The 57,671-nt window shown below is 42.3% G+C and carries 54 protein-coding genes (2 of these 54 running past the window's edge); 35 read left to right on the plus strand and 19 right to left on the minus strand.

Annotated elements, in window-relative coordinates:
* Positions 1 to 132: the 5' portion of a hypothetical protein gene (locus ACNO7B_RS03510; RefSeq protein WP_052320981.1), read on the minus strand. 348 nt of this gene lie to the left of the window's left edge; only the first 132 of its 480 coding nucleotides appear in the window; the start codon lies at positions 130 to 132; its stop codon lies off the left edge, out of view.
* A gap of 272 nt (positions 133 to 404) precedes the next feature.
* On the opposite strand from ACNO7B_RS03510, the gene rfbF reads away from it, so the two are divergent.
* The 5 genes from rfbF to ACNO7B_RS03535 are packed head-to-tail and all read left to right on the plus strand — an operon-like array spanning position 405 to position 5,186.
* Positions 405 to 1,169 carry a glucose-1-phosphate cytidylyltransferase gene (gene rfbF / locus ACNO7B_RS03515; RefSeq protein ID WP_019743935.1) on the plus strand — a complete coding sequence of 255 codons (765 nt, stop codon included), beginning with the start codon at positions 405 to 407 and terminating at the stop codon, positions 1,167 to 1,169.
* A 4-nt stretch (positions 1,170 to 1,173) separates the two neighbouring features.
* The gene (locus ACNO7B_RS03520) at positions 1,174 to 2,145 is read left to right on the plus strand and encodes a GDP-mannose 4,6-dehydratase (protein WP_417901187.1); all 972 of its coding nucleotides are present in this window, start codon (positions 1,174 to 1,176) and stop codon (positions 2,143 to 2,145) included.
* 12 nt (positions 2,146 to 2,157) lie between these two features.
* Positions 2,158 to 3,069: a hypothetical protein gene (locus ACNO7B_RS03525; RefSeq protein ID WP_417901188.1), complete on the plus strand. Its 912-nt coding sequence runs from the start codon at positions 2,158 to 2,160 to the stop codon at positions 3,067 to 3,069.
* Entirely contained in the window at positions 3,066 to 4,256 is a 1,191-nt protein-coding gene (locus tag ACNO7B_RS03530) for a glycosyltransferase family 2 protein (protein WP_417901189.1), read from the plus strand. Before ACNO7B_RS03525 ends, ACNO7B_RS03530 begins: the two co-directional genes overlap by 4 nt.
* Positions 4,257 to 5,186: a putative nucleotide-diphospho-sugar transferase gene (locus ACNO7B_RS03535; protein WP_417901190.1), complete on the plus strand. Its 930-nt coding sequence runs from the start codon at positions 4,257 to 4,259 to the stop codon at positions 5,184 to 5,186.
* A gap of 34 nt (positions 5,187 to 5,220) precedes the next feature.
* On the opposite strand, the gene ACNO7B_RS03540 is transcribed toward ACNO7B_RS03535, so the two are convergent.
* Together ACNO7B_RS03540 and ACNO7B_RS03545 are read right to left on the minus strand one after the other, a co-directional pair.
* The gene (locus ACNO7B_RS03540; RefSeq protein WP_099496376.1) at positions 5,221 to 6,459 is read right to left on the minus strand and encodes an MFS transporter; all 1,239 of its coding nucleotides are present in this window, start codon (positions 6,457 to 6,459) and stop codon (positions 5,221 to 5,223) included.
* Positions 6,460 to 6,604: 145 nt separating this feature from the next.
* A complete protein-coding gene (locus ACNO7B_RS03545; RefSeq protein ID WP_417901191.1) occupies positions 6,605 to 8,644 on the minus strand; it encodes a penicillin-binding transpeptidase domain-containing protein in 2,040 nt (679 codons plus the stop codon).
* Between the two features lie 232 nt (positions 8,645 to 8,876).
* Here ACNO7B_RS03545 and ACNO7B_RS03550 point away from each other — a divergent pair, with 232 nt between their 5' ends.
* Entirely contained in the window at positions 8,877 to 10,307 is a 1,431-nt protein-coding gene (locus ACNO7B_RS03550) for an SLC13 family permease (protein ID WP_417901192.1), read from the plus strand.
* Here ACNO7B_RS03550 and ACNO7B_RS03555 read toward each other — a convergent pair.
* A complete protein-coding gene (locus ACNO7B_RS03555; protein ID WP_057078346.1) occupies positions 10,239 to 10,643 on the minus strand; it encodes a hypothetical protein in 405 nt (134 codons plus the stop codon). The two genes, ACNO7B_RS03550 and ACNO7B_RS03555, sit on opposite strands and share 69 nt — an antisense overlap.
* A gap of 91 nt (positions 10,644 to 10,734) precedes the next feature.
* On the opposite strand from ACNO7B_RS03555, the gene ACNO7B_RS03560 reads away from it, so the two are divergent.
* Complete coding sequence (locus tag ACNO7B_RS03560) at positions 10,735 to 10,962, plus strand: hypothetical protein (RefSeq protein ID WP_017360415.1); 228 nt, start codon at positions 10,735 to 10,737, stop codon at positions 10,960 to 10,962.
* Here the strand turns inward: ACNO7B_RS03560 and ACNO7B_RS03565 are convergent.
* On the minus strand, positions 10,943 to 11,422 hold the full coding sequence (locus ACNO7B_RS03565) for an Hsp20/alpha crystallin family protein (RefSeq protein ID WP_074041649.1): 480 nt from the start codon (positions 11,420 to 11,422) through the stop codon (positions 10,943 to 10,945). The two genes, ACNO7B_RS03560 and ACNO7B_RS03565, sit on opposite strands and share 20 nt — an antisense overlap.
* A gap of 65 nt (positions 11,423 to 11,487) precedes the next feature.
* Here ACNO7B_RS03565 and ACNO7B_RS03570 point away from each other — a divergent pair, with 65 nt between their 5' ends.
* Entirely contained in the window at positions 11,488 to 11,745 is a 258-nt protein-coding gene (locus ACNO7B_RS03570; RefSeq protein WP_008344180.1) for a hypothetical protein, read from the plus strand.
* Between the two features lie 6 nt (positions 11,746 to 11,751).
* Entirely contained in the window at positions 11,752 to 11,985 is a 234-nt protein-coding gene (locus tag ACNO7B_RS03575) for a hypothetical protein (RefSeq protein WP_008344178.1), read from the plus strand.
* Positions 11,986 to 12,020: 35 nt separating this feature from the next.
* Here the strand turns inward: ACNO7B_RS03575 and ACNO7B_RS03580 are convergent, their stop codons facing one another.
* Both ACNO7B_RS03580 and ACNO7B_RS03585 read right to left on the minus strand, forming a co-directional pair.
* On the minus strand, positions 12,021 to 13,412 hold the full coding sequence (locus ACNO7B_RS03580) for an amino acid permease (RefSeq protein WP_008344176.1): 1,392 nt from the start codon (positions 13,410 to 13,412) through the stop codon (positions 12,021 to 12,023).
* A gap of 178 nt (positions 13,413 to 13,590) precedes the next feature.
* Complete coding sequence (locus tag ACNO7B_RS03585; protein ID WP_417901193.1) at positions 13,591 to 14,664, minus strand: glycosyltransferase; 1,074 nt, start codon at positions 14,662 to 14,664, stop codon at positions 13,591 to 13,593.
* 133 nt (positions 14,665 to 14,797) lie between these two features.
* Here ACNO7B_RS03585 and ACNO7B_RS03590 point away from each other — a divergent pair, with 133 nt between their 5' ends.
* On the plus strand, positions 14,798 to 16,690 hold the full coding sequence (locus tag ACNO7B_RS03590; protein ID WP_417901194.1) for an ABC-F family ATP-binding cassette domain-containing protein: 1,893 nt from the start codon (positions 14,798 to 14,800) through the stop codon (positions 16,688 to 16,690).
* 28 nt (positions 16,691 to 16,718) lie between these two features.
* On the opposite strand, the gene folE2 is transcribed toward ACNO7B_RS03590, so the two are convergent.
* Positions 16,719 to 17,615, minus strand: coding sequence for a GTP cyclohydrolase FolE2 (gene folE2 / locus ACNO7B_RS03595; protein ID WP_224559725.1), 897 nt, complete (start codon positions 17,613 to 17,615; stop codon positions 16,719 to 16,721).
* 143 nt (positions 17,616 to 17,758) lie between these two features.
* Here folE2 and ACNO7B_RS03600 point away from each other — a divergent pair, with 143 nt between their 5' ends.
* Both ACNO7B_RS03600 and ACNO7B_RS03605 read left to right on the plus strand, forming a co-directional pair.
* Positions 17,759 to 18,184: a MerR family transcriptional regulator gene (locus ACNO7B_RS03600; RefSeq protein ID WP_341041521.1), complete on the plus strand. Its 426-nt coding sequence runs from the start codon at positions 17,759 to 17,761 to the stop codon at positions 18,182 to 18,184.
* A gap of 259 nt (positions 18,185 to 18,443) precedes the next feature.
* Positions 18,444 to 19,634, plus strand: coding sequence for an MFS transporter (locus ACNO7B_RS03605; protein WP_417901195.1), 1,191 nt, complete (start codon positions 18,444 to 18,446; stop codon positions 19,632 to 19,634).
* A gap of 46 nt (positions 19,635 to 19,680) precedes the next feature.
* Here ACNO7B_RS03605 and ACNO7B_RS03610 read toward each other — a convergent pair whose 3' ends face one another.
* The gene (locus tag ACNO7B_RS03610; protein ID WP_008343192.1) at positions 19,681 to 21,234 is read right to left on the minus strand and encodes an ABC-F family ATP-binding cassette domain-containing protein; all 1,554 of its coding nucleotides are present in this window, start codon (positions 21,232 to 21,234) and stop codon (positions 19,681 to 19,683) included.
* A gap of 152 nt (positions 21,235 to 21,386) precedes the next feature.
* On the opposite strand from ACNO7B_RS03610, the gene ACNO7B_RS03615 reads away from it, so the two are divergent.
* Entirely contained in the window at positions 21,387 to 22,529 is a 1,143-nt protein-coding gene (locus ACNO7B_RS03615) for a DEAD/DEAH box helicase (protein WP_417901196.1), read from the plus strand.
* A 37-nt stretch (positions 22,530 to 22,566) separates the two neighbouring features.
* Here ACNO7B_RS03615 and ACNO7B_RS03620 read toward each other — a convergent pair whose 3' ends face one another.
* A complete protein-coding gene (locus tag ACNO7B_RS03620) occupies positions 22,567 to 23,571 on the minus strand; it encodes an NADP-dependent oxidoreductase (RefSeq protein WP_008343189.1) in 1,005 nt (334 codons plus the stop codon).
* A gap of 121 nt (positions 23,572 to 23,692) precedes the next feature.
* Entirely contained in the window at positions 23,693 to 24,070 is a 378-nt protein-coding gene (locus ACNO7B_RS03625; protein ID WP_173407840.1) for a YfmB family protein, read from the minus strand.
* Positions 24,071 to 24,292: 222 nt separating this feature from the next.
* Between ACNO7B_RS03625 and ACNO7B_RS03630 the strand changes: the two genes are divergently transcribed.
* The 12 genes from ACNO7B_RS03630 to ACNO7B_RS03685 all read left to right on the plus strand — a co-directional run bounded on the left by ACNO7B_RS03630 (position 24,293) and on the right by ACNO7B_RS03685 (position 41,214).
* Positions 24,293 to 24,640, plus strand: coding sequence for a general stress protein (locus tag ACNO7B_RS03630; protein WP_007496775.1), 348 nt, complete (start codon positions 24,293 to 24,295; stop codon positions 24,638 to 24,640).
* A gap of 1,102 nt (positions 24,641 to 25,742) precedes the next feature.
* Positions 25,743 to 26,399, plus strand: coding sequence for a class I SAM-dependent methyltransferase (locus tag ACNO7B_RS03635; RefSeq protein WP_007496773.1), 657 nt, complete (start codon positions 25,743 to 25,745; stop codon positions 26,397 to 26,399).
* Positions 26,400 to 26,915: 516 nt separating this feature from the next.
* A complete protein-coding gene (locus ACNO7B_RS03640; RefSeq protein ID WP_017360404.1) occupies positions 26,916 to 27,641 on the plus strand; it encodes a GTP cyclohydrolase II in 726 nt (241 codons plus the stop codon).
* A 32-nt stretch (positions 27,642 to 27,673) separates the two neighbouring features.
* Entirely contained in the window at positions 27,674 to 28,477 is an 804-nt protein-coding gene (locus ACNO7B_RS03645) for a formylglycine-generating enzyme family protein (RefSeq protein ID WP_417901197.1), read from the plus strand.
* A 4-nt stretch (positions 28,478 to 28,481) separates the two neighbouring features.
* Complete coding sequence (locus ACNO7B_RS03650) at positions 28,482 to 30,239, plus strand: WD40 repeat domain-containing protein (protein ID WP_417901198.1); 1,758 nt, start codon at positions 28,482 to 28,484, stop codon at positions 30,237 to 30,239.
* Positions 30,240 to 30,520: 281 nt separating this feature from the next.
* Positions 30,521 to 31,603 carry a bifunctional diaminohydroxyphosphoribosylaminopyrimidine deaminase/5-amino-6-(5-phosphoribosylamino)uracil reductase RibD gene (gene ribD / locus ACNO7B_RS03655; RefSeq protein WP_065459983.1) on the plus strand — a complete coding sequence of 361 codons (1,083 nt, stop codon included), beginning with the start codon at positions 30,521 to 30,523 and terminating at the stop codon, positions 31,601 to 31,603.
* A 116-nt stretch (positions 31,604 to 31,719) separates the two neighbouring features.
* On the plus strand, positions 31,720 to 34,482 hold the full coding sequence (locus ACNO7B_RS03660; RefSeq protein ID WP_417901199.1) for an exosporium glycoprotein BclB-related protein: 2,763 nt from the start codon (positions 31,720 to 31,722) through the stop codon (positions 34,480 to 34,482).
* 142 nt (positions 34,483 to 34,624) lie between these two features.
* Positions 34,625 to 36,220, plus strand: coding sequence for an ATP-binding protein (locus ACNO7B_RS03665; protein ID WP_417901200.1), 1,596 nt, complete (start codon positions 34,625 to 34,627; stop codon positions 36,218 to 36,220).
* 3 nt (positions 36,221 to 36,223) lie between these two features.
* On the plus strand, positions 36,224 to 36,922 hold the full coding sequence (locus tag ACNO7B_RS03670) for a response regulator (protein ID WP_035703640.1): 699 nt from the start codon (positions 36,224 to 36,226) through the stop codon (positions 36,920 to 36,922).
* Between the two features lie 2 nt (positions 36,923 to 36,924).
* Entirely contained in the window at positions 36,925 to 37,902 is a 978-nt protein-coding gene (locus tag ACNO7B_RS03675) for a tripartite tricarboxylate transporter substrate-binding protein (protein ID WP_065459987.1), read from the plus strand.
* A gap of 191 nt (positions 37,903 to 38,093) precedes the next feature.
* Positions 38,094 to 39,392: a citrate:proton symporter gene (locus tag ACNO7B_RS03680; RefSeq protein WP_008341779.1), complete on the plus strand. Its 1,299-nt coding sequence runs from the start codon at positions 38,094 to 38,096 to the stop codon at positions 39,390 to 39,392.
* Between the two features lie 181 nt (positions 39,393 to 39,573).
* A complete protein-coding gene (locus tag ACNO7B_RS03685) occupies positions 39,574 to 41,214 on the plus strand; it encodes a M14 family metallopeptidase (RefSeq protein ID WP_052321029.1) in 1,641 nt (546 codons plus the stop codon).
* Between the two features lie 63 nt (positions 41,215 to 41,277).
* On the opposite strand, the gene ACNO7B_RS03690 is transcribed toward ACNO7B_RS03685, so the two are convergent.
* Positions 41,278 to 41,763: a phenolic acid decarboxylase gene (locus ACNO7B_RS03690; protein ID WP_025206914.1), complete on the minus strand. Its 486-nt coding sequence runs from the start codon at positions 41,761 to 41,763 to the stop codon at positions 41,278 to 41,280.
* 113 nt (positions 41,764 to 41,876) lie between these two features.
* Between ACNO7B_RS03690 and ACNO7B_RS03695 the strand changes: the two genes are divergently transcribed.
* From ACNO7B_RS03695 to ACNO7B_RS03705, 3 genes are all read left to right on the plus strand, one after another.
* On the plus strand, positions 41,877 to 42,434 hold the full coding sequence (locus tag ACNO7B_RS03695; RefSeq protein WP_417901201.1) for a PadR family transcriptional regulator: 558 nt from the start codon (positions 41,877 to 41,879) through the stop codon (positions 42,432 to 42,434).
* Positions 42,435 to 42,538: 104 nt separating this feature from the next.
* A complete protein-coding gene (locus ACNO7B_RS03700; protein ID WP_417901202.1) occupies positions 42,539 to 43,645 on the plus strand; it encodes a nitric oxide synthase oxygenase in 1,107 nt (368 codons plus the stop codon).
* Between the two features lie 101 nt (positions 43,646 to 43,746).
* The gene (locus ACNO7B_RS03705) at positions 43,747 to 44,172 is read left to right on the plus strand and encodes a hypothetical protein (RefSeq protein ID WP_417901203.1); all 426 of its coding nucleotides are present in this window, start codon (positions 43,747 to 43,749) and stop codon (positions 44,170 to 44,172) included.
* 14 nt (positions 44,173 to 44,186) lie between these two features.
* Here the strand turns inward: ACNO7B_RS03705 and ACNO7B_RS03710 are convergent, their stop codons facing one another.
* Positions 44,187 to 44,459: an acylphosphatase gene (locus ACNO7B_RS03710; protein WP_039962563.1), complete on the minus strand. Its 273-nt coding sequence runs from the start codon at positions 44,457 to 44,459 to the stop codon at positions 44,187 to 44,189.
* A gap of 123 nt (positions 44,460 to 44,582) precedes the next feature.
* On the opposite strand from ACNO7B_RS03710, the gene ACNO7B_RS03715 reads away from it, so the two are divergent.
* The gene (locus ACNO7B_RS03715; RefSeq protein WP_417901204.1) at positions 44,583 to 45,233 is read left to right on the plus strand and encodes an MOSC domain-containing protein; all 651 of its coding nucleotides are present in this window, start codon (positions 44,583 to 44,585) and stop codon (positions 45,231 to 45,233) included.
* 41 nt (positions 45,234 to 45,274) lie between these two features.
* Here the strand turns inward: ACNO7B_RS03715 and ACNO7B_RS03720 are convergent, their stop codons facing one another.
* The 3 genes from ACNO7B_RS03720 to map form a co-directional block, all read right to left on the minus strand.
* On the minus strand, positions 45,275 to 45,412 hold the full coding sequence (locus ACNO7B_RS03720; RefSeq protein WP_008341771.1) for a YflJ family protein: 138 nt from the start codon (positions 45,410 to 45,412) through the stop codon (positions 45,275 to 45,277).
* A gap of 134 nt (positions 45,413 to 45,546) precedes the next feature.
* Positions 45,547 to 45,708 carry a hypothetical protein gene (locus tag ACNO7B_RS03725; protein ID WP_008341770.1) on the minus strand — a complete coding sequence of 54 codons (162 nt, stop codon included), beginning with the start codon at positions 45,706 to 45,708 and terminating at the stop codon, positions 45,547 to 45,549.
* Positions 45,709 to 45,970: 262 nt separating this feature from the next.
* Entirely contained in the window at positions 45,971 to 46,720 is a 750-nt protein-coding gene (gene map, locus ACNO7B_RS03730) for a type I methionyl aminopeptidase (RefSeq protein WP_008341769.1), read from the minus strand.
* 190 nt (positions 46,721 to 46,910) lie between these two features.
* Here map and nagE point away from each other — a divergent pair, with 190 nt between their 5' ends.
* On the plus strand, positions 46,911 to 48,275 hold the full coding sequence (gene nagE / locus ACNO7B_RS03735; protein WP_038475020.1) for an N-acetylglucosamine-specific PTS transporter subunit IIBC: 1,365 nt from the start codon (positions 46,911 to 46,913) through the stop codon (positions 48,273 to 48,275).
* Between the two features lie 18 nt (positions 48,276 to 48,293).
* On the opposite strand, the gene ACNO7B_RS03740 is transcribed toward nagE, so the two are convergent.
* Positions 48,294 to 49,052 carry a DUF817 domain-containing protein gene (locus ACNO7B_RS03740; RefSeq protein ID WP_417901205.1) on the minus strand — a complete coding sequence of 253 codons (759 nt, stop codon included), beginning with the start codon at positions 49,050 to 49,052 and terminating at the stop codon, positions 48,294 to 48,296.
* A 194-nt stretch (positions 49,053 to 49,246) separates the two neighbouring features.
* Between ACNO7B_RS03740 and ACNO7B_RS03745 the strand changes: the two genes are divergently transcribed.
* Complete coding sequence (locus tag ACNO7B_RS03745; protein WP_007496570.1) at positions 49,247 to 49,750, plus strand: DoxX family protein; 504 nt, start codon at positions 49,247 to 49,249, stop codon at positions 49,748 to 49,750.
* 42 nt (positions 49,751 to 49,792) lie between these two features.
* Here the strand turns inward: ACNO7B_RS03745 and ACNO7B_RS03750 are convergent, their stop codons facing one another.
* A complete protein-coding gene (locus ACNO7B_RS03750) occupies positions 49,793 to 50,380 on the minus strand; it encodes a YjgB family protein (RefSeq protein ID WP_417901206.1) in 588 nt (195 codons plus the stop codon).
* Between the two features lie 94 nt (positions 50,381 to 50,474).
* The gene (locus tag ACNO7B_RS03755) at positions 50,475 to 52,457 is read right to left on the minus strand and encodes an LTA synthase family protein (RefSeq protein WP_017358781.1); all 1,983 of its coding nucleotides are present in this window, start codon (positions 52,455 to 52,457) and stop codon (positions 50,475 to 50,477) included.
* A gap of 578 nt (positions 52,458 to 53,035) precedes the next feature.
* Between ACNO7B_RS03755 and ACNO7B_RS03760 the strand changes: the two genes are divergently transcribed.
* The 4 genes from ACNO7B_RS03760 to treP all read left to right on the plus strand — a co-directional run.
* Complete coding sequence (locus tag ACNO7B_RS03760) at positions 53,036 to 54,694, plus strand: pyridoxal phosphate-dependent decarboxylase family protein (RefSeq protein WP_217609074.1); 1,659 nt, start codon at positions 53,036 to 53,038, stop codon at positions 54,692 to 54,694.
* Positions 54,695 to 54,725: 31 nt separating this feature from the next.
* Positions 54,726 to 56,450 (plus strand): methyl-accepting chemotaxis protein, encoded by a 1,725-nt coding sequence (locus ACNO7B_RS03765; RefSeq protein WP_099496387.1) that lies wholly within the window; start codon positions 54,726 to 54,728, stop codon positions 56,448 to 56,450.
* An 81-nt stretch (positions 56,451 to 56,531) separates the two neighbouring features.
* Complete coding sequence (locus tag ACNO7B_RS03770; protein WP_019743529.1) at positions 56,532 to 56,918, plus strand: DUF1992 domain-containing protein; 387 nt, start codon at positions 56,532 to 56,534, stop codon at positions 56,916 to 56,918.
* A gap of 162 nt (positions 56,919 to 57,080) precedes the next feature.
* A protein-coding gene (gene treP, locus ACNO7B_RS03775; RefSeq protein ID WP_035703666.1) for a PTS system trehalose-specific EIIBC component crosses the window boundary here: on the plus strand, positions 57,081 to 57,671 show its 5' end (the start). Its footprint extends 843 nt past the window's final position; only the first 591 of its 1,434 coding nucleotides appear in the window; its start codon is at positions 57,081 to 57,083; the stop codon falls past the right edge of the window.

Raw genomic sequence — 57,671 nt, forward strand, 5'->3', positions numbered from 1 at the left:
AGTCTTTTTGCTTTTAGTAGTGGTCACATGCACATACTCTGTACCAGTCATATCACTTGCAGCATAAGTCTTTGTTCCTAATCCTAATGTGAAAACTAGTATTACAATACTTGATAAAATAATTTTTTTCAAAAAAATCCCTCCTATAGTTAAATTAAACCACTCATGTTAAATTAAATCAATATAAAAATAGGTAAATAACCTTAAAATAACCTTAAAAATCAAATATTAAAATATTTGTGAAAAATAGTTAAATGCTAGGTGGCACCCTCTCTTATTCCGACATATGAATAGAGTAGATTCAAAACCTGATGTCGGACAAAGTATAAGGGTACATGTACTGATTTTCCGCATGAAGATAGGGTTTTCAATCAAAAATTTTCATAGAGAGATGAGGGGAGAAGATGAAAGCAGTCATTCTCTGCGGAGGAAAGGGAACGAGAATGAGTGAGGTCACACAAGCGCTTCCTAAACCACTTGCTATGATCGGAGATCGGCCTATTCTATGGCATATTATGAAAATCTATCAGTATTACGGTGTAGACGAGTTTATCTTATTGCTTGGATATAAAGGAGAGAAAATCAAAGAGTATTTTCTCAACTACGACTGGCGGCATCACAGCATGCAGTTGGATATGTCGACAGGGGAAATGAAGCTTTTAGGGAATTCTGAGAACTGGAAAATCACCTTTTTAGATACGGGTGAGAATACGATGACAGGCGGGCGGTTAAAGCAGGTACAGGATTATATTGGTGATGAGACATTTATGATGACGTACGGTGACGGACTTGCCAATATCAATATGTTTCATTTGCTCAAGCGCCATCAAGAACTTGGAGCAGCTGCCACTGTCACAGGAATTGAAAAGAAATCACAGTACGGCACGCTGAAGGTGTATAACGGGATGGCACAATCCTTCTCTGAGAAGACAGACAGTATCGGGATGATCAATGGAGGATTTTTTGTGTTGTCTCCAAAGGTTTTTGATTATTTAACAGATGATGATCAGTGCGTCTTTGAAGCAGAGCCTCTTCAAAATCTGGCGAATGATGGAGAGCTTGCAGTTTATGAGCACCACGGATTTTGGACAGCAATTGATACGTATAAAAACTTGAAAGAAATCAACGGCATGTGGACTGAAGGAAAACAACCATGGAAGGTTTGGTGACAGCATGAGCAGATTTTGGAATGGGAAAAACGTATTTGTGACTGGGTGTACGGGATTGTTAGGGAGTTACCTCGTCAAGGAATTGATAGATCAAGGAGCAAACGTAACAGGGCTTGTACGTGATCAGGTGCCAAGGTCGAACTTATATCAAGGCAGTCAATTTGAAAAGATGAATGTCGTCCAAGGCGCACTTGAGGACATGCAAACGATAGAACGTGCGTTAGGAGAATATGAGATTGATACAGTCTTTCATTTGGCCGCCCAAGCGATTGTTGGGGTCGCAAATCGTCATCCGGTCTCTACATTTGAAGCCAATATTTTAGGAACATGGAATGTGCTGGAGGCGTGCAGAAGGCAGCCGCTCATCAAACGAGTGATTGTGGCATCAAGTGATAAAGCATACGGAGATCAAGAACAGCTTCCTTATGATGAAGACATGCCGCTTAACGGTAAGCATCCATATGATGTGTCAAAAAGCTGTGCAGATTTAATTTCTCACACGTACTACAACACATATGGTCTTCCGGTTTGTATTACGCGCTGCGGTAATTTATATGGAGGCGGGGATTTGAATTTTAACCGAATCATTCCGCAAACCATCCAGCTTGTGTTAGAGGGAAAGGCGCCAGAAATTAGAAGTGACGGAACCTTTATCCGTGATTATTTCTATATTGAAGATGCGGTCAAGGCTTATTTACTGCTAGCTGAAAAAATGGAAGAAAAAGGGCTTGCAGGAGAAGCATTTAACTTTAGTAATGAAATTCAGCTGACCGTGCTTGAGCTCGTTGATAAAATCTTAAAGGCAATGAGCAGTGAACTAAAACCTCGTATTTTGAATCAAGGAACGCATGAGATTAAGCATCAATATTTATCAGCAGAAAAGGCGAGAAAGCTGCTTGATTGGAAGCCTGATTACTCCATTGATGAAGGGTTAGAAAAGACAATTGAATGGTATCGCGAATTCTTTCAAAAATAGAGGTGTATACAGATGAACAGCATATATTGTACGGTTCTATCAAGTGGAAGACTTTATCAAGCCATTGCGTTTTTCTTATCGTTGAAGCAAGTAGAAGATGATGCTGTCATCAAGACGTTATGTATGGATGATGCTGCATTTGATTTGCTTCATCAAATGAATTTCCCGCATGTCGATCTTGTTCATGTGCGTGAGCTTGAAACGCCGGAGCTTCTAGAGATCAAAAAGGAACGAAATGATTCGGAATATTGCTGGACATTAAAACCGATTTGGATTGAGTGGCTATTTAAGCAGGACCAGGCGGAGGAAGTGACGTATCTTGATGCGGATTTGTTCTTTTATGAGCGTCCGCAAGTGATTTTTCAAAACCAGCCTGATGCGTCTGTTCTTCTATCAAGAGGGGATATTGTCATTCCAAGCTTTGATCCAGAGGAAGTGAAGATGCTTCAGAAACTTTTAGGGCGCTATAATTCAGGATTCCTGCATTTTAAAGGAGATGAAGCCGGCCGGAAGTGCCTGAGCTGGTGGAAAGAAGAATGTCTAAAAGAATGCAAAAATGCGCCTGGAGAAGGAAAATTTGGGGATCAAGGGTATTTGGATCATATGCCGGTGCTGTTTGAAAAAGTAGAGGATATTCAAACAAAGGGTGTGAATATTGGTCACTGGAATTATGGCCAGCATTCTTATCAGGAAGAGAATGGACGTATTTTGCTTGAGGATGGAAGCCCACTCATTTGCTATCATTTTAGTGGTTTTCGGATCTTAAGCAAAGATGATATGCAGCAAATCCATGAAAAAGGAAGAGATGACTTGCCATTTTTCCAAGAAGCCTATCGGGAAGTGCTGCGTCATGTGATTGAATCGGTAGAACAAGTCAATCCGATGTTTAACGGCTATGCCGAACTGGAGGAGGATGGCGCATGAATGAAAAGCCGAAGGTCAGCGTCATTATTCCGAGTTATAATGCGAAAGAGCGTTTAGAAGGGAGCCTTTTTTCCTTAACGCTTCAGGAAACCGATATTCCATTTGAGGTCATTGTCGCTGATAATGGGTCAACGGACGGCACGATGGAAATGCTCGAAAACATTGAGGTGAACTTTCCATTCAAAAAGGTGCGTATTCCTGTCAATCAAGGAATTGCCAAGGGGCGCAATCATGCCATTCGTGAGGCAGAGGGAGACCTCTTAATATTCCATGACAGCGATATGTTGGCAGAGCTCCAATTTATTCAAAAGCACGCAGAGGCACATGCTGATCATGAGGACCGTGTCATTTGCGGTGTATGCTGGAAGCGAATCTACCGTTATTTTTACACCGGTTTTGATCAAGATCATGTGAAGCGATTAAAAAAACAAGGGCTGTATCAGCGGAAAATGAAAGACAAAACGTCTCTTGTGTCGATGGAGGAAATAAAAAACGGAGCATTTCTAGAGAGAAGCTTCGACTTGCAGTCCGAATTTATTGATATTCTGAAAGACATTTTAAACACGTACGACTATGATTTAAGTTCTTATCAATTGCCGTGGCGATTTTTTATCACAAATAACTCTTCCGTCAAGCGAAAGCATGTCATGGAACTAGGGATGTTTGATGAAAAAATCGTTCGATACGGGTTTGAGGATTATGATTTAGGCATTCGTCTGCATCAGCTTGGCCTCTCATTTGAGTTGCGTGAGGATATTTTAAGTGTGCATCAGGAACATCCAAGTAATTTAACGTCATTCGATGACATCAAATATAACATTTTGTATATGTGCGAGAAGTACAACAATATTGATTCGATTGATGTTCATTTGGCTTTCTCTGGTCCGTTTTCTCATACCGTGACAAATGATATCGTGAAAGACATTCGCCAGCTGCGTAAGAATGCAGCATATGATGATCTGCTTGCTTATTTTTTGGAGCTGCTTCATATGATCACAGAGCGGAATGTGGGCATTAAACGTGATCAAAAGGACGTGCTGACGGCAAAGCATTTCCCTTTGAAAAAGCTGTCAGAGGCGGCCCAGCTTGCCAAGCAGGAACATGGATGCACGGTGCTGGTAGAAGCCATTCAAGGGCTCACAAAAGAGCTGCTGCATGTTGACTTGTTCCAAGTGGATGTGTTGTAGATGGCATCCTATCATTTCACAACCATTGTGTCCAATACCCATGTATTTAAGCTGCTGGCGCTGATTCATTCACTTGAGCAGGCGGCTCAATCATACAAACTTTCTGTCTTATGTGCTGATCCTTTGGCTTACAAGGTGTTAAGTCAGTTTCCTCATCCACATGTCCAATATGAACAGCTTGAAGATGTGGAAGATGATTCGCTGCGAAAAGCAAAGGCGGATCGTACGTTCCACGAGTATTGCTGGACGCTTAAGCCCGCGTTTCTACTCAAAATTCTTGAGTCCTCTGATGCAGATTATCTCGCTCATTTGGATACGGATTTGTATTTTTATCATGATCCAGAGGCGATATTTGCAGAAAATCCACTCGCTCATGTATTTTTGACAGATCATATGAATTCCAAGCGGTTCTATCGTTATTACGAGTTGTCTGGCCGTTTTAATACTGGCTTTGTAGGCTGTCGAAACACAGATGTGGCCAAACGGGCTGTGACGCAGTGGAAAGAGAACTGCATTGCGCACTGTACAGTAGAAATGGATACGGAAAAAAAGACATATGGTGATCAGCGGTATGTTGAAAGATGGGTCGATGATTTTGAGGGTGTCCATGTGGTGGCATCTAAAGGTGCCAATGCAGCGATTTGGAATATTGAAAACTATAAGCTCTCCGTTGTGAAAGGAGATATGTATCTCGACGAATGTCCACTGCTGTTCTATCATTTTTCTGCCTTTACGATCATTGATGAAAAGAACTTTAATCTGAATTGGTATTACTATATGACAGAACACACTCTTGTGGATCATTTGTATATTCCGTATGCGGATTTGATTCATCTGAAAATTAAACAGGTGCAAAAGGTCTTTCCAGACTTTCAGCAGGGGTTTATTGCAAAGAAGCATGTTCCCGACACGCATTTTTATGAGATATGAAAAAACCGCTCATTTATTGAGCGGTTTTTACCTTTTATGATTCATTCCATTTCGCTATGGTCTGATCGCTTGGCAGTAAGAAGGCTAGGATGCCTAATATCGGTAAAAAGGCGACACCGATCATGGTAGGCGTTAAACCGACTGCATCAATTAATGAGCCGAGGGCAACGGATCCAATCGCTCCCATACCAAACGCAAGCCCAACAGTTAAACCAGACATTGTGCCAATTTTCCCGGGAAATAGTTCTTGGGCATAGACCACGGTGACAGAGAAGCTTGAGGTCAGAATGATCCCAATGAGTCCAAGTAAAACATAAGCAAAAACTGGTCCGGCAAATGGGAGAAGCAGGGCAAGCGGAAAGGATGCTAATAAAGAAATTAAAATGACGGTTTTCTTGCCGAAGCGGTCTGCAAGCGGCCCGCCTAAAAATGTCCCAATCGCACCCAATATAAGAAATAAGAAAATATAAGTTTGTGATTCTTTAATCGTCAAACCATATTGTTCAATCGCATAAAACGCATAGAAATTCGAGATCGCATTTCCATACCAAGAACGTGCGAAAATAAGAAAGACGATAATGCCAAGTGCTGTGAGCGCTGACTTGCGGTGAAGTTCAGATCTTGCTGCTTTTGCAGGCGCTTTTTTCGCTTGTGCTCGTATGGTTTGAAGTCTTCCTGCGTACCATCTTGAAATATAAAGAAGGAAACCGACAGCAATCATTCCAACAATCGTAAACCAAGCCACACCTGGCTGACCGAGAGGGACGAGCATGAATGCAGCGATTAGCGGAGCAAAGGCTTGACCTGTATTTCCACCGACTTGATAGATGGATTGAGCAAGACCCCGTCTAGGACCAGCTGCCATGTTGGCAACCCGTGAGCCCTCTGGATGGAAAATCGCAGAGCCGAGTCCAATAAAGACGACGCACAGTAGGATGGTTGCAAATGATGGCGCAAACGCAAGGCCGAGAATGCCGACAGCACTTGAAAATAATGCGATAGGCAGTGCATAGGGCATCGGCCGTTTATCTGTGTACCACCCGATCGCAGGCTGCATGACAGAGGAGACCATATTTAATGTAAAGGCGATTAGCCCTAATTGAGTAAAGGTCAGCCCCATTGAGCGTTCTAAAATAGGGAACATGGCAGGAATCACGGCTTGCAATGTGTCGTTGAGCATATGGCAAATACCAATAATCAATAAAATAGGATAAACCGTTGAACCGGTGACCGCTTTTTGAGGTTTATCCTTTGTTTGAGCAGCAATAGCCAATGAGACTTCCTCCTTTCATTCAACTTGTTTCTTTTTTTCATTCTCCTCATTTTATTCATAAGGTGAACTATAAAACAATAGCAAATTGTCATGATTTAGAAAAAAAGAGACACATGCGCTTGATGGAGCGTGTGTCTCTAAAGGGTTATTTATAGAAAGAAGCGATGACAGGCTTCATTTTTTGAATGACAAGTCCACTGCCTCCACGGTTTTTCACACCTTCAATCATGCCGACGAGGACATAATCTTCTTTTTTAGGATTAAACGCAAGTAAAAATCCATTTTCAGTACCGTCTGTCGCACCTTGTTTGCTCTTTAGTTCCGCTGTTCCCGTTTTAGCGGCTATATCAGCCCCTTTTATTTGCAACGAGTGAGCGGTTCCGTTTGAATTGGTGACGACTTGAGTTAGTGCGTCCTTTACCGTATTTGCTGTATCTTCTTTGATGATCTGTTTTGGTGATGCTGTTTTTTCATTCTGAATGACTCGAGGGTACACAAGCTTTCCTCCTGTTGCAAATGGAGAATAGGCATGTACTTGCTCGATCGGGGACATGAGTAATTCTCCTTGGCCATATGCTGAGTCGGCAAGTAAGATGTCTGATTTGATTCCGTCGTTAGACACTTGTGCCGGTTTCATTGTAAACGGCATGTTTAAATCATCACCAAATCCAAATGTTTTCACTTTTTTCTCGTAAGTATCTTTGCCGATTTCAAGGGCTTCCTGTCCAAAATAAATATTATCTGAGTACACGAGGGCATCGACCATATTGACTTGTTCTTTGTCATGAACCCGTGTAATGCGATAATTTCCCCATGATTGATCCTTTTGCCATTTCAGTCCATGAATGGTGCGCACTTTATTAGGTTTTGTGACACCTGTTTCCAGTCCAATCGCTGCTGTAATGGTTTTGAAAGTAGATCCTGGTGCATATCTGCTCGCATACCGAGCTTGGAATGGGAGATCAGGATTTTCACTGTATGCTTGATATTGTTTAGGCGTGATCCCGTTGGTCATTAAATTGACATCGTAAGAAGGGGTGCTAACAAGCGCTAATAAATCACCTGATGATGGGTTCATAATGGTGACAGCCCCTTTTTCACCTTTCAGCTGTTGATAGGCTTTTTTCTGTAAAGATGCATCAATGGTCAGCTTGACTGTTTTTCCGTCTTTTCGGTCTGTTTTTTGTAATGTTTCTTCAATACCTGTTTCATCATGGATAATGAGGATGCTTCCGCCATCTTGTCCTCTTAAGTTCTTATCAAATGTGAATTCAAGGCCGGTTTTGCCGATGATTTGATCCGCCTTTAAAGCTGGATTTCTTTTGATATCATCCGCATTTGCTTTTCCCACATAGCCTGTCAGATGAGCAGCGGCTTCGTTATATGGATAGTAGCGTATTTCCTTCGTTTGATAGGTGACGCCATTTATGTCTTTTGGAATCGGCTTTTGCTCTAACATAGACTTTAGCGGGACAAATGTGTCATCTGTGACCCATGCTTGTTTCAGCTGATTTTGAATCAGCTCTTCATCTATATCAAAAGCGCTGCTGATTTTTTTGATGTTGCTTTCTTTTTCCGTACCTGTCCCGAGCTTTCCAGGGATGATGCCAAGTGCGTGTCCACCAGTTGTTTCGGCTAACGTGCGCCCTTTTCGATCTACAATATTTCCGCGTACCGCAGGATCCGTTGTCACTTTGATGGTGTCACCCGTTTCCATTTGCGGGAAGATGAGATTTGGTTTCCAATCTACTTTCCACTTGTTATCCTCTTCGGAGAGAACGCCCTTGTAAGAGAGTTTGTTCAGTTTTCCAAGTGACGTTTTCATCGTGACTTCATAGGTGAATTCATACCCATTTCCTTTGTCCTGTTTTTCTACGTTGACGTTTGAGACGTTTAGATCACTTGCACCAATGCCGCTAAAGATCTTATCGTATTTTTCGGCAAGTTGTTTTTTAGAAAAGTCATTGGCTTTCAGAGAGCCACTTGTGACCTCATCTGCCAGTTTCGTGAATTCTTTTTTCTCCAGATATTTCGTAAAGGATTCAGCGGCTTTCAGCGCCTCTTTTTCTTTGGAGAAAAGCGTATCTTTTAAGAAAAAGAGAGCAGCAGCAATTGCGATGATGCTAAGAAGGGGAATGATGACTTTTTTCTGTTTCCAAAATGATTTTCGTTGATCTGTATACAATGAAAACACCTCAATTTTTGATTAGATCCTCTATAGTTTACAGTTATTGTGTAGGATTTGTATAGTTTCTCCTATGAAAATAGACCAAGACATGAAGTGGAAATATAAATCAAGACACAGCTGCTGTTTAAGGATATCTTCATTTTTTCTTATGATTTAAAGGATTTTTTATGTGATCATCGAATGTGAAAAATTAGAAAAATTTTAAAAGCGTTTTCATGAAGGGGGAATTGTGATCGTTTATAAAAAAGTGAATCTAACTGGACTTGTTCTTGGACCAATCTTCTTTTTGCTTATTTTTTTGCTCATTCCAGAAAGTGAATTGACCTATGCAGCGAGAGTGGTACTTGGCATTACAGCATGGACTGCGATATGGTGGGTCACAGAAGCTTTGCCTATACCGGCGACCTCTTTATTGCCCATCATCCTTTTGCCAACACTTGGTGGGCTATCGATGGAGCAAACATCAAGAGCTTATGGAGATCCGATTGTTTTTATGTACATGGGTGGATTTATGATTGCCATTGCCATTGAAAAATGGAATTTACATAGAAGAATGGCTTTACATATTTTAAACATCATTGGCACAAGAAGTGACCGCATTGTATTAGGGGTTATGATGGCAACGGCTTTTCTATCTATGTGGATTTCGAATGCAGCCACAGCACTGATGATGCTGCCTGTGGCACTGGCTGTGATTAAAGAGGTGAAGGCGAACGATATTTTGTCTGGTGCATCTCTTGACCGATTCAGTAAAAGCATCCTATTATCGGTCGCTTATTCAGCCTCTATTGGCGGACTGGCGACACTCGTTGGGTCTGTGCCAAATGCTGTTTTTGCGGCGATGTCAAAAAAGCTGTTAGATCGAGAAATTATGTTTTTTGAATGGTTTTTGTTTGGTTTTCCGGTGGCGGCTGTTCTGCTTATTCTCTTATTTCTGTATTTGACCAAGATACAGTTCAAGGTAGAGCACACAGGAGAAATGGGAGCAGCGTTTATACGGAAGGGTTTAGAGGATTTAGGCAAAATGAAACAAGAAGAAAAATGGGTTTTTGCTATTTTTCTTATGACGGCTTTTTTATGGATCTTTAAAATCTTTTTGTTTGGCGGGCTTCCTGTCTCGGATACGTCGATCGCAATCTTTGGGGCGATGCTGTTATTTCTCATTCCAGCGACAAATGGAGAGAGAATACTAGAATGGCAGGATATGAAGCAGTTGCCATGGGGGCTTTTGCTTTTGTTTGGAGGCGGGCTTTCGCTCGCTACAGGATTTGCGGAAACGAATCTAACAGGATGGATCGGGGAAAATTTACAGCATTTAAATGGGCTGTCTTACCTCATGCTGCTAATTATTTTAACGGCTTCAATTTTATTTATGACCGAAATTATGTCTAATACAGCAGTTGCGAACATGATCATTCCGATTACAGTAGGGCTTGGACTTGCAATTGGCATGGAGCCGTATGGCTTAATGGCTGCGGCTGCGTTAGCTTCCTCATGTGCGTTTATGTTGCCAATTTCCACACCGCCAAATGCGGCTGTCTTTAGTGCAGATGTGCTGAAAATATCTGATATGGTCAAGGCTGGTTTTTGGCTAAATGTGATCAGTATTGTAGCGATTGTGCTTGCGGTTTATTTCTGGCTGCCGGTCGTGCTGAGATGAAGACTTTGATCGAATGGAGACTTTTGGTGTTTTTGTTTCTTTTGGCTTCGGTACTGAAGCTGCCTTTTTGAGGTGCGGGTCCTTTGGCGTGTAATAGGTGGCTCCAATGTTGAGTCTGCCTTTAAGCTGATCAATGGAAAGCTCACCAAACTCTAAATGGTAGTCAATTTTGTCCACATGCAGTGATTCAATGTGAATGTGCGTATCCTCCGAGACAGGCGGAGCAGGTGCAGACATTTTCTGCTCAAGAGCGGTGAGTCTTTTTTCCAGCTCGACGACAGATGGGGATGGACTGGATTCAGTTTTTTTAAAGAGTGATTGAATGAAATGTTTCAAGTGGACCACAACCTTTTCTTTCGCCTTGCTCTAGTCTATGGAAAAGCTACCAAGTATATACTTATAGAGATACATGAAAGGGGAGAAGGGCATGCTGCCTACACGCATTCAGATTACCCATATGAAGACGAATACGATTGGTACAGGGTCCTCGATGACATTCGGTTCGACGATCGTACGAAATCACTGCTCGACGATCAAAAGAAACAATGGTTTTGGTGAACAAAATGCCGATGGCGTGATCACGATCTTGCCGATTGAAACGATTGATGATCGTGATCTAATAGACGCAGTCAGTATTAATATTCGTCATCTATGATAATCGCAGTTGCTTTTCCTTCATCTTTTTGCAAGCGAATGTATAGCACGCCGTCTTTAAAAGCCGCATTCATTTGACCAAGAATCATATCTGGGAGCCGAATTTTTCTTTCAAACGGACCATACTTTCCTTGTTTTTGGCGAAAATCCTGTTCGTTAAAAAAGGAAAAGCGCTGTCCTTTTACAACCAAGTATTCACCATATGACAGCACCTGAACATCTTCTTTCCGGTAGCCAGGCAAATAAATTAAGTACTGAAATTCAGTAGCGGTTTCCACGATGTCGACTGGTGGAAACGATGCATCTGTTCCTCGCTGATCTTGCTGCGAGAATGTAAAGGGAGACGGACCATTTGCCATAAAGGGAGATCTTTGCTCATCATCGAATATCATTTTCCAAAAATCATCTCCATGCATTTGCTGGGCAATGTCCATCCACTGCTTCATTTTTTCGAAGTCCATGTGAAGACCTCCTGTTAACATACTTGATGGGTGCTCGCATATACCTATAAAAAGGAGGTTTATCTGTGGTTCAACCAACTCCGTATATCAATATTAATATTTTCATGTTAAAAATTAATTCCTTTGAAAATGCGTCGGCGGTGAATGTCGGACAAAATTTGTTAGCAGAGTGGCAAAACTCAGATAAAAAAAATCAGGGGTACGGACAGAATTTTGGAGATGCCAGCGGTTTTGTCGGAACAAAGAGCCATGTAGATGATCGAGATCAAGTGGACTCACCTGCCTCTTTTTCGCCAGCAGCTAAACCTATTCCAAGGAAGTGATGTGTGATGTTATTCTCACCCTCAGTCGTCAATGTCGGTGCTTTTAAAATCAATGCAATGGATCGGGGGGCATCACTGACGCTAGGACCTTATCAGCAGATCGATTATTTTCTCTCGATGAAATTGAACCAGGGTTTTGGTGAGGACAATGGAGATTGTTCACCGCTTGTCATTCCGATTTCAAGCGTACTCGATCCAGATATGGTGGACTCGAATTCAGTGAAAAACAGTGTGATTTAAACAAAAAAGAGACCGGGATTCCCCGTGTCTCTTTTCTATTGTGTTTGATTCAGATGGCTTTTGCGTCTTGCGTAGGTAAAATACACAACGACACCAATGGCTACCCAGATGAGGAAGGCTCGCCATGTCTCCCATTTCAGTGTGGCAGCCAAGATCATACAAATGACCGCACTAATGATGGGAAGAACAGGAACAAAGGGTACTTTAAACGCTGTTTTCATATTCGGATGTTTTTTCCGGAGTATGATCACAGCGATCGAGATCACCGTAAAGGCCGCAAGTGTACCGATGCTGACTAAATTAGCAAGTGTTGATAAGTTGACGAAACCAACGATACATGCCGCAACAGCGCCTGTCAGCCAAGTGTTGGCAACCGGTGTCTTCGATTTTGGATGAACGTTTGAAAAGATTTTCGGCATGAGTCCATCACGGCTCATAGCAAAGGTTAAACGAACCTGAGCGTAGACAAGTGCAATTAACACGGTCGTAATCCCAATAATAGCACCTGCCGATATAATACCAGCGACACTATTCAGTCCAACCACTTGTAAAGCAAAAGCGACAGGGTCACTGACATTCAGTTTCGTATAGTGAACCATGCCGGTTAAGACAAAGGACACCCCGATGTATAAAATTGTACAAACACCGAGCGCGCCAATAATTCCGATTGGCATCGCTTTTTGCGGGTTTTTGACTTCTTCTGATGCATTAGCGATTGCATCAAATCCAAGGTAAGCAAAAAAGACAGTGGCCGCTCCTGCGATCACGCCATGGAAGCCCATTGGCATAAAAGGTGTCCAATTTTCAGGTTTAACGTAAGCAAAGCCTGAAATGATAAAGAGGAGGACAATGGCAATTTTGATGAGCACAATGATGTTATTCAGCTTTGTGCTCTCTTTTACGCCTCTTGAGACAATAAAGGTAATGAGTAAAATAATGAGTGCGCCTGGCAGGTTGAAGATGGCCCCATCAGCGGCTCCGGGTGCAGCCGATAAAGCCTTCGGTATGTGCAGACCAAATCCACTGAGCAGTGATTGAAAATAGGATGACCATCCGCTTGCCACAGCAGAGAGCGCAACAACATATTCAAGCATTAAATCCCAGCCCATTAAAAAGGCGAGGAATTCTCCAAGTGTTGCGTAAGAATACGTATAGACACTTCCTGACACTGGAATGGACGAGGAAAATTCAGCGTAACAAAAAGCAGCAAGTGCGCATGCGATCGCAGCCAAAATAAAAGATATAATAATCGCAGGTCCCGCATCTTTCGCAGCCGCAACCCCCGTTATCACAAAAATTCCAGTCCCGACCACACAGCCAATGCCAAGCAAGATTAAATCAAATGTATTCAAAGAACGGCTCAGCCGCTTCGTTTGACTTTCAAGCATGAGCTGATCGAGAGACTTTTTTCTAAATAAAGAACTCATGTTGACCTCCTAATGGATAAATCTTTTCGTAAGACGAATGTTAGTATATGCGTAAATGACAATTTAGTCAATTGGTTGAAAAACGCTTTAAATCACTAAAGTATTAAATGTCACAAAAGTCTAATGTGTATCAAAAGACATCCGCCGTCATTGACAGGCGGATGTGATAACAGGAGATTTACGTTTCTTCAGCAAATATTTTTTCATTGTACAGCACACTCGGATGTGTTGGGTAATGGGCTGAGGATGCAAGATGATGGGTTTTCGCTTGAGCCAAATCACCGAGCTGATAATAACAATAGCAAAGCTGAAGGTGAGGATACCATGTTTTATATTGTGTCAGTGTAAAGGCTGTTTCGATTTCAGGCGCTTTCAGTGCCTGCTCATACCAATAGATCGCTGCTTTGTGTTTATTTTGTGCTTTGAAATGATCCCCAATCCGGCAGCAAAATTCTGGACGGGGCTGATCATATAAGAAGGATCGCAGTAAGGAGGATAAGGCGGCTTCCTCAAATCCGACTGCATAATAGCAGTCAGCTAAATTTTGGCATGTGCGAATTTCATCCTCAATCCAGCATTGTTTTGTGGCTAAAAATTTGTGATAAAAGCGAATCGCCTTCACATGCTGCTTGTTATCTCGTAATTCATTAGCGAAGTAAAAGAGATCACGAGGCGTCATCTCTTCGCCTTTTGCAAGCATGTTTTCATAAATGCGCAGATTGCGTCCGGGCTCTCCGGCGGTTGTTTTCTTACGCTTTTGATGGGTGACGGCGATATCAGCGGGAAAAATGTTGCCATACACTTGAAGGAATTCATGAACGGCCCCATACCACTGAAAGTTCAAGGCACGCTTGACGAGCCGATTTCTTCTATATTTAAAATTCACCTGACCGTCCTCGCTAAATCCAACGTGGTAATACATCGAGACGGCATCTACTGCGGGATCTAGCGTCTGTTTGAGCTGAAGCAGTTTTTGCCGGTCCTCTTCAAGTAGGACATCGTCGGCATCCAGCCATAAGATATACTCTTTTGTTGCATGGGAAAAAGCGAAATTGCGTGCTTTTGCAAAATGCTGGACCCATTCAAAGTCGAGCACCTTTGCTGAAAAGGAGTGAGCAATGTCCTTTGTTTGATCCGTTGATCCTGTATCAACAATGATCATCTCATCTACAATGTCTTGAACAGAAGACAGGCAGTCAGCCAAAACCTCCTCTTCATTTTTCACAATCATACATAAACTAATGGTTATCATCTTTAGATCACCTCTTCATAGTGTATCGAGCATCAAAAGGAAACATTCTTTTCAGCAACGGGTTTTTTTAAAACTAGTTTTCTGCTACTGGCTGATTTAAAATAAAGGAAGAATCTATGTAAGGGCTGATAAAATGAGTTTATTGAATGTAGAAGGATTATATAAAACCTATGGCGAAAAAACGCTGTTTGATCATATCTCTTTTCATATAGAACCAAAGGAACGCATCGGGTTAATTGGACCGAATGGAACAGGGAAGTCAACGCTTCTGAAGGTGATCGCAGGACTCGAGTCATTTGAGGAAGGCGACATTACAAAGGCAGGGACACTTGATATCGAATTTCTTGAGCAAGATCCTGAAATGAGCGGAGATGAAACGATTCTCGACTATATTTTTTCAGGAACAGCACCAATGATTCAAACGATGAAAGCCTATGAACAGGCGCTGGCTGATTTAGAGCATGATCCACAAAACGAGGCAAAACAAGAAGCGCTTATGCGTATGCAAAATAAAATGGATCAGGAAGACGCATGGGATGCGAACCTTTCGGCGAAAACGATTTTGACAAAGCTTGGTGTCAAAGATGTGAGCCGTTCTGTTCATGCGTTATCAGGCGGACAGAAAAAGCGTGTGGCGATTGCCAAAAACTTAATCCAGCCTGCGGGTTTGCTGATTTTAGATGAGCCGACAAACCATCTAGACAACGCAACCATTGAATGGCTTGAGGGATATTTGAGTCAATACAGCGGGGCTGTCATTCTTGTCACCCATGATCGTTATTTCTTAAACCGCGTCGCCAATCGGATTTATGAATTAAATCAGGGGCAGCTTTACACATATAAAGGAAATTATGAAGTCTTTTTAGAAAAAAGAGCGGAACGAGAAGCGGCAGCTCAAGTAAAAGAAACGAAACGTCAAAATTTGCTTAGACGTGAGCTTGCATGGCTCAGAAGAGGGGCAAAGGCTCGAACGACAAAGCAAAAAGCACGTATCGGCAGAGTGGAAGAGCTGAAGGATCAAAAGGGACCTGATGCAAAGGGAGAGCTTGATTTTGCGATCGGTTCTCACCGGCTTGGAAAACAAGTGATTGAGGCAGAAGAGATCAGCATCACATTTGCTGGACAAACCCTTGTGGACCAGTTCAGCGATTTAGTCGTGCCAGGTGATCGTATCGGATTTATCGGACCGAATGGAGTGGGCAAAACGACTTTACTCAATTGCCTGGCGGGTAAAATCGAACCGACGAATGGACAATTGACCATTGGACAAACAGTCCGCATTGGCTATTACACGCAGGACCATAACGAAATGAATGAAGAGCTGAATATCATTGATTACATCAAAGAAACAGCTGAAATTGTCAAAACGGCAGATGGCGTCATTGTGACAGCAGAGCAGATGTTGGAGCGATTTTTATTCCCTAGATCCATGCAGCGCACGTTTATCCGCAAGCTGTCAGGGGGAGAGCGCCGCAGATTGTATTTATTGAAGGTATTGATGGAAGAGCCGAATGTTCTCTTTTTAGATGAGCCGACGAATGATCTTGATACAGAGACGCTCAGCATTTTAGAGGATTATTTGGAGCAGTTCCCAGGCGTAGTCATCACCGTGTCGCATGATCGTTATTTCTTAGACCGAGTCGTCCATCGTCTGCTTGTGTTTGAAGGAAATGGACGCATTTCACACTTCCAAGGTGCTTACAGCGATTACATGGAGCAAGAAAAAGAACAGAAGCGAACAGAGACAAAACCTGCTGAAAAACAAGTAGAAGCTGCTCCTAAAAAGAGAAAAAAACTATCCTATAAGGACCAGCTTGAATGGGATGGCATTGAAGATCGGATACAAGCACTAGAGGACAAACACCAGCAGCTCGAAGCCAGCATTGCTGAGGCTGGCAGTGATTTTGGGAAAATTCAAGAGCTGATGGACAAGCAAAAAGCCGTCGCTGAAGAATTAGAACAAGCGATGGATCGTTGGACAGAACTGTCGCTGATAATTGAGGAATTAGAAAGTAATGAAAAATAAAGGTTGGCAAAAAAACTGTAGAGACATTCTACAGTTTTTTTTGATAAGAACATTTGGCATAAGCATCGTGCTGGTGAATGGATTCTTCATTTCGACACTCAATTTGAAAGCCTTTAATCCAGTTTTGTTCATATAGCTCTGCTGCAATTAACCTCGCAACATCCTCTACAAAACGTGGATTTTCATAGGCCTCTTCTGTCACTTGTTTTTCATCTGGTCTTTTGAGTACAGGGTAAAGAGGCGCACTCGCATTAGACTCGATGATCTGCAGTAGATCTGCTTTCATGTCGTCAGGGAGTTGACCTTGTTCAAACAGCTCTACCTGAATCGATACAGTGCCGCGCTGATTATGTGCGCCGTATTCACTGATTTCTTTTGAACAAGGACATAACGTTGTCACTTGAGCAGTGCAGCCAATATGACAAATCCATCCGTTCTCTTCATGAAAATGGATGTCATATTGCACGTCTGCATGCATCAAACCGGACTTTCCGCTGATGGGACTCTTTTTTTCCATGTACCACGGAAAGGAAACTTGAATCGAGGCAGATGGCTGATTCATATGCTTGGCAAGCTGTGCTGTCAATTCTTTTAAGGAATCCACATCAACCGGCTTTCCGCTCTCATAAAATGAGTGAAGCTGCTCGGTGAGACGGCTCATATGAATGCCTTTTTGATGAGCTGGCAAATATGTACTCAGCGTAAAATCAGCGGAAGAGGTTTGGTGCTGTGGAGCCGTTTTAGACAAAATATGTACAGGGTACGACACACGGCAAATTCCGACCTGTTCCAGATCAAAATAAAAGTCCTGTTCGGTTTGTTGGATGTCTATCATGTCCTCTTTTTGACAAGGTTTTGTTCTACCGCTTGGCGGGACAGAACCGAATTGTGCGTGTCGTTCTTTTTTGGATGGAAATGAACGCATAGGGTACCTCCTTTAAAACGTAATGATTCCTATTTATTTTGCATCAAACCACAATAGAAATCAAGTGATTAAACATTAACGTTTACGTTAAGGTCATAAAGGTGTATAATAAAACATGAATTGATGAGCAGGAGGCACTGGCGATGGAATGGATGAAAATTGATCAAGTGGCGAAAAGAAGCGGCCTGACGAAACGAACCATTCGTTTCTATGAAGAGATTGGTTTATTACCAGCACCAAAGCGGACAGAGGGCGGTGTCAGACTTTACTCAGAGGATGACATGGAAGAACTGGAGAAAGTGATGCAGGCCAAAGAAGTACTTGGCTTTTCTTTACAAGAGCTTCAGTCGTTTATGGAAATCGGAAAACAGCTTGAGCTGAATAAAGAAGGCTACTTGTTGTCACTTGACCCGAAGGAACGATTAGAGAAACTGTTAGATATTGAGGCACAGCTGACTGTGCAGCATCAATTGATTACAAAAAAGCTAGAAACGATTCAATCCTTTAAAAAGGATCTTGAAATGATGAAAGAAAGAGCGGCTCATGCCATTGAGCAATTACAAAAATAAACACCTCAGCGTGTTTATTTCAGCGTGTAGACAAACCCTCGCATTCTTTGTCAGTCCTGCGCTCTGGTGCTCACGAATGCCAAATTCGCTCCGCTCCAGTGCTCGTCCTTCCTAGACTGCAAAGGTTTTCTATCACGCTGAAAAAGAAGACAAAGAGCTAAAATAAAGTTCATTTTAGCCCTTTGTCAACAAAATAAAATAAACACCTCAGCGTGTTTATTTTATTTTGTTAAACAACTGTAGGAAAGGTTCTGATGGAATGCAGGAAGAAGAAGTATTAAAACAGCGTACGAGTCTGCTTAGACAGCCAAAGGCCGTCTGGGCGGTGGCCTTTGCTTGTGTGATTTCATTTATGGGCATAGGGCTTGTAGACCCAATTTTGCCAGCCATTGCATCACAATTACATGCATCTCCAAGTCAGGTGTCTCTTTTATTTACGAGCTATTTGCTTGTCACCGGCTTTGTGATGTTTTTTACCGGTTTTATTTCTAGTCGTATTGGTGCCAAATGGACGTTATTATTAGGACTCATCTTTATTATTGTCTTTTCTGCTTTAGGCGGTACTTCTTCAACCATTAATGAATTAATTGGTTTTAGAGGCGGATGGGGCATTGGGAATGCCTTATTTATTTCAACGGCATTATCAGTGATTGTCGGTGTGTCTGTTGGAGGAAGTGCGAAAGCCATCATCTTATATGAGGCGGCACTAGGTCTTGGGATTTCTGTTGGGCCGCTCCTTGGCGGTGAGCTTGGAACGATCTCTTGGCGCGGGCCATTCTTTGGCGTGGCAGTGTTAATGCTCGTTGCTCTTTTAGCTATTATTTTTATGCTTCCACCTATACAAAAGCCGCAGAAAAAGGTGAAGTTATTTGAAGCTGTTGGAGCCTTGAAATACAAAGGGCTTTTAACGATGGCATCTGCCGCTTTCTTATATAACTTTGGATTCTTTGTTCTTCTAGCTTATTCGCCATTTGTGCTTCATCTTGATGAGCATGGTCTTGGCTACGTCTTTTTTGGATGGGGATTATTTTTGGCTGTGACATCTGTCTTCTCAGCGCCGGTCATTCATCGTAAATTGGGTACATTAACAGCTCTTGTTGTTCTCTTTGCTTCGTTTGCTGTGATTTTATTCGGCATTGGGATATGGACATCACATGTGGTCGTGGTCATTTGCGGTATTGTCATTGCTGGGGGAATCCTCGGCATGATCAATACGGTGCTGACGACGGCTGTGATGGGATCAGCTCCTGTTGAGCGTTCAATTGCTTCATCCTCATACAGTGCTGTACGATTTATTGGTGGTGCGATTGCGCCTTGGATTGCAGGAGTACTCGCTGAAACTTACACAGCAAGCACCCCTTATTATGTAGGGGCGGCTGTTGTTCTCTTAGGATTGGTCATCCTGCTTCTTGGCCGTAAGCATTTGGTGAATATCCAGGCAGGTCATTAATAGAAAAAAGCCTTATATCTGCAAACGATATAAGGCTTTTTTGTCTTTATAATACTTTGGTTGTCCAGGATTCGCAATTCCAAGTTTCAGTAGCCACATCTTGATAAAATTCAGGTTCGTGGGAAATCAATAGGACGCTGCCTTTATATTCTTTTAACGCGCGCTTTAATTCTTCTTTTGCATCGACATCCAAGTGGTTTGTCGGCTCATCGAGAACAAGCAAATTGGTTTCTTCGTTAATGAGCTTGCAAAGGCGGACCTTCGCTTTTTCACCACCACTTAAAACAGACACACGGCTTTCAATATGTTTTGTCGTTAAACCGCATTTGGCAAGGGCAGCTCTGACTTCATATTGTGTGTACGATGGGAAGGTGCTCCACACCTCTTCGATACAAGTGTTGCTGTTTTGCTCTTTTACTTCTTGCTCAAAGTAGCCAATATGCAGGAATTCTCCGCGTTCCACCTCACCAGAAATGGGGGAAATTTCTCCAAGCAGGCTTCGGAGCAGTGTCGTTTTTCCGATACCGTTGGCACCGTATAACGCAATTTTCTGCCCGCGTTCCATTTTTAAATTCAATGGACGAGAAAGTGGTTCGTCATACCCAATGACTAAATCCTTCGTTTCAAAAATCAATTTCCCTGATGTACGTGCAGGTTTAAAGTGGAATTCTGGTTTTGGTTTTTCGGCCGCCAGTTCAATCATATCCATCTTATCCAGTTTCTTTTGACGAGACATCGCCATATTTCGAGTGCTGACACGTGCTTTATTTCTCGCGACAAAATCCTTTAATTCAGCCACTTCTTGCTGCTGCCTTTTATACGCTGCTTCTAGCTGCTGCTTTTTCACTTCGTACACTTGTTTAAATTGATCATAATCACCAACGTATCGCGTGAGTTCTTGATTTTCGACATGATAAATCAAGTTAATGACACTGTTTAGGAACGGAATATCATGTGAAATGAGGATAAACGCATTTTCATATTCCTGCAAATAGCGCTTCAGCCACTCAATATGCTGTTCATCTAAATAGTTGGTCGGCTCGTCAAGAAGAAGAATTTCAGGCTTCTCTAATAGCAATTTCGCAAGCAGTACTTTTGTACGCTGTCCGCCGCTCAGCTCTGTCACATCACGATCGAGCCCGAGATCTGTTAACCCAAGACCTCTTGCAATTTCCTCTACCTTGGAATCAATGATATAAAAATCATTGTTCGTCAGGGCATCCTGAATGACGCCTACTTCTTCTAAAAGCTTTTCTAGCTCATCAGGATCTGCTTCACCCATTTTTTCGTAAATGTCATTCATTGCGGCTTCCATTGAGAATAAATAATGGAATGCATCTTGAAGGACTTCACGAATGGTTCTTCCTTTTTCAAGCACGGTATGCTGATCGAGGTAACCGACACGGACATTTTTTGCCCATTCGACTTTTCCTGCATCTGGCTCAAGCTTGCCAGTAATAATATTCATAAACGTTGATTTTCCTTCACCGTTGGCGCCGATCAAGCCGACATGCTCGCCTTTTAATAACCGGAAGGAGACTTCGTGGAAAATGGCTCTGTCGCCAAAGCCATGACTTAAATCTTTAACAGATAATATCATTTTTTACACCTCAAATAGATTCAAAACGGCTAGTGCCTCTCATGATTATATCGAACTGTCCGGCTCGATAAAAGCATCAAAAGAAAAATTGCGTTTCAAAGCTGATTTTGAGATACTTAAGGATAGATTGAATGAGGATAAAGGAGATCAACATGACGGAAAATTGGGCATTTTTTAAAGAAGCAAAGCCATTTATTCAAAAGAACTTTGAAGCGGCTGGCTTTGAGAAGCCAACAGCGATACAAGAACAAACAGCAGAGTGGATTACGGAAAAACGCGATGTGATCGCAGAATCACCGACTGGAACAGGGAAGACCCTTGCGTATGTTCTGCCGCTTTTAAATAAAATTGATGTGAGTATCAAACACCCGCAAGTCTTAATCTTGGCACCTTCAAGAGAGCTTGTGATGCAAATCTTTGATGTCGTGCAAGAGTTCAAGCAAGGATCAGACATCAAAGCTATTTCCTTAATAGGCGGGGCAAACATCAAGAAGCAGCAGGAAAAGCTAAAAAAACACCCGAATATCGTGGTGGCGACACCGGGTCGCGTACAAGAGTTAATCAAAATCAAGAAACTAAAAATGCATGAAGTGAAAACAATCGTGTTAGACGAGGCAGATCAACTTCTTGTGCCAGAGCATATGAAAACGATCCAAGGGATCATTAAGTCCACATTAAAAGAAAGACAAATCCTTTGTTTTTCTGCAACATTGAAAGAAGAAACCGTTCAGCTGATAAAAGAAATGACATCTGAACCAGAAGTATTGAAAATTGCTAGAAGCGAGGAAGAAGCACAGAAAGTGGGTCACTATTATCTGTTATGTGATCAGCGTGACAAAGTGAAACTGCTGCAAAAGCTATCACGGCTTGAGGACATGCAGGCGCTTGTCTTTGTGCGAGATATTACGAATTTGAGCATTTATGCAGAAAAATTAGCGTATCACCATGTCGACCTTGGTGTGCTTCACAGTGAAGCGAAAAAAGCAGAGCGTGCTGTCATCTTAAAGGCGTTTGAACAGCGTGAATTCCCGCTCCTCCTTGCAACAGATATTGCAGCAAGAGGAATCGATATTGATGATCTGCCATATGTGATTCATGCAGATATGCCAAATGAAGAGGGCTACATCCACCGTTCAGGTAGAACCGGACGCGCAGGAAAAGAAGGCGCAGTCATCAGTCTTGTCACACCTCAAGAGCGATCAATGCTGAAAAAAATGGCGAAAAAGCTGAATCTTACGCTTGAAGAAATCATGTATAAGCAAGGCCAGCTGCACCTTGCACCCAAGCAGGCATAAGAAAAGGACCCTCCATAATTGGCAGGGTCCTTTTTTGTTATGAAATTTTGACAAGTTGTTTTCCGACATTTTCCCCTTTGAATAGTCCAAGGAATGCATCTGGAATATGATCAAAACCTTCGATAATGGTTTCTTTGTAAGTCAGTTTGTCTTCTTTTACCCATTGTGCGAGATCTTTTGCCGCCTCTTCAAAACGATCAGAGTAGTTGGCAACAATGAAGCCCTGCATCAATGCACTTGTTTTAATGAGTTTTGTTTGCACACGAGGGCCAATGTCTTCGCTTGCACTAATGTTATAAGAAGAAATGGCGCCGCAGACTGGAATACGTGCAAAACGGTTCAAATGATTCATTACAGCATCAGAGATGTCGCCGCCCACATTGTCAAAATACACATCGACACCGTTTGGACAGGCTTTTGCAATGGCATCATCTAAATCATTTGTTGTTTTATAATTAATGGTTTCATCAAAGCCCAGTTCTTTTAAATAAGCCAGCTTATCATCAGATCCGGCAATTCCAACGACGTGGGCACCTTTGATTTTAGCAATCTGTCCGACAACAGAACCAACGGCACCTGCGGCTCCAGAAATGACAACAGTTTCGCCTTCTTTTGGTTGACCAATCGCAAGAAGTCCAAAATAGGCGGTTTGTCCTGGCATGCCCAAAATCCCTAAATAATAAGATAACGGCGCAATGGATGGATCAATTTTTGTCAGAGACTCTGCTTTGGCAGTAGAATATTCCTGCCAACCAAGGAATCCAAGTACAAAATCACCTTTCTCAAATTGAGGAGATTTGGACTCGACGACTTCTCCGACCACACCACCCTGAATGACTTCATTCAGCTTGAACGGAGGTGTATAGGATTTTGTATCTTGCATTCGTCCTCTCATGTAAGGATCTACTGACACATATTTCGTTTGAATCAAGACTTCGCCATCTTGCGGCGTTGGTATATCAACTGTTTCAAAATGAAAAACATCTTTAGTAGGTAACCCTTTTGGACGTTTTGCTAATTGAATTTGTTTTTGTTGACTCATGTCAAATCCTCCCTTTCACTTGCAACCTAGATTTACATTAACATGATGCTTCTTTTCGTTCAAAACATACGGTCTTTTCCAAGCACATACAAAAAAGCAGCCACCATCTAAAAGAAGGAGACTACTTTTTTTGAAGAGAGACAGAAAGGAGCGGCGGGAGACAACCAAACAGTTGATACTCATCCGCATCACGTTCTTTTAACAAATATTCATTTGCATTTTGCATGGAGGCTTTCATCATATCGTGCGTCACAAAAGGAAAAAGGATATTTAAATATGAGGACAACAGGTCTTGTGGATCTTGTTCGATTGACTCGATATCTCCAATGTTAATAATAATAGAAAAGAGATAATCGATACAGATGTGAAAGTGCTGTTCAGCAAACAAAGTAAGTGACTTTGCTTTTGATTCTTCAGGATTCCATTTTTGAAAAAGCTGTTTCACCAAATCACTGACAACCCATGCATTAAACTGCTGCTCAGCTGAAAAATAATACATCAGCTCCACCCCATTTCTAGCCTCCAGTATAAGAATTGTACAACAAATGACAAGGAAAGCATACAATTTTTCAGAAAATTTAGTCACATCCGCAGTCTTTTTGTCAAAAATAAGTCCATAGACGCATTAAGTTCACAAAGTAAAAATGGATGTGCTGGAGGAAGGTTTAATGACAAAAGTGACGGGTAAAAGATTCGTAAGACGTTAAAGGAGGAATAATAAATGAAACCTGTTGTAAGAGAGTATTCAAATGATGAAACACTTCAAAGAGATGTGGAGCAATTAAAACAACTCGGTGTTGCAAGAGAGGACATTTATGTTCTGTCCCATGACGATGATCGAACTGAGCGTATTGCAAGCAACGCAGATGCCAATACGATAGGTCCAAAAGAAGTTGGACTCAAGCATGCGGTTGGAAACATCTTTAGCAAAAAGGGAGATGAACTCCGCAATAAGATTCACGAAATTGGTTTCTCAAAAGAAGAAGCTGAGACATTTGAAGAACATTTAGACGAAGGAAAAGTTCTTCTCTTTGTGACTGACCATGAAAAAGTGAAAAATTGGGCATAAACGCCATCGTAAAAAGCCTCTTACTTTTGTAAGGGGCTTTTTTCAGATTTTAGTCCTTTGTCTTCTTTTCAGCGTGATAGAAAACCTTTGAAGTCTAGGAAGGACGAGTACTGGTGCGGAGCGAATTTGACATTCGTGAGCACCAGCACGCAGGACTGACAAAGAATGCGAGGGTTTGTCTACACGCTGAAAGCCTCTTACTTTTGTAAGGGGCTTTTTTTCATGCTGCGATAATTAAAATCTACCATCTGTCTTTTTCACTATAATAAGACAGGTTGAAAAATTGGGATAAACAGTAAAATGTCTAATTGAAAATATAGAAATATCAAAGGATACCATCAAAAAAAAGAAAAAAGTAGTGAAAATATCACAAAAAACCATTCGGGAAATAATTATGATATCTTTATTTTTATCTCAAAATGAAATAAAAATCCTGTGTAATTTAGTAGATAAATTTCTTAGTTCTATTGGTTTAAGTTGTATTTTTGTGTAGAAATAAGTGTTTTAAGGTCAAAAAACCACGAAATATACCTGTATTTTCAATTAGAAAATCATTCTAATGTTTAGGAAATAATTTGTTGACAAAATAATCTAAAAACAATATATTTGGCTTAATCAAGTCATTATGGAAGTAGTTGTTAAATTTTTGATAGGTGGATTTCAGGATCAATTCTGTAAATGATGATGCATTAAGACCTAAGGAAGAGCACTTCTGGGGCAAAGCGATACTGAAGAAATATCTATTAGACAAAAAGAAATGAATGATAGATAGCTTAGAATGGTAGATTCGTTTTTCTACTATGCCTACTTCTCAATGGTAATATTCAGAGGATCATCATAAAGAAAACGCTTTCTAAACGCTGTTAAGGAGGTGAACCCATATGAAGAAAATGTATAACAAACTGAGGCGCTGTAACAGTTGAATGGCTGTGGTTGTATGTGAAGATGAGTGCTGAAAAAGAAGAGTGACATGTGGGATGCTTCTCTCCTTTTTCAGAAAACAGATTTCCTAAAAAATCCATCTTTCATTTTATCATAAGGCTTTTTGCTTGAAAACCACCTTTGTTAGGAAAGGTGATTGTGAATTGAAGGAGGTCACGTGATGAAAAAGGCTTTGTATCATGAAGACAGCGGGTTGTATTTAGAGAAAATGCGCATGGCTTTTCAAGAACACTATGAGCAAAGAACAGATATGTGGTCTACTGATCCATCATTAACAGACGCTGCTGTGATGTCTCTCAAGGCATGGCGTTCCAGGGAAAAGGATGCACTTGCTTCTGTGCTGGATATCGGCTGCGGGAACGGCAGGGCTCTTGAACATTTACAAGGACTGTCGGCATATACCGGCATTGACCTTTATGAGCATGAGGAATGGCAAGGATTAAAGAAAAGAAAAGAGGTTCCTGTCCACTTTTATCATCAAGATTTTATGTCCTGGTCAATGGATCAAGGGCGCGAGCTGACGTTTGATCTGATTTTAGATCATGGCTGCTTTCACCATCAGCACCCTGATGACCACGAACGATACTTAAAGCAGATTTCCTCGCTGCTTCATGAAGGTGGTGTGTTTTCCCTTGTTGTATGGGGAGAAGAGTGGAAAACAGGTTTAATCGGAGAAGATGGACGCTTCCATTTTTCATTCTCAGATACTCAGCTTGGAGAAAAGATTTGTACATCAGGACTTGAGCTCGTTTCGATTACACCATTACAAGCGAAGGCTGGGATCAGCCAGCATCATGTCATTGCTGTCAAAATCTAGTGCAAAGGAGGATAAACGCGATGTTTGATGTGATGGTTCTTGGTGCATACGTAGGCGGGTGTCATGCTTCAATCAATGTAGCTGAATTGAAGTACGGACTATTCATCCAATCAAATGGTACAACCGGATGACGTGCATTTGAAGAACCAGAGCTTCTAGTAAAGGAGAAAGCAGCTCGAAGCTAGCAGAGATATTCTCTTAGAGAAAGAGCATGTCAGTTTCCATTCAAAAATCATCCAATGGTGTTGCTCTCTTACAGAGAATACAGCGTATGAAGCTCGATTTCTGCTCCTTTGTACTGGACAAGTGACAGTCTAAAAGAGTCTTTATAAAAGGTACTGATGGATGATTGGCATCGCACATCTATTCAGCCAGTATGACAGGATATTTCTCCTGAGCCATGATTCTAGCTGGAACCGGTGCTCAGGGTGCAAAGGGAGTGCATACACATATTCATCACGCCATCACTGCGCTGAGAGAGTTCAATGGGGTGCAGTGATGAATAGGGGGAGACAAATGAACAAGTTTGTAGCTGAACTACAATCAATGATTCATCATTTTACATTTCAAGAAAAACACTATTTGCTCGTGGGGCCAGTGAACCTGCCGATCTCTATTGAACATGAAGAAGTGCAGTTTACATGGTATGCCTTTGCGTCTGTAGAAGCTGATACAACGCCAACGGTTGAGTCTATTGTACAAATGAGTACCGAGCAGCAAACATTTTCCTCTTGTCTCCTTTTTGGCGACTTTGAAAATGAAGTGCCGCCGCTTGTGCGAATTCATAGTGTCTGCCAAACAGGGGATGTGTTTGGGTCACTGAAATGTGATTGCGGTCCACAGCTTGCATCATCGCTAAAAAAAATCACCGATTACGGAAAAGGCATGCTTGTGTATATGGCCAATCAAGAAGGGCGCTCTATTGGGCTGATGGCCAAAGCCTTCACGTATAAATTACAGGAAATGAAACTGGATACATTTGAGGCGAACAGGTTGATCGGCTGCGGAGATGATGATCGGCATTACGAGGAAGCAGCGGCTGTTTTGCACTATTTAAACAAAGGGAAACCATTGCATCTTTTAACCAATAATCCAGATAAAGTCGATTCCATTGCTGCTTACGGTCTTCCGGTTTTACGGTTTGATCATACGGTAGAAGCCTCTCTCTATAATGAAGCATATTTAAAGGCAAAAGCAGCATCAGGGCATATGGTCGATGAGAAGAAATTAATTAATCAGTAGATGAGTTTATTTAAAGAAGGCGGGAGAAAAGCGTGAAACCTGATATCAATTGGATTCAAATCCCAAGCGGCTATGCGACGATTGGAAGTAATGAAGAAGATATGAAAAAGGCATCAGAATTTTGGAAGGACAAACTTCTGAATCCAGCCTATGGCCGTGAGAAAAAATTTCAAAAATGGCTGTACAAAGAATTTCCATCTTATCAGCCGTATATGAGTGAATTTTTCATCTCAGATTCGGTCGTCACCAATGAATGGTATCAAAGCTATTGCGACGAGACAGGAAAGCCTTATCCAGAGAGCTTGACGAACCTAGAACTTGGCGGGGGAAAAGACCATCCAGCTTGGGGCATGGACATCGAGGAAGCTTTCTCATTTTGTCAGTGGCTGAGCGGGAAGCTTGGATATGAGGTATCGATCCCTACTGAGGAAGAATGGGAATATGCTGCCCGGGGCAATACGAGACATCAATATCCTTGGGGAGATGAGTTTCACCCCTCTTACTGTAATACACACGAATCAAATATTGAAAAAACGACACCTGTCCGTCATTACGAAAAAGGAAGATCTCTATTTGGACTATATGATATGGGTGGCAATGTCGAAGAATGGGTCAACACCAAGTATCACATATATGAAGGTGGAATTGAGGTTGTAGATGATTTAACCGAGACACTCGGCAGTGATTACTACATTTTAAAAGGTGGCTCCTTCGCAAGAGGCGGAGATTTATGCAGAGTCGCAAGAAGACACGGGAAACACCCAGACCCTGTTTTTCGATTTACTGGTTTTCGTGTAGTTACTCGTCAAAAACAACATATAAAGGTGGGAGTGTAAAACCATGCATAGAGGACCGATTACATCCGTTTTATCAACTCAGCATGACCAAATTGTCTACACAGGTGGCTATGACCGCTGTATTTATAAATGGGACCGTGCCACGGGAGAAGGAACATTTATTGGTAGTCACGAGCATATCATCAACTCTTTATCCCTTTCGGAAAATGGAACGTATTTAGCGAGTGCATCGTCAGACTATACCATTCAATTATATGATACTGGCACACATACAAGAATTCGTACGCTATATGGTCATGCGGATGATGTAGAAGCTGTCGCATTTGCAAAGCAGGATACGCTTCTTGTATCGGTGTCCAGAGACAGAAGATGCCTAGTTTGGGATATTGAAACGGGAGCCATTTTAAGAGAATTTCATGGACATAGCAAGGATGTATTAGCTGTATGGATTCATGAGGATAAAGCTTATACAACTGGTGACGATGGCTATGTCCTTGTATGGCTCTATGAAACAGGAGAAATTGTAGGTGAAATTGGCCCGTTTGATTATGAGCTGGATACCATCAGCGGCAGCAATCAAAAAGAAGTATTCGCCCTTGGTAGAGACGATGGCACGGTCATCATTTATGATGCCGCTACATTACAGGAGAAAAAAATCATTAAAGCTCATTTACAAGGTGTGAAACGTGTGAATTTTTCGCCGAGCGGTAACTACTTGCTCACAGCGGGTTATGACCATTTAATTAAGCTCTGGAATTATGAAACAGGTGATTTAATTGATACGCTGCTGCCTCATAAATATCAATGGGAGCGCTCGCTTGTTTGGACAGAAGACGAGCAAGCCATTTTAGGAGCCAGTTTTGGGAAAACGTATTGTGAATGGTCCATTCAAGAAGGAAAAGTGATCTCTGATGAGCAGGAATTGGCGACACCTTCTATTAATGATATTGCGTTGACTGAAGCGGGTGATATTATCACTGCATCAGATGACGGAAAATTCAGAAAGAATGGAATCGAAATCGCAAAATCAACAGGTGTTCTCACAAATGGAGTGGCTGTTGCACGGGATGGAAGCTATTATGCATGGGGCGATCATGCGAGTCAGGTGCATATTGTACACGAGTCATTGCAGCAAATGGTCTCTTTTGATCTCAACACAGGTCCTGTCAATAGTGTGTATTTCCATGAGGAGGATCGTCAATTTTATATCGGCACTTATGGCGGTTATGTGCATGTCATTTCGACTGAACACTTAAAGGAAATCGGCCGTTCTAAAGCACATGATTGCGCGGTCAAAGCATTAAAGGTAGAAGAAGATCATATCATCACAGCGGCAGTTGAAGGAACCATCTGTCTTCTCGATAAAAAGAGTTTGTCCTTAACAGCAGAATATATCGGGGCGACAGAGCTGTTAAATGATGTATTTATTGATAGCAAAAGAGATCGTATTGCCATTGTCAGCCGTGATAAAAACGTCCGATTGTTTGATTTGCATACAGGCAGAATTTTAAATCAGCACAACGAGCATCAATATTCCATTAAATCCATCACTGTGACAGACTCTGGCTATATTGTGAGCGGAGACTATTGGGGGTATATTGTGGTATGGAATCCAGAGCTAGATGTCAATACAGGTCCGATTCGAATTGCTAAGAATGGCATTAGTGCCATTAGACAACTAGGAAATGATGTGTATGCAAGCTCATATGACGGTGGTATTTATCATATTCGAGAAGATGGCACACATACGGAAGTACTGCGCTTATTTGAACAATTTCCGAAAGAAGTAATCTCTCATTAAGAAAAAGAATGTAAGCGGGGGATTCTCATGATAAGTGTTTGCAAGGAACATATGAAAAAAGGTCTGACTGTACTCAATTGTCCGCATGTGCTCCTCATTAATAAATATGAATGTCGCAAATGCTGTTTTTGTAAACAACGAGCATCATATAAACTGTTTTATTCCTTGCCTTACTATGATCGATCTGAAAAGAAACGGCTTGAGAAAGTATAGCACATGAGAATAGAACTCCTTCATTTTCTGAAGGAGTTCTTTCCCTTGAGAGAAGAAAGGAGCCCGAGATGAAAGACGATGTTTTTTATATGAAGCTGGCGATTGCCAACGCGAAGGCGATGAAAGGACAAACCTCACCCAATCCGCTTGTTGGTGCAGTGATTGTTCAGAGCGGTGAGATTGTTGGGATTGGTGCGCACATGAAGGCTGGCGAGCCTCATGCTGAAATTCATGCACTGCGAATGGCAGGAGAAAAGGCGAAGGGAGCTGACATGTATGTGACACTCGAACCTTGTACACATCACGGAAAAACAGGCCCTTGCACCGAAGCGATCATCAAAAGTGGAGTGAAGAAAGTGCTGATTGCCACCCAAGATCCGAATCCGGTTGTTGCAGGTAAAGGAATTGCTTTTTTGAAAAAGGCTGGAATTGAAGTGGAGCAAGGGATATGTAAACAGGAAGCAGATCGTTTAAATGCTCCTTTTTTTCATTTGATGCAAACAAACCTTCCTTATGTCATCTTAAAATCAGCTATTTCGATAGATGGGAAAATTGCCACGGCTGATCAAGAAAGCAAATGGATCACAGGAATAGAGGCGAGAACAGAAGTGCAGCGCTTACGTCAAGAAGCAGATGCGGTGCTGACAGGAGTGGAAACGATTATTCAAGATGATGCCGGCTTAATTGTAAAGGATTCATTCAACCATCAGCCCATTCGTGTCATTTTAGATTCAACATTAAGGATACCGCTTCATGCCAAATGCTTAACAGATCATAGGGCAGAAACCATAATTTGTACATCACAAGATTATGATCATCAAAAGTATCAACAGTTGATACAAAAAGGTCATCAAGTATTTGTCACAAGCGGAGAACACCGGACAGATCTTCAGGATGTGTTACACATGTTGAAGAAGCGCTCTGTGATGTCAGTGCTTGTAGAGGCAGGGGGCAGTGTGAGTGCGTCATTTTTAGAAGCATCACTTGTGAACGAAGCTGTTATCTATATGGCACCTTTGTTGATTGGAGGGAAAGATGCACCTACTTTTTTTGAAGGAGAAGGTGTGAAAAAACTAAAAAAGGCGATCCGTCCAGCGGATATTGAATATAGTATGGTAGGAAAAGATTTAAAAATGACGATGACATTTTAACGATGGAGAGAGGGCCTTGCACGTAGAGTGCAAGGACTTTCAAATTTTTTGATAAAAATAAAATTGTACATACACCTTTATCGATCATGATGAATACGATGGATTGGGGTGATTCTATGAGAAAATGTAGACAATGCGGAAAGATATACCCAACTCATTCGACAGACCACTACCAAAAAGGAAGCTGGTATGATGCGTATAAGGATGATGGCTGGGAATGTGATAGTTGTAAGAAAGGTAAATCAGACAAACCAAGGAAACCAGTAAAAAATCCATGCTGCGGAAAAGATCCTTGTGTGTGTGTCATTCAAGGACCGCCAGGGGGAAGAGGAAGAAGAGGCCCAGCAGGTCCGGCGGGTCCAGTAGGCCCTGCGGGTCCAGCAGGAGCAACGGGCGCAACGGGCGCCACGGGTGCCACCGGTGTAGGCTTAACCGGTATCGTGGCATTTGATCCAGCGGATGCCCCAACCTATCCAGAAGGTCAAGTGGTGACATTTGATGGAAGTACGTATGTGGCGAATACAGCTTCACCAACAGGTACGCCAGGTACGTCTCCAGATTATACATTGTTAGCAGCTGCGGGAGATACGGGCGCCACGGGTGCCACAGGAGCAACAGGAACCGGAGCTACCGGTGCTACAGGAGATACAGGAGCCACCGGTGCTACAGGAGCCACCGGAGATACGGGCGCCACGGGAGCAACAGGAACCGGAGCGACCGGCGCTACTGGAGATACCGGCGCAACTGGAGCGACAGGAGCCACCGGAGATACGGGCGCCACGGGAGCAACAGGAACCGGAGCGACCGGCGCTACTGGAGATACCGGCGCAACCGGAGCGACAGGAGCCACAGGAGATACGGGTGCCACGGGAGCAACAGGAACCGGAGCGACCGGTGCTACAGGAGATACAGGAGCCACCGGTGCTACAGGAGCCACAGGAGATACGGGTGCCACAGGAGCAACAGGAACCGGAGCGACCGGTGCTACAGGAGATACAGGAGCCACCGGTGCTACAGGAGCAATCGGAGCCACGGGTGCAACGGGAGATACGGGAGCGACTGGAATAACAGGAGCCACAGGAGATACGGGAGCCACAGGAGATACGGGAGCGACCGGAGTAACCGGAGCCACGGGTGCAACGGGAGATACAGGAGCGACTGGAGTAACCGGAGCAACAGGAGCAACGGGAGATACGGGAGCGACCGGAGTAACCGGAGCCACAGGAGCAACAGGAGATACGGGAGCGACTGGAGTAACCGGAGCCACAGGAGCAACAGGAGATACGGGAGCGACTGGAGTAACCGGAGCTACAGGTGCAACAGGAGATACGGGAGCGACTGGAGTAACCGGAGCCACAGGCGCCACGGGAGATACGGGAGCGACCGGAGTAACCGGAGCTACAGGTGCAACAGGAGATACGGGAGCGACTGGAGTAACCGGAGCCACAGGCGCCACGGGAGATACGGGAGCGACCGGAGTAACCGGAGCCACAGGTGCAACGGGAGATACCGGAGCAACCGGAGTAGGGTTAGCAGGTATTTTGGCATTTGACCCAGCAACAGCTCCAACCTATACAGTAGGTCAAGTGGTGACATATGAAGGTGGAACTTATGTCGTAAATACAGCACCACCAACCGGCACACCAGATACGTCTCCAGATTATACGTTATTGGCAGCCGCAGGTGTGACAGGCGCCACGGGAGATACGGGAGCGACCGGAGTAACCGGAGCAACAGGAGCAACAGGAGATACGGGAGCGACTGGAGTAACAGGAGCCACAGGCGCCACGGGAGATACGGGAGCGACCGGAGTAACCGGAGCAACAGGCGCCACGGGAGATACGGGAGCGACTGGAGTAACCGGAGCAACAGGAGCAACAGGAGATACGGGAGCGACTGGAGTAACCGGAGCCACAGGTGCAACCGGAGACACGGGAGCGACCGGAGTAACCGGAGCAACAGGAGCAACAGGAGATACGGGAGCGACTGGAGTAACCGGAGCCACAGGTACAACGGGAGATACCGGAGCAACCGGAGTAGGGTTAGCAGGTATTTTGGCATTTGACCCAGCAACAGCTCCAACCTATACAGTAGGTCAAGTGGTGACATATGAAGGTGGAACTTATGTCGTAAATACAGCACCACCAACCGGCACACCAGATACGTCTCCAGATTATACGTTATTGGCAGCCGCAGGTGTGACAGGCGCCACGGGAGCAACCGGTGCCACCGGAGATACAGGTCCAACAGGAGCAACCGGAGTCACAGGCGCCACAGGAGTCACAGGAGATACGGGTGCAACAGGGGCTACAGGAACAGGCGCCACGGGAGCAACCGGTGCAACGGGAGCCACAGGAGCAACAGGATCGAGTGCGATTATCCCATTTGCATCAGGTTTACCTGTCGCTTTAACAACCATCGCTGGCGGTTTGGTCGGGACATCTAGCTTGGTAGGATTCGGTAACTCAGCCACTGGTGTCAGTATTGTAGGCGGAATCATTGATTTAACCGGAGCAGCAGGAACATTGTTAAACATGGCATTCTCCGTTCCGAGAGCAGGAACCATTACGTCATTTGCGGGCTATTTTAGTACGACAGCAGCCCTTTCTCTAGTTGGCACAAATATTACTGTGACGGCTAGTCTGTTTGCTTCACCAACACCAGATAACAGCTTCACGCAAGTAGCGAGCGTTACATTGGCACCGGCATTAACCGGTATTTTAACGATAGGGGCTATTACAAACGGTATCGCTACTGGTTTAAGTGTACCAGTCACACCAGAAACAAGATTGCTTGTCGTATTCTCGGCAACAGCTACTGGTCTTTCCTTAGTGAATACTGTAGCAGGCTATGCGAGTGCTGGTTTATCCATCACGTAATAGGCACACAGGGATGACTCAATACTGAGTCATCCTTTTTTTATCTATGTGAATTTTCTCTTAACTTCATGAGAAAAAATGATATGATTTTCTTAGAGTCTATTCGGGTGAATCTACTGAATTAGGGGTTGTGGCGGTGAGGATGGGCAAAAGGAAAGTCACTTTACAAACAAAAATTTTGGGGTTAATTATTGGTCTTTTACTTGTTGTTATTGCCTTATTGACCATTTGTTTTGGTTTTTTGCAGACATCAGAAAGGCAGAGCCAAGCTGAACAGCTGGCGGTGCAAACTGCTAGAACGATATCTTATATGCCGCCCATTAAAACATCGGTGGCCACGGGAGATTCGCAAAATGAAGAACAGGCTGTGCTTGAACAAATGAAGGAGCAAGTAAGAGCACATGCCATTTTTATCACCAATCAAAAAGGAAAGGTTCTTTTTCATACGAATCATGAGGATGTAGGGAAAACCATCAGTGTGTCGGAAGGAAGAAGTACACTGCTATTTGGAGGAACTTCCATATCAATGGGTGATTCTGATGGTGAAACCGTTGTCAGAGGAAGTGCTCCGATCATGAAAGAAACAGGCAGTCATGAAGAAATTATTGGGACAGTCAGTGTCGAATTTTTAAAAAGAGATATCGATCAAGCGACAGCTCATCAACTCTTCAAATTAAGTTATATTGCCCTTCTTGTGCTCTTGCCTGGGGTTTTTGGAGCGATTTTTTTAACAAGGAGTATTCGAAAAGATATATTAGGGCTTGAACCGCATGAAATTGCTTCATTATATCGAGAAAGAGAAGCGATGCTGCATGCGATTAAAGAGGGAATCATTGCATTTGACCGTAAAGGTGCCATTACGATGATGAATACGTCAGCTGAACAGATGCTACGCGTCTCTTCAACGCTGCCTCTTCATATTGATCAAGTGTTGCCAAATGCCAATCTTCTTTCCTATCTAAAGGTAGAGACGATTGAACCTAACATAGAATCAGTCGTCAATGATAAAACCTTCGTGCTAAATGTCAAAAAAGTGGTGCAGGACAATCGAGTATTTGGAGGAATTGTGAGCTTCAGGGAGAAAACCGAGCTGACAAAGCTGCTGGATACATTGACAGAGGTCAGTCAATATTCAGAAGACCTTAGAGCACAAACACACGAATTTTCGAATAAGCTGTACGCTATTTTAGGCTTGCTTGAGTTGAAACAAGTGGATGAAGCCATTGAGTTAATTAAAGAAGAGTATACACTTCAAAATCGCCAGCATGATTTACTTATGAAACAAATTCGCTCTCCGAAGATACAAGCCATTTTACTTGGGAAGTTAGGAAAGGCATCCGAGAAAAAGGTTCATTTTCACATTGATGAAAATAGTTCATTGGAGCCGCTCCCAGCCCATTTAAGTTTATCTCACTTTATTACCATCATTGGCAATCTCGTAGACAATGCGTTTGAGGCTGTATTGAATAAAGAGAAAAGAGAAGTCAGCTTGTTCATCACAGATATTGGATTTGATACTATCATAGAGGTATCTGATTCAGGGGACGGTGTAGATGAAGGAGCCATTTCACAACTTTTCACAAGAGGACATTCATCAAAGGGAGAAGGGCGAGGTTATGGACTTGCCAATGTCAAAGAAGTGCTAGATGAACTTGGGGGCTGGATTGAAGTTGCGAACCAAAAAGAAGGCGGTGCCATCTTCACTGTTTACATACCGAAAGGCACAAAGGGGGAATAGGTTGTGATCAAGGTACTCATTGCGGAGGACGATTTTCGAATCGCTGCGATTCATGAATCTTATATACAAAAGGTACAAGGCTTTCAAATTGCCGGCAAGGCAAAGAGTGCAAAGGATCTGTGGGAGGCACTTCAAAAAGAACAAGCGGATCTCATTTTACTTGATGTCTACATGCCTGATGAGCTCGGCACGAACCTTTTGCCGCTGTTAAGAGAGCGCCATCCTGAAGTGGATGTGATCATTATCACGGCTGCAACGGAAACGATGCTGTTAAGAGACGCACTGCATTATGGAGTGGTTCATTATTTAATCAAACCAGTGACCGCCCAAAAATTCACGCAGGTTTTAACCGAATATAAAGAGAAGAGAGAGTTAATCAATTCAAAAGATGAAGTCAATCAAACGATGATTGATCTGTTTTTTGGTCAAATACAGGAAGAATCGCAACAAAAGGATGAGCGAGACTTGCCAACAGGCATTAATTCATTGACTTTGGACAAAGTGAAAACATTCATGGCAGCAGAGATGAACGGAATTACAGCGGAAGAACTCGGAGAAAAAATGGGCGCATCACGTACAACAGCAAGACGATACGTAGAGTATCTTGTGACAACGGGAGAATGCCGGGCAGAGCTGGCGTATGGAATCATTGGTAGACCAGAACGAAAATATTATCCCGCCAAAAAACAAACGGAGTCATAAAAATGAAAAAAGGAATACTCTTACTCATTTTGGTCTGTCTTTGTACAACGCTCACCTTTAATGAAAAAACAGCAAAAGATTCTTTCCTGGAGCACAGCCCATTATACATTGTGGTATCAGGTGTACCTGACGGCGGATTTGACCAAACGGCTCAAGTGATGAAAACCGTGTTAGAACAAGAAAAGCTAGTGGAAGAGCCTGTGCATATTCTTTATCAAAGAGGCGGAACGGTTGATAAAGGCTGGACCTATATGATGGAGCGAGATGCCAATTATATCAGTTTAAATTCAAGCTTATTATTAAGCCGTAATTTGCTGGGCAGCAGTAACGTGACCATGAATGATGTCACCCCGCTTGCTATTCTTGCGGAAGAGTGGCAGGTAGTCGCAGTGCCAGTTGATTCTCCTTTCTCAAATGGAAAAGAGCTATTACACGCACTAAAAAAGAAACCGGATTCCTTAAAAATTGGGTTTGCCCCGGACTTTGGAAATGATGATCAAATCTCATTCGCACGGGCTGCCGAAATGGCAGGGATAGATCCGTACCGCATTCAGTTTTTAAAATTTGACAGTGCAGATGATTTATTTCAAGCACTCATTGACCATGAGGTAGATGCGGCGACTACGACCATTACAGAGGTTCGCCATGATTATGAAAAGAAAAGATTGAAGCTCGTTGCGACCACAACGAATCAGCGTTTAGAAGGATTCAAAGACGTGCCCACTTGGAAAGAACAAGGGATTCCGCTTATCTTCTCTCATTGGCGTGGTGTGATGGGACCAAAGCAAATGAATCAGCACGACATTCGAGCATGGGATCAGCTTCTTCAAAAAATGACGCAAACGAAGTCATGGAAAAAGCAGTTAAAACAAAAAGGCTGGACAGGCCGTTATATGAATAGTAAAGAAGCAAAGGTCTTTATGGAAGATCAATTAAGGCAATATGAGCAATTTATACAAGGAGAACAAGCGGTCAAATGAGACCGCTTTTTTTCATGTAACCAACAAACAACAACGATTGCACAAAATGAACAAAAAGCATTTATCGACCAAAAAAGAATTAAAATTCATAATATTTACTTCAATTCAGACGTCAGATATCATGACAGAAAGGGTTGGAAATGGGATACCAACATTTAATGAAAGCGTATACAACATAAGGGGTGAACGAAATGTTAGCGATCTTAGGATTTCTTATGATGATTGTATTTATGGTTTTAATTATGACGAAACGTATGTCTGTTCTAACGGCATTGGTATTAACACCGATTGCATTTGCTCTTATTGCGGGTTTTCATTTTACAGAAATTTCAGACATGATTGTCAAAGGTGTACAGCAAGTTGCACCAACGGCGGTCATGATCATGTTTGCCATTTTGTACTTCGGGATTATGATTGATGCAGGTTTATTCGATCCAATGGTGGCGAAAATTTTAAAGATCGTCAAAGGCGATCCATTAAAAATTGTTGTCGGAACAGCCGTCCTGACGATGCTTGTCGCACTTGACGGTGATGGAACCACAACGTACATGATTACAACAACAGCCATGCTTCCACTATTTACACTGCTTGGCATTCGTCCGATTATTTTAGCGGGTATCGCCGGAGTCGGCATGGGGATTATGAATACGATTCCATGGGGAGGGGCAACACCCAGAGCGGCAAGTGCACTTGGCGTTGATCCATCGCTTTTATTTGGCCCGATGATTCCAGTCATTGGTGCAGGGGTTTTGAGCATGATTGTGGTGGCATACTTTCTTGGGAAGTCTGAAAGAAAACGTCTTGGTGTTATTGAGCTCGAACAGCCGATTCATGCAAATGAAATGGCAGCGGCACTGCAAGATGATATTAAGCGACCGAAACTTTGGTGGTTTAACCTGACACTGACTTTGCTTTTGGTTCTCTTGCTTGTGTCTGGAAAAGTAAGCTTAACGGTTCTGTTTGTTCTTGCCTTCTGTGTTGCCATTATCGTGAACTATCCGAATTTAGAGCAGCAGCGTGAGCGGATTGCGGCTCATTCAACCAATGTTTTGGCGATTGCTTCGATGATTTTTGCGGCAGGTGTTTTTACAGGCATCTTAACTGGGACAAAAATGGTTGATGAAATGGCGATTTCGATTGTTTCGGCTATTCCAGAGCAGCTTGGCGGGTTTATTCCAGTCATTGTCGCGCTAACGAGCGGGATCTTCACTTTCTTTATGCCGAATGATGCATACTTTTATGGGGTACTGCCGATCCTATCAGAAACAGCGGCAGCATACGGTGTCGATAAAATTGAGATTGCGAGAGCATCTATCATTGGTCAGCCGATTCATATGTTAAGCCCACTTGTTCCATCGACTCATTTACTTGTTGGACTCGTTGGGGTATCACTAGATCAGCATCAGAAATTTGGCATGAAATGGGCGGTTCTTGCAGTTGTCGCCATGACAGTGATGGCGGTTCTCATTGGGGCCATTTCGATCTGGTAATGAGAAGAGTGTCTGCTGCTCATGCAGGCGCTCTTTTTTAGGTCCTATTGCAGGGCAAGCTCCATTCATTTGCCCTATATAAAGACATGCATGATTCCTCCAAAAGATATATTTTTGAAAAATGCTGACACTTTTGCTGTTTTTTTCTTTATAATGCAAATCAACGAAGGGAGAGGATAGCATGTCCAAACAGAAAAGTACCATTCTTTTTGCTGCTGTATGCCTCATGGCAGGAAGTTTGTCGATGGTGACCCCAGCTTCAGCGAATGCAGAGACCCCTTATTATGGAAAAAGCTATGAGCAGCCAGCCTCGGTTCAAAAACTGTATCCTGAGCCTGACGAAACGTTTGATACCCCTGCTTTTCAGAAAAAAGGAAAAGCATTTACCACACAAGAAGAGCTTCAAGATTTTTTACGTGACATTGTCAGTAAAAGTCCTTACGCCACGCAGAAACAGATTGGAACATCCATTGAAGGCAGGTCCATTCCAGCCCTCTATTTTACAAAGGATCGCCACATCTCTCCACTGTCAAAAAAGCCAACGATCTGGCTTCAAGCACAAATACACGGAAATGAACCAGCCTCCGGTGAATCTGCCCTTGTCATCGCCAAACGACTAGCAGGTGATGAAGGAGAGCGTATACTGAGCCATGTCAACGTCATCATTGTCCCAAGAATCAACCCAGATGGTTCTTATGCATTTGACCGCAGACTTGCAAACGGAATGGATGGCAACCGTGACCACATGACATTAGAATCTCCAGAGCTGACAGCCCTTCATCAAGAATTTAATCGCTATGCGCCCGAGGTCGTCATTGATGCCCATGAATATGATGTCGGTCAAAAGCAGTTTGAAGATATCGGTGCAATAGGTGCTCTCAAGTATCACGATTTGCTGATATTATCCGGTAAGAATTTGAACATTCCTGAAAGCATTCGTTTCACGTCAAATGAATTGTACGTCAACGGAGTACGTGAAACATTGACGAATAAAGGATTTTCCAACGATTTATATTATACAAACACAAGAGGGAAGGACGGAAAGATCGACCTTTATGAAGGCGGAACCGATGCACGAATTGGCCGAAATGCCCTGGCGCTTTCACCAGCTTTATCATTTCTTGTAGAAAGTAGGGGGATTGGAATTGGCAGAGAGGACTTTACTCGGCGTGTGGCAGCACAAGTCACCACTCATGAAAAAATCATTGAGACAACAGTGAAGCATGCTAAGCAGGTGAAGCAGCAAATGGTGACGGAGCGGCTGAAACTTGTGAAAAAAGGTCTTCAACCAAATGATGATGATCAAGTAGTCATTCAAGATGCTTTCAAGGCGCCTGTGAACGATTCACTTGAAATGGTGGATATTGAGAAAGGACAAACCACCAATGTCCCGGTACGTTTTCATAGTGCAAGTGATGCGGTTCCTGTATTGACAAGAGAACGGCCGACAGCTTATCTTATTCTCCCAGGACATGAAGGAGTAGATAGAAAGCTCAGAACTTTAGGGTTAAAAAGTGTGACACTTCCTGTTGGCATGAAAGTGCCAGTTCAAGCCTATGAGGTGACAAAACGAGTGGAAACAAGCAAAACAGATATTCAGCTTGAAACGAGGCTCGTTGAAAAGAAACGTCAACTGCCAAAAGGAACAAAGGTATATGTGACTGCACAGCCAGAGACCAATTTGTTGTCACTTGCCCTTGAACCAGAATCAAAAGACAGCTATATGTCATCAGGTTTTATTGCATCAAAAGTAGGCGATGAACTACCAGTTTACCGATTCTTGTTATCTCAAAAGACGTTAGGTATAAATAAAAAGGACTAAAATCAAGTTCATTTTAGCCCTTTGTCAACCACCCTAGAAGCGGCACAGTGCGTGCCGCTTTTTCTATTTTCGTCCAGCTCTGATCTCATCTGTCAAACCTTCATACGGTGCTTCTGCGATAATCGTTTCATCGTTTACCCCAGCATGGTGGATGTACGTAATGTCTGCGAATTCTGGTACGACATATTTCGGATAGGTTTCATATTTTTCACGGGATTCTTTCATGAGATCGATATAGTCATTTTGATAGCAAACGGTGATATCTGGACGTTCATGCACCCATTTTGGGAAGAAAATGACGCCATGCATGCGTTTTTCCTCAGGCATAAAATTCAAAGACACGTCTGTCCCAGTCGGTTCCGTCCAGGAAACTTTGTATACCCCTTTTGTCAGTTTCACAATATTCACTTCTTGATCACGAACCCAGCGGCCTCCAACCATTCCGCTATGAATGCGGTAATCAATGGTGTGATCATTTTTAATGTAAATCTCATATTCCCAGCCATTTTCATACGTATAAATCATATGAAGTCCAACGAATTGATCCATGTTTATTCCTTCTTTCAATTAAAATGATGTTGTTTCAAACATGTCATGATTTACATGTTTATTTTAGGGTGTATGGTATACTATTGTCAAAGAATATGCGTTGGAGGCATGTCATGAGAGTACTGAAATATGCCATTCTTGGCTTACTAGATCAGCGTGAGCTGACGGGATACGATATGAAGAAACACTTTGAAGATTCCCTTGGACAGTTTTGGAGTGCGAAGCATAGTCAAATATACCCTGAATTAAAGCGACTAACAGAAGAGGGTTTTATTGAATTTGATATTCACATACAAGGAAAAAAGCTAGAGAAGAAGGTTTATCAAATCACTGATGCAGGAAAAAGAGAACTGCATCAGTGGTTAAGGGAAAAAGGCCCGATTCCAGACACAACAAAAGATGAATTTATGTTAAAAACGTTCTTTATCTCATCTATGGATCAAAAAGAAGCGGCCGGTCTCTTCTCACATCAGCTGCAGGAGCGAACAAAGAAAGTAGAGATGCTTGAACAGAAACTGAACATTTTAACAGAAGAAAATCCATCTGCCCAATCACTGCATTCAATACAATTCGGGCATTATTTAGTGCTGACAAGAGCAATTGAAAGGGAAAAAGGGTATGTTCGCTGGCTCCAAAAGACCCTTGAAGTCATTGATTCATCCATTGTCTAAGGACAATCGTCGCACGATATGATAAAAAATGGTTTGAAACAAGTGAATTTATCAATAGAAACCGCTACAATGGATATATTCGTATTAAAGTGAGGCGAGTATGTTTGAGTAACCAAGAAGCGTTGTGGAATGAAGCAGAAGCTTTTATTTCTGTATGCTATGAAGAATTAGGCAAGTCAAATGAAGAAAAAGCAGCACGTCTGCATGAAATAAAAAAAGAAATCGAGTCTGACGGTATGTATACTCATACGCAGGAAGAATTAGCTCACGGGGCAAAAATGGCATGGCGCAACAGCAACCGGTGCATTGGGCGCTTGTTTTGGTCAACACTGCATGTGCATGACTGCCGGCACGTGACAACAGAAGATGAGGTGAAAGAGGCACTCTTTCATCATATTGAGTATGCGACAAATGGGGGTAAAATCAAACCGTCCATTACCATCTTCCCACCAGAGAACAAGGGACAGAAGGAAGTCGTTATTTATAATCATCAGCTCGTTCGTTATGCGGGATATGAGTCGGAATATGGCATCATTGGGGACGAGGCATCACTTGAATTAACCAAGTTGTGTGAAGCGCATGGCTGGAAAGGCGAAGGCACGCATTTTGACCTTCTGCCACTTATGTTTCAGCTAAAAGATCAGCCGCCGGTTCTGTATGATCTTCCGAAAGAGATCGTTCAAGAGGTAGAGATCACTCATCCTGAATATGATGGGTTCGGTGATTTAGGACTGAAATGGTATGCTGTTCCGATTATTGCTGATATGAAATTAGAAATTGGCGGCATTCATTACAATGCGGCACCGTTTAATGGATGGTATATGGGAACAGAAATTGGCGCACGAAATCTAGCTGACGAAAACCGCTACAATATGCTGAAAAAAGTTGCTTCTATTTTAGGGCTCGATACAACAAAAAATTCGTCACTTTGGAAGGACAAAGCCATTGTCGAGTTGAATGTGGCGGTTCTTCATTCTTACCGGGAAGCAGGGGTGACCATTGTGGATCATCATACAGCTGCCCATCAGTTCAAACAATTTGAAAAACAGGAAGAAAAGGCTGACCGCAAGCTGACTGGCGACTGGACATGGCTGATTCCGCCAGTATCACCAGCTGCTACGCATATCTTCCATCGTCACTATGACAATACGATCGTGAAACCGAATTATTTTTATCAGGAAAAACCCTACCACGGGACGGAAAGAGCCTAGCGAAAAGCTAGGTTTTTTTTGTATGAAATGAGTCTTTTGAATGTTGTTTATTTTGGAAAATAATGGTTTAATGACGGTGAAATCAAAAAGGAGGAATAGAGATGAAAAAAATGACGTTGCTCATATTTTTGGCTGTATTCAGTTTCAACGGATTTCTACCAATAGGAAATGAAAGAGCTAAAGCAACGACTGGAGCAATGGTTCAGAATGACATCGTTTTAAAGGTGACAACCGATCGTTCAACTTATACTTCGCTTCATCCTCAGGTCAACGTCAACATGACAGCAACAACAAATGAAACACTTTATTATACAGCTGCTGTTCGAAAACTTACTTTCCCAGTGACACCAGTCTTTACACACGAAGGGTCTATCTCTGGACAAAACGCTTTCGCAGCACCTACTCGTTTATTACTTCCTAACAGTGGATCAGCCAACTATGATGTTCATGTGAGTCTCTACAAAGATGCTTCACGTACAACCTTGATTGGTTATTATGTTGCAAACCCATTTAATGTTGTGAAATAAAGGATACACATCAACTATCCTCTAATCCGAAAGTCTTGATAATGGGCGAACTTGGTGAGCGGCTCCATGTCCAAATGTGTGACTTTTGAAAAAGGACTGCCTTTACGGACGGTCTCTAAAAAGTCAAAAACCTCCTGCTGCTCTCCTTCTACTTTTAACTCCACGTGACCCTCATCTGTGTTGCGTACCCAGCCTTTTATCCCTCGATTGACGGCTTCTCCTTGAACAAAATATCGAAAACCGACTCCTTGCACTCGTCCTTTTACAATAGCGTGATAATGAACCAATGTCATCTCTCCTTTTTTCTCATCGTACCATAACCTGCCTCGTTCCTTCATGTACCGACTATGATTTGACTGTCAAACCATGTAAAATAAAAGGCAATCAGACAATCAAAGGAGATGGCGAGAGTGGGGCAGACAAGGTACGACATCGAAGGAATTCAAGTAGGACAACCTATCACCACCTATGTGAATGGTAAAGAAATCAAAACAGCCATCAACAAAAAGCGTATTCACGAGCCTGTCTATTTGAGTCAGCTCAATTTTGGTGGAGACGGACAAGGTGATTTGGTTCATCACGGAGGTTATGATAAAGCCGTTTGCGTCTTTCCATATGATCACTATACTTATTTTGAGCAATTTTTAGGGGTGTCGTTACAGGAGGCAGCTTTCGGTGAGAACGTGACCGTGCATCAGCTTGTAGAGACAGAAGTCCGTATTGGTGATGTATTTCAGTTTGGGGAAGCGATTGTTGAGGTCAGCCAGCCAAGACAGCCATGTGTGAAGCTCTCTCTTAAGCATGGAAACATGAAGCTTGTGAAGGAAGTTCAGCAAACGGGATATACCGGTTTTTATTTGCGTGTACTGAAAGAAGGAATGGTCTCTCCTGATGAAGCTCTTGTGTTAGTCGAAAAAGCGCCCCATCCCATCACAGTCCACGAAGTCAATGAAGTCAAATACCGTCAAGTAGATCAAAACAGGCTGAAAGCAGTTCTTGAAGTAGATGCCTTAGCAGATGTGGTCAGAAAATCTTTAGAAAAACGTGTTCAGCCCATATAAAAAAGCCGTACATCTGCTATGGATGTACGGCTTTTCAACATTTAAGAGCTCGTTTTCTTTTGCTCAAGAAGATTTGCAAGGAAATAAGTTTTAAAGCTTTGAAGCTTTCTTCCTTCATGCTTGGTCACACCAAGCTTCTTTAATTCTTCGACATACCAGCCTTTGCTACCATAATGCATGATAGAAAACTCCTTTCAATGGAAACTGCCTGCATTGTAACATCTCAAAAAAGGACGTGAAAAGTGTGCAGGTGTTTAGAAATGAAAACTGATTCTATCTGCCTATGATCCATGTATATGCTGGAAATGATCATTTATGAATTTGGCGGGTTGAGGGTAACGATGATCATGCCCACTGTCATAATCATGATGACAATCCCGAGGTAGGTCATCATGGATTGTTTTTTCTTAATACCTACAACCGTTAAAATAATACTTTCAATAAAGAAGATAACACCGATGATGATGAACCACATATCAAATAAGACCCCTTTCGCATATCTTTGCCTATTTTACCACAGGCATTTTTGTTTAGTCGTGACAGATTCGTGAAAGGGATTGCAGATTGTTGAGAAAGGGCTAAAATGAACTTGATTTTAGCCCTTTGTCTTCTCTTCAGCGTGATAGAAAACCTTTGAAGTCTAGGAAGGACGAGTACTGGCGCGCAGGACTGACACCGAATGCGAGGGTTTGTCTACACGCTAAAATCCCCTCCAGTGAAGGAGGGGACCCGCTTGCTTACAGCTTTGTTAAAATAATCGGTTCGTCTTTTGTGATCACAATCGTATGTTCAATCTGTGCGACCAGGCTCTTATCAGGTGTTTTAAATGTCCAGCCGTCATCCGCTTGATAAATCGACTCGGCATTTGTTGAAATGAAAGGTTCAAAGGCGATCACTGTCCCATTCTTAAACAAAGCATTATCGAATGGATCATAATAGTTCAAAATATGGTTAGGTGCTTCATGCAGGCTTTTCCCAATGCCGTGTCCTGTCAGGTTTTTAATGACGGTAAATCCTTGTTCTTTCGCTGTATTGTAGACCGCACGGCCAATTTGATTTTGTCTTTTACCGGCTTTCGCATGCTTTAATCCTTCAAGGAATGCATCCTCTGCACACTGGCATAATGCTTCAAGACGAGCATCTCCTGTACCTAAAACGAATGAAATCCCAGTATCGGAATAATATCCATCAAGCTCTGCTGAGATATCAATATTAATGAGGTCGCCCTCTTGTAAAATGGTTTTTTCACTTGGAATGCCATGTGCGACTTCATCATTGACACTGATGCAAGTCGTACCGGGGAAATCATATTCTTTTTCAGGAGCTGAATTGGCTCCATGTTCTTCTAATATTTTTTTCCCAATCAAATCTAATTCTTTTGTAGACATGCCTGGTTTCGCTTGGCTTTTCATTTCTTCTCTTGCCAAAGCGACAATTCGGCCGACTTTTTTTAAGGCTTCTAACTCATGATCATGTTTGACAATCACTGTTCATTCCCGCTTTCTATAACTTCATTCTATTCAATAGCTTACCACATTTTACGCCAAAAGAGTAAAGGCTGAGATTCGGGTGAGGTGTGGACAAATTGGTATAGATAACTAGATGTGCATATGATATATTTTTTATGAACATCATGAGAGATTTGTTCATGATGATGACGAAGGGGGGAGAAATAAGATGGTGTTTCAGTTTTTTCAAAAGTTAGGAAAATCATTTATGCTTCCAATCGCTGTGCTTCCTGCAGCGGGTATCATTTTGGCTATTGGGCGAGAAGATGTATTCAACATCCCGTTTATTCATGCGGCAGGAAATGCAATTTTTGCGAATTTGGCTTTAATTTTTGCTATGGGTGTAGCGATTGGTATTTCAAAGGACGGTAACGGGGCAGCGGCGTTATCTGGAGCGATCTCTTATTTTATTTTGTCAGCTGGTACCACGTCGATCAATTCGACCAACAATATGGGGGTATTGGGTGGTATTTTGTGCGGACTTTTGGCAGGTTACGTTTACAATAAATTTAAGGACACGAAACTGCCGGAATACTTAGGTTTCTTTAGTGGAAGACGGCTTGTGCCAATTATGACAGCACTTTTTACCATTCTATTAGCAGCCGTTTTTGGATATGTATGGCCTCCAATTCAAAGTGTGATCAATGATTTGGGAGAGTGGATTTTAAGTCTTGGAGCAACGGGTGCCGGGCTGTTTGGCTTCTTTAACCGCTTGCTCATTCCATTAGGACTTCACCATGTGTTGAATAATCTATTTTGGTTTCAATTCGGTGAATTCAGCGGAGCGACAGGTGATTTAGCGCGGTTCTTCAAAGGCGATCCAAGTGCAGGTGTCTTTATGACTGGTTTCTTCCCAGTGATGATGTTCGGGCTGCCAGCGGCATGTCTCGCGATGGTTGTGACCGCAAAGCCTGAAAAACGAAAAGCAACAGCCGGTCTTATGATTGGAATGGCACTGACGTCATTTATTACAGGGATCACAGAACCAATTGAATTCTCATTTATGTTTTTATCTCCACTTTTATATGGTGTTCATGCGATATTAACTGGTCTTTCGCTCTTTATTGTCAACACCTTAGGCATTCATAGCGGTTTCGCTTTTTCAGCGGGTGCGATTGATTACGTTTTAAGTTTTGGAATTGCGCAAAAACCCATTCTGTTACTTGTAGTTGGGGTCATCTATGGCGTGATTTACTTTGTTGTTTTCTATTTCCTGATTAAATTGTTAAAGCTAAAAACACCGGGCAGGGAAGATGATGACATCGAAGATATTTCAGGGGATGATACACATACTGCCGGAGCAAGTATTCTCGTAGAGGGACTAGGCGGCAAAGGCAATATCACCACAATTGACCATTGTGCGACCCGTCTTCGTTTAACAGTAGAAGATACCAATTTATTAAATGAAGGTACATTGAAAAAAGCAGGTGCCAAAGGGGTACTGACGTCAGGAAAAACTTCCGTACAAATCATCATTGGAACAAATGTCGAATTTGTCGCCGATGATCTTCGCAAGGAAGTCGCTCGGGACTAAAAAAAGCGTTCAGCCAGATCAAATGGGCTGAACGTTTTTTTGTTTTCGCTGTTCGATCACCAGTACAATGCTGATGACAACAAGTAAAAACCATGAACTGATTTTACCAAGATGGACGATAGACCAAGCATGCTGCTGATTTGGATATTGCCATGCTCCTAAAAAGGTCGTGACATTTTCGGCCACCCAAATAAAAAAGCCAATCAGCAAAAACGAGATAACAAGCGGCATGCGAAAGGTCGATGAACCGACCTGAAAGGAAACTGTTGTTTTTCGAAACACAACCACTAGGAGTAATGTCAGCCACCAGCGTAGATCATAAATCCAGTGATGAGTAAAGAAATTGAAGTAAATACATAAACTGATCCCAATCGAAAGATACGGATGAGGCCATGCTTTCACCTTCACGTGAAGTCGAGTCAGTGCCTGATAAATATAGCTTGCCACGCTCGCATACATAAAACCGCTATAGAGCGGAACCCCAAAGATTTTCGTATAAGCCTCTTCAGGATAGGACCATGAACCCATATGTACTTTGTAGATTTCTAAGCCTATTCCAATCACATGAAAGAGACAAATAACCTTCAACTCTGTCAGCGTTTCAAGCCGTAGCATCAGCATGAGAAGCTGTGCCATGAGGCAAAGCAGAAGAATAACATCATATCGATGAAGAAAAGGAATAGACACGACCTTTGATAGGGCAAGCGCCGTAAAGATCATGACAGGAAATAGACAAGAGATGGCCTGTAAATAAGCAAAATGAAATAATGTTTTCATACCAAGTATAACCCCTTTTTACTGTCTGAAATAACTTAGACGGCCATAGCAAGGGAAAAGTTTACCTCGACTAGATATTCATGAACAATTTGTGAATATATATGTGAAAAGGATCACAAATGTATATTAAGTAGTATAATAAGATCATAAAGAAAATGTGAAATATTTCACATAATTTAAAAGGAGGCATCATCATGTTTACAAAATTCTTACAAACGAATGTATGGGCAGCGGTTATCCTTTTGGCAGCAAGACTTTATATCGGATGGACTTGGCTGACATCTGGTATTGGAAAACTAACAGGCGGATTCGATGCATCAGGATATTTGCAATTTGCCATAGCTGAACCTGTTGTGAAAGATGGACATCTTGTTTATCCGTTCTATGTCTGGTTTTTAGAAAATGTCGCGTTGCCAAATGCCGGACTCTTCAGTGCCATGGTCATGTGGGGAGAAATCTTAGTTGGTCTAGGACTAATTGTTGGATTGTTCACAACAACAGCAGCCTTTTTTGGAAGCGTGATGAATGTCTCTTTCTTACTAGCTGGAACCGTTTCTGTTAACCCGCTTCTTCTTCTGATCGCCGTCTTCATTATGGCAGCGAAAGGAAATGCCGGAAAACTTGGCCTTGATTATGTAGCAGGTCCAGTCCTTAAGCGAAAACTGAAAAGAAAGCCGCATTTAGAAGTGGCATCATAATAAAGAAAAGCATCCTGAGTGAAAACTCAGGATGCTTTTTATTTAGGAACCGGCTTTGATGAGGTTAATATGCACCACAGTCAGCTCGTGCTGACTGATATCTGGATCATGTCCGACGATAAATTCGAGCTCATAATTACCGGTCTGATAAACGTATTTTTTCTCTTTTGTTTGCGGGATGGTGCTGACTGAATCTGCTGGTCCAAGCTGTTTCTTTAATAGGGAAGGAGTCATTCCTCCGATATTCGTTTCTTTTTCTACATTTGTTCCAAAATAACGGATTTCGTTAATCTTGCCTTTTTTGTCATAGTGAAAAGCAAATCCAGGGTTGCCCATCTCAGCATGATACAAATCAAAGCCGCTTTGACCGGTTTCTGGATAAGGCTGTCCTAGTTTATGTCGTACGTCTTTTTTTGTTTGAACCCCTATTTTGAGTCCTTCTGCATAGTATGGCATTTGTCCTTGATGTGCTAGCTGATAAATACTGTTTAGCGCTGCTTTCGGCCCTTGAGGAATGGACTGTTCTGTCTCCGTTTTGGTCATGGCGTGCGCTGAAATCGATGGGCTAAAACCGAATAAGGTGGAAGAAGCGAGTGAAGCGGTCACGATAAAAGCTGCTGTTTTTTTCATGATTAATCAATCCCTCCTTCTTCAACTATACCCGGTGTCATGCGGATCAAACGTAAAAAGCCCCAGCTGACGGCTGGGGCCTTAAATGAGAAAGTTATTTGGAAGACGAGCTGGATTCATCTTTGGCGGAAGAAGAATCTTTTTCATCCTGTACTTTCTTTGTGTAGTCATAATCATTGCGCTCAATTGGTGTAAAGCCTTTAGGTTTGTAGAAACGGAGTAAATCTTCCGTGACAATCTTATCAGATGTCTCTAGCATCTTTTTCACCGTTTCGTTTTCTTGTGATGCCTTTTCAGTCGGCTCGATTTTTTCACCTGTTTTGTTGCTGTAATAGTTATTGCCTACTTTCGTGTAGTCCTTAGACACGAAGTCTCCATTTCTAAATGGCACAAGCTCTTTAAAGTTCTTCGATAAGATATCAGAACCAGACATTAAATAGTTCTTCGTATCATCTCCGAGCAGGTGGAGAAGGGTAGGCGCAACATCGACTTCACCAGAGTATTTATGAATCTGTCCGCCTTTTACGCCTGGCACATGGATAAAGAGCGGCACACGCATAAGCTGGGCATTTTCATAGTCTCCAATTTTTTCGCCAGTCACTTTTTCCATCGCTTCATTATGGTTTTCTGAAATGCCGTAGTGGTCACCGTACATAATGACGACGGTATTGTCATAGAGACCGGATTTCTTCAAGTCATTAAAGAACTGTTCAATGGCTTCATCTAAATAATGAGCAGATTGGAAGTAGTTATCAACGACAGAGTCTCCGAAGTCGCCAGGTTCAAAATCGGTATCACCTTCATCCATACCAAATGGGAAGTGGTTTGACAGCGTAATGAATTTCGAATAAAACGGCTGTTTTAGATTTTCAAGCATTGGCATGGATTCTTTGAAGAACGGTTTGTCTTTCAATCCATAGTTCTTCGTATCTTGTTCATTCATATCGTAGTACTCAGAATCGTAAAATCTGTCATATCCAAAGGACTTAAACATTTCATTTCGGTTCCAGAACGTTTTCGTATTCCCGTGGAATTCAGCGGACGTGTATTGGTCCTTTTTCAAAATGCCAGGAAGCGCCTGATATGTGTTTTGAGCTTTGTTAATAAACACAGAGCCTTGTGATAATGGGAAAAGCCCCGTATCCATCATAAATTCCGCATCAGATGTCTTTCCTTGTCCTGTTTGATGGAAGAAGTTATCAAAATAAAACGTTTTGTTGTCATGGGCTAATGAATTGAGGAAAGGAGTGACCTCTTTTCCATTCACTTTGTAATCAATGACAAAGTTTTGCAGTGATTCAAGAGAAATTGTAATGACGTTCATGCCTTTCGCTTTCCCGTAATAAGCCGGGTTAGGATCAGCGCTGTTCGCCTTTAGATAATTCTCTACATCTGTTACGTCACTTGAATTTGCCAGGGCACGCTGGCTGTTTGATTTCACATTTTGAATGGCATCAAACACCGTAAAATTATAAGCACCCAAGTATTTGACTAAATAATTGCGGTCGAACGATCTTGATAAAAGCTCTGGGCGATCAATTTCTGCTGCGATTAAGTTGACAACAAAGATCAGAACAGAGGACACAAGAACGAGTCTAAACGATTTTGTTTTTTGAACAGGTACAGTCGCTGTACTTGTTTGCTGCTGTCTTTTCATGCGGACTGCGAGTACGATCAAGATGATGGTATCGAGAAAGTAAAACATATCAGTCCAACGCATGAGTGAAAATGCACTATCACCTAATTGTCCGCCATTCGTTCCTGCCTGCATCACTGTAGGCAGCGTGATAAAGTCATTGAAGAATCGATAGTACACGATGTTTGCGTAAAGTAAAAAAGACATGAAAAAGTGAATCACAATGATAGCGGCAGGCTGCCATTTTTTCTTGAACAATAAAGCAAAGCCAAGAAAGAACAAGCTGGAGCTAATAGGATTCACAAAAAGCAAAATATGCTGAAGCACATTTGATATACCAAGTTTAAATTCGATTAAATAAGCTGTATACGTCTTGAGCCATAACAAGATGGCTGCAATTACAAAGAAGCCGAGGCCCCTTTTTTGAATAAATGTTTTCATTTAAACACTCCTTTTCTCCGTTAAACGGAAGAGGCGGAACGAAAGAAAACGAACCATTAGAATATACCATGAAATGCACAAATAGAAAAGTCATAACCGGTGAGCACCTAAGGCAGCCTGTCCGAGCTAGAGTTGGGAAGACATCGAAAATATTCGATCTCCGAAAAACTTTTTGTGAAATTCATCCTAATAATTACAGAAAATTCTGTATTTTTCCTGTTGCTATATCAATAAAACAGGTAAAAAGACACAAGTCTAAAGAATTAATTTGATTTCTACAATGGTGCATTTAGGCGTATTTCCAGTGTTTATTAATGTTTATGCAGGTTAAGTAAAAAAAATGAACGAATAAACCGCTGAATTGTCTGGATAATAATTCCTTTGTGTAAGTATATTAATATATTTTATTGTTTCACAAACATAATGGTTTTGATGTGTATTGTAAGGGTTCTATTCTTTTTGATGGGTGAACAAATTATCTAAATATACTTAAGTGAACAGTTCGACACTATAAACTTTTGAAACGGGGTCGATATAGACAGTGACAGGAAATCTTCCATTGAAAGGATTGATAGTATATGACTGTACGAGCACAGAACCTCGTTCAGAACTGGTTTCCGAGTGAGGACGGAAATGCAGAAGAGCGGAAAGAACTCATTAAATTAATGGAACAGATCATTTCAGGGGTCGATGACCTGAAGGATCCGAACCGTGCTCACCTAAAAGGTGAAAAGAATCGCGAGGAGGACTTTTACAAAAAGCTCACTGAAACAAGTCAAATTCCGATGAACGGACAACAAGCGGAACTTGTGAATGAAGAATTACTGAAGCTTTTACATAATCATCCATACCACACGAAGTATTTCTTCACGAACATTTTGCCAATGGCAAGTACACCAGGAATTCTAGGCATGCTGACGGCTATGCTGGTTAACGGAAACAACCTATGGGATGTGTATGGACCAGCAGGCGCAGAAGCTGAGGTCAGAGTGGTCTCAATGATGTCTAAGCTCATCGGATATGATCCAAATGTGAGCGGGGGCTACACAACATGGGGAGGTCAAGGGGCTATTTTCTCGGGGCTTCGTTTAGCAATTTCGAAAGTTGCACCGGAGTCATTACGAAAAGGTGTCCCGCAAAATCTTTATGCGTTTTGTTCTGATGCAGCACATTACAGCTTATTTAAGTCAATGGAAGCAACAGGGCTTGGCACAGACAACTTAATCAGAATTAAGACGAATAAAGATCATTCGATGGATATGGAAGATTTGCGTTGTCAAATGGAACGTGTTGCCCAAAATGGCGGAATTCCCGTTTATATTGTGGCAACAACCGGAACAACAGATGCCATTGCAATTGATGATGTAAAAGGGGTGCGTGAAACGGCCGAAGCCATTGCTGAGAAGTATGGTCTCAAGGTGCCGCATATTCATGCAGATTCGGCGCTTGGTGGATTCTTTGCTTTCTTTAATGAGTATGATGTATCTGAAAACCCGCTGCAATTCTCAGACGGTGTTCTTCGTATGTTAAAAGAAATCAAAGCAAAGTTTCAGCATCTTTCTCTTGCTGATACGATGTGTTTTGATTTTCAAAAACTTGGACAAACACCGTACACATCTAGTTTATTCTTAGTGAAAAACGCTGCTGACTTAAAGCGCTTGGACCTAGAAGAACAAGAAACACCATATGTTGGACATAGAGGATACGGGGAGTACCATACCGGTTATACGCTTGAATGCTCAAGAATGGGAAGCTCCATCAGCATGCTAAGTGTGCTACTAACGTTTGGAATTGAAGGATACCAGCGCTTGCTCGGTCAATTTTTAGAGGTGAACCTTGCATTTAGAGAAGCACTTCGTCAGGAAATTCCACAAGCAGAAGTCGTCAATGATGACAATGTCGGAATGGCTACATTGTTTAGAATTTACCTAGACGGATCTCCTCGTTTTAAGGAAGAAATATCAGGAGAAGCAACTGCTATGGAAATTGAGCGCAACAATGATTTGAACAAAATCCTCTTTGAAAAGCTTGGAGAGAAAAGAGACGAAATGTTCTTTGGTGATACAACGAAGTTTTTACAAGTCAACGCCAAAGAAGGTCAAGAATTCTATCTAAGTGTGAGTAAATTTTTTGTGATTTCACCTTATACGTTACCGGAGCATATCCCTCATATCGTATCTTATTTAAAAGATGTCATTGCATCTGTTTGTGGACAATTTGAAAGTGTAGAGGCTTAAATTAAAATTGAGAGTGGAGATGTAGAAAAAAATGGCGAAACAAAGGAAGTTTGGAGGACTTACGATATCCTCCAAAATCATGTCAGTCGTTGTCGTAACATTACTCGCAACCGTTGCATTATTCGTTCTAACATTTTATTTAGTTAGCCAGGATTTATCTTCCCAATTATTAAAGCAATTTGATTATCGATTAACAACAGATATTGATACAGCTAAAAAAGAAATCGATAATATTGATGGAAATGTCCTTAGCATTAGCGGGAAGGATGATCCTATTTATGTGGAGATCAAAAAGAAATTCACAGAACTACAAAAAGATCATACGCTTGAGAACTTATACGTGTTATCAAATAAGGGCGGCAAAGAAAGAATCATCGTACTAACAGGGGAAGACAATGATTTTGATCAAGATTATGTCTTTTCAGATGAAATGAAACAAGCTCTTTCTGAAGATAAAATGGTCAAAAGTGATATTTACGTTGATTCGTATGGGACTCATAAATCCGTCTTTTTACCAATTAAAGATTCAGGCGGTGAACTCACGGGGATTTTAGGAATTGACTTAGACGCGTCTGTTGTTCCAGAAACAACGAAAAAGCTGACAATTTATATTACAGTAGCATCTGCGATTGTGCTCATCGGTGGATTACTCTTCTCATTCTTCATGGGAAGAAGAATTGCAAAACCAGCACGTTCATTAATGGAATCAGCGGATCGAATTGCAGATGGTGATTTAACTGGCATGGTAGAAGTTCAAAGTAAAGATGAGATCGGTCAATTAGCGGCTTCCTTCCAGAAAATGCAGGGGCGGATCAAAGAGCTTATTGGACAGATCTCAAACTCATCAAGTGAAGTGTCGAGAATGTCTTCACAGCTTCGCACAGTGACAACGGAATCTAGTCAAAGTGCACAGCAAGTGTCAGAAGCGATGACGAATATGAGTGAAGGAATCAATGATTCAGTCGCAAACATTACAGACTGCACAACATCTGTTGCGGAAATCGATACTCAAATCGAAGGCGTAACAAAAGAAGTAGATGAAATGAAATCTGTTTCATCAGAAGTACAAGAGCAGTCAGAATCTGGTCAAAAATTAGTGCAGCATGTGCTTGAACATCTCAACATGTTACACGACATGATGACAAGCTCCAAGCAAGCGGCAGAAGAATTACAATCACATTCAACAGAAATTGAAAGTGTCATCTCCATTATTACGGACATTTCAGCGCAAACGAATCTGCTTGCACTGAATGCTTCTATTGAAGCAGCACGTGTAGGAGAAGAAGGAAAAGGATTTGCTGTTGTCGCTGATGAAGTCCGTAAGTTAGCTGAACAGTCAGCTGATGCAGCTAAAACGGTCTCAGACTTAGTCATTGGCACACAGGAAAATAGTCAGCGTGTCCTTGAAAGCGTGGAGGAAAGCAGTAAAGCAGTGGAAGAAGGCCGTGAGCAAATGAAAGGCACCTCGCAGAACTTCGCTGGTATTTATGATGGAGTGTCTCAATTTGCAAGCAGAACGAACAATTTGCTTCAATCTATTCAGCAGGTAGAACGAGCATATCAAACAATTTCTACATCGATTGAACAAATTTCGGTCGTGTCAGAAGAACATGCGGCAAGCTCTCAAGAAGTAGCGGCAGCAACAGAACAACAAAGTGCTGGAATGCAGCAAATTTCAAGTGCGATTGAACAGCTCTCTGACATGTCAGAGGACTTGGCACAAATGGTATCTACTTTTAAAATCGACAAAAAATAACGAGAAAGCTGGCTCTTGTGAGAGAGTCAGCTTTTTTGCTATGCTTAACCAAATATCAGACGACCTGAAAGGAGACGTGTCATGGATTTTGCGCAGAGATTGTCAGAAGAACGGATCAAAAAGGCGATGGACAATGGAGCTTTTGAAGGATTATCAGGCTTTGGGAAACCTCTGCCAAAGGATGATGCTGCTCATGTACCTGAAGAGCTGAGGATGGGCTATCGAATCATGAAAAATGCTGGCTTTGCCGGGGAAGAAACCGCTTTGAAAAAAGAACTAATGACGGTCAAAGAGTTACTGAAAACGAGTATAGATGGAGAAGAAAGAAAAAAACTCTCTCTCGTATGTGAGGAAAAACAGAAACGTCTTGATGAACTCACATCCAAGCGCCAAACGTTTGCTCGTCCAGCCTCCTCCTTTTATAAGAATAGGGTCTACGAAAAACTAACGGAGCATAAAAAAAGATGATGACACGCTGCCTCTCTGAGCACATTGAGGGAGCTTTTTTTATGAAAGCGCTACATTTTCTTATTGACTACATGTATATACAAATATAAAATATGAGGTGAACATGTATATACAAGTTTTGATTCTTTTTTCTTATAAAAAAACGATCTCGGAGGGGATAGCATGGCTGATTATCAGGCAGCGGCAGATCAGATTGTGAAAGCCATTGGCGGCAAAGAAAACATTGATCAAGCCACACATTGTGTGACAAGACTTCGTTTTGTGCTAAAAGATGAAGCTAAGGTGGATGAGAAAGCACTAGAACAAATTGATGAAGTGAAGGGATCTTTCTCAGCGAATGGCCAATACCAAGTGGTCATTGGTCAAGGAGTGGTGAATCGGGTTTATGCCGAAATGGTCAAACAGACGGGAATCGGCGAAGCGACAAAAGAGGACGTCAAGCGTGCCTCTGATCAGAAATTAAATCCACTGCAGCGTGCGGTGAAAACGCTTGCAGATATCTTCATTCCAATCCTTCCAGCTATCGTGACAGCCGGTTTATTGATGGGGATTAATAATATTTTAACAGCTCCTGATATTTTCTTTGATCAAAAATCCATTGTGGATGTGTATCCGGCATGGGCGGATTTAGCAAATATGATCAACTTGATTGCAGGCACTGCCTTTACCTTTTTGCCAGCATTAATCGGCTGGTCGGCTGTCAAGCGGTTTGGAGGTAATCCACTTTTAGGGATGGTCCTCGGACTGATGCTT

Source organism: Bacillus sp. AK25, from assembly GCF_048270685.1.
GTDB classification, from domain to species: domain Bacteria; phylum Bacillota; class Bacilli; order Bacillales; family Bacillaceae; genus Bacillus; species Bacillus altitudinis.

What these genes read in the sequence shown, in the direction of transcription:
- folE2 (WP_224559725.1), bottom strand. Translation starts at nt 17,615, where the DNA reads ATGCGTTCATTTCCATCCAAAAAAGAACGACACGCACAATTCGGTTCT.
- ACNO7B_RS03695 (WP_417901201.1), top strand. Translation starts at nt 41,877, where the DNA reads ATGAGAGTACTGAAATATGCCATTCTTGGCTTACTAGATCAGCGTGAG.
- ACNO7B_RS03525 (WP_417901188.1), top strand. Translation starts at nt 2,158, where the DNA reads ATGAACAGCATATATTGTACGGTTCTATCAAGTGGAAGACTTTATCAA.
- ACNO7B_RS03565 (WP_074041649.1), bottom strand. Translation starts at nt 11,422, where the DNA reads ATGGACTTCGAAAAAATGAAGCAGTGGATGGACATTGCCCAGCAAATG.
- ACNO7B_RS03755 (WP_017358781.1), bottom strand. Translation starts at nt 52,457, where the DNA reads ATGAAAACATTTATTCAAAAAAGGGGCCTCGGCTTCTTTGTAATTGCA.
- ACNO7B_RS03750 (WP_417901206.1), bottom strand. Translation starts at nt 50,380, where the DNA reads ATGAAAAAAACAGCAGCTTTTATCGTGACCGCTTCACTCGCTTCTTCC.
- nagE (WP_038475020.1), top strand. Translation starts at nt 46,911, where the DNA reads ATGGTGTTTCAGTTTTTTCAAAAGTTAGGAAAATCATTTATGCTTCCA.
- ACNO7B_RS03600 (WP_341041521.1), top strand. Translation starts at nt 17,759, where the DNA reads ATGGAATGGATGAAAATTGATCAAGTGGCGAAAAGAAGCGGCCTGACG.
- rfbF (WP_019743935.1), top strand. Translation starts at nt 405, where the DNA reads ATGAAAGCAGTCATTCTCTGCGGAGGAAAGGGAACGAGAATGAGTGAG.
- ACNO7B_RS03665 (WP_417901200.1), top strand. Translation starts at nt 34,625, where the DNA reads ATGGGCAAAAGGAAAGTCACTTTACAAACAAAAATTTTGGGGTTAATT.
- ACNO7B_RS03635 (WP_007496773.1), top strand. Translation starts at nt 25,743, where the DNA reads ATGAAAAAGGCTTTGTATCATGAAGACAGCGGGTTGTATTTAGAGAAA.
- ACNO7B_RS03675 (WP_065459987.1), top strand. Translation starts at nt 36,925, where the DNA reads ATGAAAAAAGGAATACTCTTACTCATTTTGGTCTGTCTTTGTACAACG.
- ACNO7B_RS03575 (WP_008344178.1), top strand. Translation starts at nt 11,752, where the DNA reads ATGTTATTCTCACCCTCAGTCGTCAATGTCGGTGCTTTTAAAATCAAT.
- ACNO7B_RS03590 (WP_417901194.1), top strand. Translation starts at nt 14,798, where the DNA reads ATGAGTTTATTGAATGTAGAAGGATTATATAAAACCTATGGCGAAAAA.
- ACNO7B_RS03660 (WP_417901199.1), top strand. Translation starts at nt 31,720, where the DNA reads ATGAGAAAATGTAGACAATGCGGAAAGATATACCCAACTCATTCGACA.
- ACNO7B_RS03530 (WP_417901189.1), top strand. Translation starts at nt 3,066, where the DNA reads ATGAATGAAAAGCCGAAGGTCAGCGTCATTATTCCGAGTTATAATGCG.
- ACNO7B_RS03720 (WP_008341771.1), bottom strand. Translation starts at nt 45,412, where the DNA reads ATGCATTATGGTAGCAAAGGCTGGTATGTCGAAGAATTAAAGAAGCTT.
- ACNO7B_RS03640 (WP_017360404.1), top strand. Translation starts at nt 26,916, where the DNA reads ATGAACAAGTTTGTAGCTGAACTACAATCAATGATTCATCATTTTACA.
- ACNO7B_RS03680 (WP_008341779.1), top strand. Translation starts at nt 38,094, where the DNA reads ATGTTAGCGATCTTAGGATTTCTTATGATGATTGTATTTATGGTTTTA.
- ACNO7B_RS03650 (WP_417901198.1), top strand. Translation starts at nt 28,482, where the DNA reads ATGCATAGAGGACCGATTACATCCGTTTTATCAACTCAGCATGACCAA.
- ACNO7B_RS03625 (WP_173407840.1), bottom strand. Translation starts at nt 24,070, where the DNA reads ATGTATTATTTTTCAGCTGAGCAGCAGTTTAATGCATGGGTTGTCAGT.
- ACNO7B_RS03620 (WP_008343189.1), bottom strand. Translation starts at nt 23,571, where the DNA reads ATGAGTCAACAAAAACAAATTCAATTAGCAAAACGTCCAAAAGGGTTA.
- ACNO7B_RS03535 (WP_417901190.1), top strand. Translation starts at nt 4,257, where the DNA reads ATGGCATCCTATCATTTCACAACCATTGTGTCCAATACCCATGTATTT.
- ACNO7B_RS03690 (WP_025206914.1), bottom strand. Translation starts at nt 41,763, where the DNA reads ATGGATCAATTCGTTGGACTTCATATGATTTATACGTATGAAAATGGC.
- ACNO7B_RS03630 (WP_007496775.1), top strand. Translation starts at nt 24,293, where the DNA reads ATGAAACCTGTTGTAAGAGAGTATTCAAATGATGAAACACTTCAAAGA.
- ACNO7B_RS03740 (WP_417901205.1), bottom strand. Translation starts at nt 49,052, where the DNA reads ATGAAAACATTATTTCATTTTGCTTATTTACAGGCCATCTCTTGTCTA.
- ACNO7B_RS03770 (WP_019743529.1), top strand. Translation starts at nt 56,532, where the DNA reads ATGGATTTTGCGCAGAGATTGTCAGAAGAACGGATCAAAAAGGCGATG.
- ACNO7B_RS03610 (WP_008343192.1), bottom strand. Translation starts at nt 21,234, where the DNA reads ATGATATTATCTGTTAAAGATTTAAGTCATGGCTTTGGCGACAGAGCC.
- ACNO7B_RS03560 (WP_017360415.1), top strand. Translation starts at nt 10,735, where the DNA reads ATGCTGCCTACACGCATTCAGATTACCCATATGAAGACGAATACGATT.
- ACNO7B_RS03725 (WP_008341770.1), bottom strand. Translation starts at nt 45,708, where the DNA reads ATGTGGTTCATCATCATCGGTGTTATCTTCTTTATTGAAAGTATTATT.
- ribD (WP_065459983.1), top strand. Translation starts at nt 30,521, where the DNA reads ATGAAAGACGATGTTTTTTATATGAAGCTGGCGATTGCCAACGCGAAG.
- ACNO7B_RS03685 (WP_052321029.1), top strand. Translation starts at nt 39,574, where the DNA reads ATGTCCAAACAGAAAAGTACCATTCTTTTTGCTGCTGTATGCCTCATG.
- ACNO7B_RS03745 (WP_007496570.1), top strand. Translation starts at nt 49,247, where the DNA reads ATGTTTACAAAATTCTTACAAACGAATGTATGGGCAGCGGTTATCCTT.
- ACNO7B_RS03705 (WP_417901203.1), top strand. Translation starts at nt 43,747, where the DNA reads ATGAAAAAAATGACGTTGCTCATATTTTTGGCTGTATTCAGTTTCAAC.
- ACNO7B_RS03580 (WP_008344176.1), bottom strand. Translation starts at nt 13,412, where the DNA reads ATGAGTTCTTTATTTAGAAAAAAGTCTCTCGATCAGCTCATGCTTGAA.
- ACNO7B_RS03765 (WP_099496387.1), top strand. Translation starts at nt 54,726, where the DNA reads ATGGCGAAACAAAGGAAGTTTGGAGGACTTACGATATCCTCCAAAATC.
- ACNO7B_RS03520 (WP_417901187.1), top strand. Translation starts at nt 1,174, where the DNA reads ATGAGCAGATTTTGGAATGGGAAAAACGTATTTGTGACTGGGTGTACG.
- ACNO7B_RS03760 (WP_217609074.1), top strand. Translation starts at nt 53,036, where the DNA reads ATGACTGTACGAGCACAGAACCTCGTTCAGAACTGGTTTCCGAGTGAG.
- ACNO7B_RS03585 (WP_417901193.1), bottom strand. Translation starts at nt 14,664, where the DNA reads ATGATAACCATTAGTTTATGTATGATTGTGAAAAATGAAGAGGAGGTT.
- ACNO7B_RS03605 (WP_417901195.1), top strand. Translation starts at nt 18,444, where the DNA reads ATGCAGGAAGAAGAAGTATTAAAACAGCGTACGAGTCTGCTTAGACAG.
- ACNO7B_RS03615 (WP_417901196.1), top strand. Translation starts at nt 21,387, where the DNA reads ATGACGGAAAATTGGGCATTTTTTAAAGAAGCAAAGCCATTTATTCAA.